35 protein-coding genes (1 of these 35 running past the window's edge) are annotated in these 57,671 nt (G+C 71.6%); 10 read left to right on the top strand and 25 right to left on the bottom strand.

Annotated elements, in window-relative coordinates; translation table 11 throughout:
• The 12 genes from AB0J90_RS28880 to AB0J90_RS28825 all read right to left on the bottom strand — a co-directional run.
• Nucleotides 1–1,159, bottom strand: partial view of a DHA2 family efflux MFS transporter permease subunit gene (locus AB0J90_RS28880; protein ID WP_363601138.1) — the 5' portion only. The gene continues 422 nt to the left of window position 1, outside the view; only the first 1,159 of its 1,581 coding nucleotides appear in the window; it begins with the start codon at nucleotides 1,157–1,159; its stop codon lies off the left edge, out of view.
• A 215-nt stretch (nucleotides 1,160–1,374) separates the two neighbouring features.
• Complete coding sequence (locus tag AB0J90_RS28875) at nucleotides 1,375–2,337, bottom strand: sulfotransferase domain-containing protein (RefSeq protein ID WP_363601136.1); 963 nt, start codon at nucleotides 2,335–2,337, stop codon at nucleotides 1,375–1,377.
• A 4-nt stretch (nucleotides 2,338–2,341) separates the two neighbouring features.
• Nucleotides 2,342–3,625 (bottom strand): glycosyltransferase, encoded by a 1,284-nt coding sequence (locus tag AB0J90_RS28870; protein ID WP_363601134.1) that lies wholly within the window; start codon nucleotides 3,623–3,625, stop codon nucleotides 2,342–2,344.
• The gene (locus tag AB0J90_RS28865) at nucleotides 3,616–4,599 is read right to left on the bottom strand and encodes a glycosyltransferase family 2 protein (RefSeq protein ID WP_363601132.1); all 984 of its coding nucleotides are present in this window, start codon (nucleotides 4,597–4,599) and stop codon (nucleotides 3,616–3,618) included. Before AB0J90_RS28865 ends, AB0J90_RS28870 begins: the two co-directional genes overlap by 10 nt.
• On the bottom strand, nucleotides 4,596–5,999 hold the full coding sequence (locus tag AB0J90_RS28860) for an O-antigen ligase family protein (protein WP_363601130.1): 1,404 nt from the start codon (nucleotides 5,997–5,999) through the stop codon (nucleotides 4,596–4,598). The genes AB0J90_RS28865 and AB0J90_RS28860 overlap by 4 nt, the downstream gene beginning before the upstream one ends.
• Nucleotides 5,996–8,089, bottom strand: a complete 2,094-nt coding sequence (locus AB0J90_RS28855) for a glycosyltransferase (RefSeq protein ID WP_363601128.1) — start codon at nucleotides 8,087–8,089, stop codon at nucleotides 5,996–5,998. The genes AB0J90_RS28860 and AB0J90_RS28855 overlap by 4 nt, the downstream gene beginning before the upstream one ends.
• Nucleotides 8,086–8,937 carry a class I SAM-dependent methyltransferase gene (locus AB0J90_RS28850; RefSeq protein ID WP_363601126.1) on the bottom strand — a complete coding sequence of 284 codons (852 nt, stop codon included), beginning with the start codon at nucleotides 8,935–8,937 and terminating at the stop codon, nucleotides 8,086–8,088. The genes AB0J90_RS28855 and AB0J90_RS28850 overlap by 4 nt, the downstream gene beginning before the upstream one ends.
• Nucleotides 8,934–10,544 (bottom strand): lipopolysaccharide biosynthesis protein, encoded by a 1,611-nt coding sequence (locus AB0J90_RS28845; protein ID WP_363601124.1) that lies wholly within the window; start codon nucleotides 10,542–10,544, stop codon nucleotides 8,934–8,936. The genes AB0J90_RS28850 and AB0J90_RS28845 overlap by 4 nt, the downstream gene beginning before the upstream one ends.
• The gene (locus tag AB0J90_RS28840) at nucleotides 10,537–11,691 is read right to left on the bottom strand and encodes a sugar transferase (protein ID WP_363601122.1); all 1,155 of its coding nucleotides are present in this window, start codon (nucleotides 11,689–11,691) and stop codon (nucleotides 10,537–10,539) included. The genes AB0J90_RS28845 and AB0J90_RS28840 overlap by 8 nt, the downstream gene beginning before the upstream one ends.
• Before the next feature lie 72 nt (nucleotides 11,692–11,763).
• Nucleotides 11,764–13,287, bottom strand: a complete 1,524-nt coding sequence (locus AB0J90_RS28835) for a polysaccharide biosynthesis tyrosine autokinase (protein WP_363601120.1) — start codon at nucleotides 13,285–13,287, stop codon at nucleotides 11,764–11,766.
• A gap of 196 nt (nucleotides 13,288–13,483) precedes the next feature.
• Nucleotides 13,484–14,161, bottom strand: a complete 678-nt coding sequence (locus tag AB0J90_RS28830) for a response regulator transcription factor (protein ID WP_363601118.1) — start codon at nucleotides 14,159–14,161, stop codon at nucleotides 13,484–13,486.
• A complete protein-coding gene (locus AB0J90_RS28825; protein ID WP_363601116.1) occupies nucleotides 14,149–15,333 on the bottom strand; it encodes a histidine kinase in 1,185 nt (394 codons plus the stop codon). Before AB0J90_RS28825 ends, AB0J90_RS28830 begins: the two co-directional genes overlap by 13 nt.
• A gap of 132 nt (nucleotides 15,334–15,465) precedes the next feature.
• On the opposite strand from AB0J90_RS28825, the gene AB0J90_RS28820 reads away from it, so the two are divergent.
• Nucleotides 15,466–16,926 carry an alpha/beta hydrolase gene (locus tag AB0J90_RS28820; protein WP_363601114.1) on the top strand — a complete coding sequence of 487 codons (1,461 nt, stop codon included), beginning with the start codon at nucleotides 15,466–15,468 and terminating at the stop codon, nucleotides 16,924–16,926.
• Between the two features lie 17 nt (nucleotides 16,927–16,943).
• Here the strand turns inward: AB0J90_RS28820 and AB0J90_RS28815 are convergent, their stop codons facing one another.
• Complete coding sequence (locus AB0J90_RS28815) at nucleotides 16,944–17,534, bottom strand: nucleotidyltransferase family protein (protein WP_363601112.1); 591 nt, start codon at nucleotides 17,532–17,534, stop codon at nucleotides 16,944–16,946.
• Between the two features lie 243 nt (nucleotides 17,535–17,777).
• Between AB0J90_RS28815 and AB0J90_RS28810 the strand changes: the two genes are divergently transcribed.
• On the top strand, nucleotides 17,778–18,947 hold the full coding sequence (locus AB0J90_RS28810; RefSeq protein WP_363601258.1) for an RNA ligase RtcB family protein: 1,170 nt from the start codon (nucleotides 17,778–17,780) through the stop codon (nucleotides 18,945–18,947).
• Nucleotides 18,944–19,564 (top strand): peptide chain release factor H, encoded by a 621-nt coding sequence (gene prfH, locus AB0J90_RS28805; RefSeq protein WP_363601110.1) that lies wholly within the window; start codon nucleotides 18,944–18,946, stop codon nucleotides 19,562–19,564. Before AB0J90_RS28810 ends, prfH begins: the two co-directional genes overlap by 4 nt.
• An 86-nt stretch (nucleotides 19,565–19,650) precedes the next feature.
• On the opposite strand, the gene AB0J90_RS28800 is transcribed toward prfH, so the two are convergent.
• From AB0J90_RS28800 to AB0J90_RS28770, 7 genes are all read right to left on the bottom strand, one after another.
• Entirely contained in the window at nucleotides 19,651–20,241 is a 591-nt protein-coding gene (locus AB0J90_RS28800; RefSeq protein WP_363601108.1) for a hypothetical protein, read from the bottom strand.
• 127 nt (nucleotides 20,242–20,368) lie between these two features.
• Nucleotides 20,369–21,013 carry an SLATT domain-containing protein gene (locus tag AB0J90_RS28795; protein WP_363601106.1) on the bottom strand — a complete coding sequence of 215 codons (645 nt, stop codon included), beginning with the start codon at nucleotides 21,011–21,013 and terminating at the stop codon, nucleotides 20,369–20,371.
• Nucleotides 21,014–21,017: 4 nt separating this feature from the next.
• Complete coding sequence (locus tag AB0J90_RS28790) at nucleotides 21,018–23,381, bottom strand: metallophosphoesterase (RefSeq protein ID WP_363601104.1); 2,364 nt, start codon at nucleotides 23,379–23,381, stop codon at nucleotides 21,018–21,020.
• A gap of 117 nt (nucleotides 23,382–23,498) precedes the next feature.
• Nucleotides 23,499–23,921 (bottom strand): hypothetical protein, encoded by a 423-nt coding sequence (locus AB0J90_RS28785; protein ID WP_363601102.1) that lies wholly within the window; start codon nucleotides 23,919–23,921, stop codon nucleotides 23,499–23,501.
• Nucleotides 23,922–24,081: 160 nt separating this feature from the next.
• Nucleotides 24,082–25,569 (bottom strand): condensation domain-containing protein, encoded by a 1,488-nt coding sequence (locus AB0J90_RS28780; protein WP_363601100.1) that lies wholly within the window; start codon nucleotides 25,567–25,569, stop codon nucleotides 24,082–24,084.
• Nucleotides 25,566–34,682 (bottom strand): MupA/Atu3671 family FMN-dependent luciferase-like monooxygenase, encoded by a 9,117-nt coding sequence (locus AB0J90_RS28775; protein WP_363601098.1) that lies wholly within the window; start codon nucleotides 34,680–34,682, stop codon nucleotides 25,566–25,568. Before AB0J90_RS28775 ends, AB0J90_RS28780 begins: the two co-directional genes overlap by 4 nt.
• Entirely contained in the window at nucleotides 34,679–35,932 is a 1,254-nt protein-coding gene (locus tag AB0J90_RS28770) for an MFS transporter (RefSeq protein ID WP_363601096.1), read from the bottom strand. The genes AB0J90_RS28775 and AB0J90_RS28770 overlap by 4 nt, the downstream gene beginning before the upstream one ends.
• A gap of 531 nt (nucleotides 35,933–36,463) precedes the next feature.
• Here AB0J90_RS28770 and AB0J90_RS28765 point away from each other — a divergent pair.
• On the top strand, nucleotides 36,464–40,495 hold the full coding sequence (locus AB0J90_RS28765; protein WP_363601094.1) for an amino acid adenylation domain-containing protein: 4,032 nt from the start codon (nucleotides 36,464–36,466) through the stop codon (nucleotides 40,493–40,495).
• A 38-nt stretch (nucleotides 40,496–40,533) separates the two neighbouring features.
• On the opposite strand, the gene AB0J90_RS28760 is transcribed toward AB0J90_RS28765, so the two are convergent.
• Entirely contained in the window at nucleotides 40,534–41,943 is a 1,410-nt protein-coding gene (locus AB0J90_RS28760) for a methyltransferase (RefSeq protein WP_363601092.1), read from the bottom strand.
• A 154-nt stretch (nucleotides 41,944–42,097) separates the two neighbouring features.
• Between AB0J90_RS28760 and AB0J90_RS28755 the strand changes: the two genes are divergently transcribed.
• Nucleotides 42,098–43,276, top strand: a complete 1,179-nt coding sequence (locus AB0J90_RS28755) for a nucleotide disphospho-sugar-binding domain-containing protein (protein WP_363601090.1) — start codon at nucleotides 42,098–42,100, stop codon at nucleotides 43,274–43,276.
• Between the two features lie 15 nt (nucleotides 43,277–43,291).
• Here the strand turns inward: AB0J90_RS28755 and AB0J90_RS28750 are convergent, their stop codons facing one another.
• The 4 genes from AB0J90_RS28750 to AB0J90_RS28735 all read right to left on the bottom strand — a co-directional run bounded on the left by AB0J90_RS28750 (nucleotide 43,292) and on the right by AB0J90_RS28735 (nucleotide 47,952).
• On the bottom strand, nucleotides 43,292–44,485 hold the full coding sequence (locus AB0J90_RS28750) for a cytochrome P450 (protein ID WP_363601088.1): 1,194 nt from the start codon (nucleotides 44,483–44,485) through the stop codon (nucleotides 43,292–43,294).
• A gap of 119 nt (nucleotides 44,486–44,604) precedes the next feature.
• Nucleotides 44,605–45,948, bottom strand: a complete 1,344-nt coding sequence (locus tag AB0J90_RS28745) for a hypothetical protein (protein ID WP_363601086.1) — start codon at nucleotides 45,946–45,948, stop codon at nucleotides 44,605–44,607.
• Nucleotides 45,941–46,570, bottom strand: coding sequence for a SigE family RNA polymerase sigma factor (locus AB0J90_RS28740; RefSeq protein WP_363601084.1), 630 nt, complete (start codon nucleotides 46,568–46,570; stop codon nucleotides 45,941–45,943). The genes AB0J90_RS28745 and AB0J90_RS28740 overlap by 8 nt, the downstream gene beginning before the upstream one ends.
• 128 nt (nucleotides 46,571–46,698) lie before the next feature.
• Nucleotides 46,699–47,952 (bottom strand): ROK family transcriptional regulator, encoded by a 1,254-nt coding sequence (locus AB0J90_RS28735; RefSeq protein ID WP_363601082.1) that lies wholly within the window; start codon nucleotides 47,950–47,952, stop codon nucleotides 46,699–46,701.
• A gap of 195 nt (nucleotides 47,953–48,147) precedes the next feature.
• On the opposite strand from AB0J90_RS28735, the gene AB0J90_RS28730 reads away from it, so the two are divergent.
• The 5 genes from AB0J90_RS28730 (at nucleotide 48,148) to AB0J90_RS28710 (ending at nucleotide 57,382) form a co-directional block, all read left to right on the top strand.
• On the top strand, nucleotides 48,148–48,951 hold the full coding sequence (locus AB0J90_RS28730; RefSeq protein ID WP_363601080.1) for an ATP-binding cassette domain-containing protein: 804 nt from the start codon (nucleotides 48,148–48,150) through the stop codon (nucleotides 48,949–48,951).
• Nucleotides 48,948–50,270 carry a hypothetical protein gene (locus tag AB0J90_RS28725; protein ID WP_363601078.1) on the top strand — a complete coding sequence of 441 codons (1,323 nt, stop codon included), beginning with the start codon at nucleotides 48,948–48,950 and terminating at the stop codon, nucleotides 50,268–50,270. The genes AB0J90_RS28730 and AB0J90_RS28725 overlap by 4 nt, the downstream gene beginning before the upstream one ends.
• Before the next feature lie 26 nt (nucleotides 50,271–50,296).
• Nucleotides 50,297–50,407 carry a LuxR C-terminal-related transcriptional regulator gene (locus AB0J90_RS28720; protein WP_363601076.1) on the top strand — a complete coding sequence of 37 codons (111 nt, stop codon included), beginning with the start codon at nucleotides 50,297–50,299 and terminating at the stop codon, nucleotides 50,405–50,407.
• Nucleotides 50,408–50,543: 136 nt separating this feature from the next.
• Nucleotides 50,544–51,680 (top strand): hypothetical protein, encoded by a 1,137-nt coding sequence (locus AB0J90_RS28715; protein ID WP_363601074.1) that lies wholly within the window; start codon nucleotides 50,544–50,546, stop codon nucleotides 51,678–51,680.
• 215 nt (nucleotides 51,681–51,895) lie between these two features.
• Nucleotides 51,896–57,382, top strand: a complete 5,487-nt coding sequence (locus AB0J90_RS28710; RefSeq protein ID WP_363601072.1) for a biotin carboxylase N-terminal domain-containing protein — start codon at nucleotides 51,896–51,898, stop codon at nucleotides 57,380–57,382.
• The last annotated feature ends 289 nt before the right edge of the window (nucleotides 57,383–57,671 follow it).

Here is a 57,671-nt window from a genome sequence, read left to right as displayed (position 1 = left end):
AGGTCATGATCGGCATCATCGTGCCGCCCATGCCCAGACCCATCACGAACAGCGAACCGCACAGCAGCAGGTACGAGGTGTCCGTACCGACCTGGGTGAAGGTGAAGAAACCGGCGGCGATCAGCACCAACGCGAACGGCACCGTACGGCCGACCGGGATCTTGTCGGCCAGCGCACCGGCGATCGGCATGGTGAGCATCGCGCCGATGCCCTGTGGCGCCATCAGCAACCCGGCGTGCAGCGTCGACTCACCGCGTACCTGTAGGAAGTAGCTCGGGAAGAGCAGCCCGGCACCCATGAACGCGATGATGAACACGAACAGCGAGAGTGACGACACCGTCAGGTTGCGGTTACGGAACAGCCGCAGGTCCAGCAGCGGGTGGCGCGGCCTGAACGAGTAGAGCACGAAGCTGACCACCAGGATGGCGCCGGCCAGCATGGTGGCCCAGACCTTGGTGCTGGCGATCGTGCCGGTCTCCGGCAGCGACGAGATGCCGTAGAGGAACAGGGCCAGACCCGGCGACAGCATCAGCATGCCGACGAAGTCGAACGACTCGGACGGTTCGGCGTTGTCCTTGGGCAGCGCGAAGAAGGCGTAGACGAGCGCGATCGCGCCGATCGGGAGATTGATCAGGAAGATCCAGTGCCAGCTCGCCGCGTCGATCAGCCAGCCGCCGAGGATCGGTCCGCCGATCGGGCCGAGCAGCATCGGGATGCCGAGGACCGCCATCAGCCGGCCGATCCGCTCCGGCCCCGCCGCGCGCGTCATGATCGTCATACCGATAGGCATCAGCATGCCGCCGCCCAGGCCCTGGAGCACCCGGTAGGCGATGAGTTGACCGATCGAGTCGGCGCTGGCGCAGAGCACGGAGCCGAGCGTGAACAGCAGCAGGGCGAGCATGTACAGCCGCTTGGTGCCGAACCGGTCGGCGGCCCAGCCGCTGAGCGGGATCACCGTGGCCAGCGCCAGGGTGTAGCCGGTCATGGTCCAGGCGACCTCGGCGTACGAGGCGTCGAACTCGCGCTGGAAGGTCGGCAGGGCGACGCTGACGACGGTGATGTCGAGGATTGACATGATCGCGCCGAGCACGACCACTCCGGCAATCTTGAGGACTGCGGCGTCGAGTTTGTTGGGCGCCGCTGTGGCTTGATTCGTCACATGACTCTCCAGGTCCGGCTGGCCGGGTAGGGGGGTCGACCCAGTGCATGTCAGGCTGTATGAACTCGCCGAAGCCGGTGGCCGTGGTGTCGTCCGGTCGCCTGGCTCCGTATGCAGGATCACAGACCCTACTTGCCGCCCGGTTAAATCCCCGGTCATACGTGTGCTAGCTCACCTGTTCGATCGGCCGCCGCTCGATCGGCCGCCGCGCCGGATCACTTCAACGGATAGCCGTACGAGATGAGCAGCGGCGCGCAGATCGCGCTGACCAGCCGGCGCTGCCGCGGCGGAAGCGCCATTCGCCACGTATCGTCCTGACGAAGCGGCAGCCGACCGGTGGAGAAACGCATCGGGTTGCCACCGAGGTTGTGCGGTACGGCAAGGTCGGCGTACCCGTCGCTGAGAAAGGACAGGTCTCCCTCGGCAAGGTCGATTCCGGCGAATCCGGCAAGGTTCCGGATGCCGTCGCGGGGATTGTCGAGCAGCTTCTCGTAGTAGACGCGTCGCATCGGGACCTTGTGCGCCGCCTCCCCCTCGCCCCAGCCGCGGGCCGAACCGAGCAGCCCCGCGATGGAGTTCTGCAGGTTCCACTGCAGTGCCGAGGTTGTCGGCGGGAAGCGGGGCAGCACGCCTGCCCCGGTCCCCGGATTGGCCACCTGTTTGGTCCAGGAGTAGGCGACACCGCGCGGGTCGCGTACCAGGTGGACCACGCGCAGGTCGACACCGCGCGCGAAGCGCAGGCACAACCCGACGGTGGGAAACTTCGACGAGTCGACGATGACCCGCGCGCCGGTCACCTCGACCGCGGCCGAATAGACCCGGGCGAAATAGTCGACGTACTCGTCGACCAGCGCGAGCCGTTCACCGGTCAGCTGCTGCCGGGCCAGCCAGGAGACATGCCGGATGCGCGGGACGACCCGGCGCAGGAACACGAAACGGTCCAGGTCGGCCCGATCCCAGCCGCCGAACGCCCGCTCCCCCACCGCGGTCCAGAAGGCGCACCCGGAATACGGGGCCCCGCAGGCACACAGATTGCCGGGTTCGACGAGGCGCCACAGGTCGGTCACCTCACCGAGCGTGCAGACCCCCGGCAGCGCGCCGAGCATCCGGTCGAGGAGCGTACTGCCGCTGCGCCCCATGCCGCTGATGTAGATCACCCGCATGCCGTCGGACTCCATCCCGTCACGAACTCGACCAGCGGGCGAGGTCGGCCGCGGCCGGGAGGGTGCCCTGGCGCGAGAGCGAGGCGGCGGCATGCCTGCCCGTACCGATCTGCTCTCCCGCCCCGACCATGCCCGGGATCGGGCGTACGTCGCCGGCCGATCCGGCCAGGCCGGCCTCCTCGGCCCAGATCCGGCACATCTGTTCGCCGATGCGGTCCCAGCCGAATTCGGTGCTGGCGCGGGTGAGTCCCCGCACCGCCAGGTCCCGGGCGAGGTCGGGATCGTCGCGCAGCCGGCCCAGTTGGTCGGCGAGTGCCGTGGCGTTGTGCGCCGGGAAGGTCAACCCGGCCGAGCCGACGACCCACGGGATCTCCCCGACGTCGCTGCCGACCACGGGAACTCCGCACGCCATCGCTTCGACGAGGACCCGGCCGAACTGCTCCCGCAGCGGGATGCCGATCCACGGTACGACGTTGCGCTGCACCAGTTCGATCGACGGCAGCACCAGCGCGTCCATCCGGGCGAGCAGCCCCGGCAGTGCCTTGTGGTCGGCCCAGCCGCGCAGGGTCACCCGACCAGGACGACGGGCCGCCGCCAACTCCACGTCGGCCCTCATGCTGCCGTCACCGACCACCAGCAGGTCGCAGTCGAGCAGCTCCGCCGCGCAGAGCAGGTCACCGATCCCCTTGTGCGGCTCCAGCCGCCCGACGAAACCGGCCGTGAACGGCCGCGGTGACGCCGACGGGGCAGGCTGGAACGCCAGCGTGTCCACGCCCAGCGGGACGAGGCTGGCCCGCCCCCGGTACCCCTTGACCCGCAGCACGTTCAGCGCGGCCGGGGTGATCGGGAAGATGTGGTCGACCGCGCGGTAGACGTACCGTTCGATCAGCGGGAACGGGAGCGGGAACCGGATCACGATGTTCTGCGCCGCGTACAACGTCACCGGTACGTGCGGCCAATGCCGGCGGCGCAGGCGCAGCACCTGCCAGGTGCTCAGGTAGGCCGCCTCACCGATGACGTGGATGACGTCCGGCGGCTGTTCCCGGGCCAGCGCCCGCAGGCTGTCGCGCGGGAACAGCACCGAGGCCATGTGCCCGGTGCGGTCCTCACTCCACCGGTGCGGTACGACGTGGCAGCGCAGCCCGGGCCGGCGCTGGCTCAGCCGTTCCAGGTCGCGTCGGGTGGCATCCGAGACGTCCGCGGCCAGGATCGTGAAACTGACCTCGGGCCGGGCGGCCAGCGCCGCGAAGAGGCTGATCCAATGCTCGGTACGTTTACCCACCACGCTGATCATCATGTGCATTGCGGTCTCCTGAGTTCCTTGCGATGCTCCCGGGCGGCGTCGTCCGGGGTGGTGGAAAGCGCGATGCGGCAGACCTCGTACCAGGCACGGCCGCGCCTGCCGGTCCGTCGCGTCGAACTGCCGAGCCACCGCGCGCCGGCGAGCCCCATCCCGATCAGCGCGCGGAGTACGACGGCCAGGCGCACCAACTGGAAGGTCCGGCGCCGGTGGCGGGCGAAGAAGCGCAGCATGCTGCGGTACAGGTGCGGCGAGGTCGCGCCGGGGCCGCTGCTGGCGCCGCCCACGTGCATGGCCTCGACCGTGGGCACGTAGACCACCGCCGCGCCGCGCCGCCACGTCTGCAGGCACAGTTCCTCGTCCTCGTAGTACATGAAGTAGCCCTCGTCGAGTCCGCCGATCTCCCGCATCAACCGGGTACGCACCGCGAGGCAGGCGCCGGAGAGCCAGTCGACGGCCATCGGCGCCGCTGGCCCCGTGCAGGCGTCGTACGCTCGGCGTCGGCGGCTGCCGCTCAGCAGCCGGCGCAGCGCCACCGGCAGCAGCGCACCTCCGAAGCGGGACGCGAGCACGCTGCTGAGCGATTCGAAGGGATGGGCGCTGATCGCGATCCGGCCGGCCTGGTCACGCAGGCGTGGACCGGCGATGCCGACGTCCGGGCGGGCGCGTACGGTCCTGACCAACTCCCGTGCCGTCGCCGCCGGCAGCACACAGTCCGGGTTGACCAACAGCACCACGTCGGTGTCCACACCGGTCAGGCCCTGGTTGACCGCCGCCGCGAAGCCGACGTTGGCCGGGTTCGCGATCACCTCGACCTTCGGGAACCGCTCGGTGACCAGTGCGACCGTCCGGTCGGCCGAGTTGTTGTCCACCACCCGGACGACCAGATCCGCCTGCGCCAGCGCCGCGAGGCAGTCGTCGATGTGGTTGGCGGAGTTGTAGGTGACGACGACCGCGGTGGCGGCTGGCCTGCTCATCGTGCCCCCACCGGCGTCGCCGGGTGCGGCGTCGCACCCGGCGCCCTGTTTCGCGTCGTGTTCGGCACGATGTTCGTCGCCCCGATTCGGGGAGCCGGAACCACTATGCCGTCCGGTTGTCTGGTCAGGAACACCAACGCCGGCAGCAGGCCGAGCGCCCAGTGCCCGGTGGCCGGGCCGGAGAAGAGCACCGATACCAGGAATCCGCAGATCAGGGCGGTGAACGCGAACGGCAGGCCGTCCCGCTCGACCAGGCCCTCACGGGCCGCGCGCAGGATCGGCCAGAGCAGGAGGACCAGCCCGACGAGCCCGAGGTTGGCCAGGATCATCACATAGAAGACGTGGTACAGCGGTCCGACGTCGGTCACCTTGAAACCGGGCAGGTAGACGTCCGGGGTGGAGTGTCCGAGCCCCAGACCGACGACCGGGTTCGACAGGAACGCGTCGATTCCCACCGTCGCCTCCGGTAGCCGGTAGCCGGCGCCCTGCCCGAGCGCCGTGGTGATCTCCGCGGAACGGTTCCGTACGCCCTCGCTGAGCATGATCGCGCCGATCAGCAGCAGCGCCGCGGCGGTGGTCATGGCGGCGGCCGCGCGCCGTACCGCTCCGGTGCCTCCGACCAGGAGGACCAGCACGGCGGCTCCGGCGAGCACCCAGGTCGTGCGGTACGACGCCAACACCACGTCGACCAGGTACAGCGCGGACAGCGCGACGAGCCCGGCGCGTCGCCAACCCTCGGTACGGCAGCTCAGGACCAGCAACGGCAGGGCCGCGATCAGGGACCAGGCACCGCCGTGCCGTCCGGGCGATGCCAAGGTCACGAGGGTCAGGGCGGCGGACATGACGACGAACAGGGATCCCGCCGACCTGATCCGGGCCGTCGTCGTCAGGGTGTACGTGGCCATGAAGTAGTAGATGGGAATGACGGCGAAGTGGTAGCCCGAGATCATCACCCTGGCTGGAGGGTTGCCCAGGATCAGTCCGTACACGGCCGCGGCGGCGAGGAGCACGACCACCAGGAGCATCGGCAGGTCGACGACGGTGCGTACCCGCCGCTCCTGCTTTGCCAGCACCAGCCGACGGAACACCAGGCTGACCGCCCCGGCGACGAGCAGGAAGCCGTGCAGCCCGAGGATCGACCGTACGGAGCTGTCACCGAGCACGGCGGTCGTGCCGAGAACCCCGACGATGGCCGTCGGCAGCACCACCCAGGGCCACACGGTGAAGGCGACGCAACACCCGACCACCGCCAGGGCGAGCAGGCCGAAGTCGCGTGGCTCCGACCCCGGTGTGCCGGGGATGACGGCCGCCACGACGGCGTCGTGCGGAAGAAGTACGGCGGTGGCCGCGAGCAGCCCCGCACCGGCCACCGTCGGCGGCAGCAGCGTTACCGCCTTCATCTACCGGCCGCCAACCCGGCGATCAGGTCCCGCAGTTGGATGCCGCGTGCCGACCAACTGTTGCGCAGCGCCGCCTCCCGACGCTGGGCCGAGGCGTCCGGACACTCGCTGGAACCCAGCGCCTCCTCGATCGCCGCGACGAACGCGGCCGGCCCCGCGCCGAGGTGGACCGGCCCGTCGAGTCGCTTGAGCGCCGGCAGCGGGGTCGCGACGACCGGTTTGCCGAGGGCGAGGTACTCGTAGGCCTTCTTCGGGTGCACGTAGTCGATCAGGCCGCCGAGCCGGTACGGGATCAGACAGGCGTCGCACGCCCGCAGGATGGCGGGCACGGCGGCGAACTCCACCGGGTCCCGCAGCAGGACGTTGGCGAGTCCGGCCAGCGGCGCACGGCCGGCGGGGGTGGACGGGCCGACGATCAGGAACGTCCAGTCGGGGCGCAGACGGGCCACCTCGGCCACCAGTTCGGCGTCGAACGCGCGCGTGTCCACCGCGCCGACGTACCCCAGCAGGGGGTGGGGCAGTTCCCGGGCCCACTGCGCGACCGGTCCGGACGGGCTGAACTGTTCCGGATCGCACCCGTTGGGTAGCGACACGGGTGGGCGGCGCGCGGCGGGAAGCCGCTGTACCAGCGCCGGGGATGAGGCCAGGACCAGGTCGGCGGCGCCGACCGCGCTGCGCATGCCCCGGCGTACGTGCCACCGGTTCCACCAACGGGTGAAGGTCCAGTCGAGATCGGTGCCGTCGTAGATGACCGCTTCCCCGCCGAGGTGACGGGACGTGGTCACGGACAGGTCCTCGTCGATCCACACCAGCCGCCGACCGGGGTAGCGGTCGAGCCAGCGGCGTACCAGCAGGGCGCCGATCCGCCGGTTGATCCAGTTGATCGGCGGCAGTTGCCGGCCGGCCGGCAGCACCGTCGGCGGGACCGCCCGCCACAGCGACGGCGCGATCTGACGCACCGTGAACCCCCACCGGGGGCGCTGACCCGGCGGCTCCACGAACAGCACCCGGCGGTCGGCGACCAGTTCCCGGGCCAGCGCGTGCTGGCGGTGCGCCTCGGTGCTCCAGTCGACCCCGCTGAGCATCACCACCCAGTCGCGCAGGTCGCCGCTGGGCAACGGGCCGGCGTCGCCGCGCAGCGCGGCGAACAGGTCACGCAGGCCGAGCTGGCCGCGGATCCGGAACACCCAGCGGAGCTGGCGGTCGACGAGCGTGAGCGCCTGCAACAGCCGGAGCCGGTGCCGTGGTTGGGTCTGCGCCACGTAGCGGACGAGCCCGCTGAGGTGGTGGCGGGAACGGGTGGCCGAGTCCAGCAGTCGGGTGGACGAACCCCGGTCGTGGTTGACCACCGCGTCCGGGGTCATCCACAGTTGCCAACCGAGGGTCGCCAACCGGTGCGCCAGCCGTACGTCGTTGAAGTACAGGGGAAAATCCTCGTCGAAGACCCGGTTCGGTTCGAGTGCCTCCCGGCGCAGCAGCAGGCAGCTCGCCGCCGGCTGGGGCACGGGCCGGGCCTGGTCGAAGTCCCCGTCCGCGAGCTGGTACGCGAGCCAGGCTTCGCGCAGACCGGGCAGCCAGCGCAGTCCGGCGGCGAGGCCGAGCGCCGCCCGGAAGCTGAGCAGCCCGAGGTAGTGCGGCTCGACCTCGCCCTTCTCGTCGAGGTACTGCGGGCCGACCCCGCCTGCGGTCGGGCGCCTGCGAAGGAAGTCCACCAGCGTCGACACCGTCTTCGGGCGGCACCGTACGTCGCTGTTGAGCAGCAGGACCAGGTCGGACCGCGAGTTCCGGTACGCCTGGTTGACCGCTTCGGCGTACCCGAGGTTGCGGTCGTTGCGGATCAACCGCACGCCCGGGTACGCCGCCAGCATCTCCACCGAGCCGTCGGCCGAGCCGTTGTCGACCACCACCACCTCGTAGCGCAGCGCGTCCGTCATCGCCGCGGGCAGCGACTCCAGGCAGTTGCGGGTCTTCTCCCGGGTGTTCCAGCTGACCAGCAGCACCGACACGTCCGGCGGCGGGGTCTGCGGCGGACCGGACCGAACCTCCCGGTCTCCGGTCCGGGCGGGTGGGATGACCGATGGTCCGGTCATGACGCTCCCCCGGTCTCCCGGCGTTTGGCCAGCACCCTCAGGTAGTCGCCGAGCTGCGGGTGGATCGCCCGTAGCGATCCGGTGGTACGCAGCCCACGCCACTGGCTCACCAGGCCCCACCGGCTCAACCGGCGGCTGCGCCGCAGGTAGTGGGAGGCGAAGATGGTGTCGGACCGGACGACCTCGAAACCTGACTCGGTGACCAGTCGGTTCAGCGACTGGGGGTCGAAGTGCCAGAGGTGGTAGCGCGGGGCCAGGTCCACCCAGGAGGCGCCGTACGCGCTGGCAGCGGCGGAGACGATGTTGGGCACCTCCAGGGCCAGCCAGCCGCCGGGCGCGAGCTTGTCGTGCGCGGCGCGCAGGAACTCGCGCGGGTCCGTGACGTGCTCCAGCACGTGGAAGGCGCACACCGCCTGCACGGGTTCCGCGAACACGGCGTCCTCGAACATCCCCCGCTGTACGGGCACGCCGAGCTGTTCGCGCGCGTACCGTGCGGCCACGTCCGACACCTCGACGCCCTGCACCGAGATGCCGCGGTCACGGGCGGCCTTCAGGAAGAAGCCACCAGCCGGTCCGGCCTCGACCAGCGTGCTGGGTCGCGCCATCGAGAGCAGCCACTCCAGTCGCCGTGCGGCCTCGAACCGCCACTGCGGCGCCAGTGCGAAGTACCGCCGGTACGACTCGCTCTCGTAGTAGGACTCGTCGTACAACTCGTCCGGGGGTGCGAGTCCGTCGGCGGTCCACTGGAACGCGCAGGAGCGGCAGCGGCGCAGCAGGCCGCCGAGGGTGGGCTCGCTGCGCGTTTCGCCACACAGCGCGCACTGCTCGGTGGCGACGAGACTGGTCATGGGAATTCCTTCCGAATCGTGGCGTCCGCGGGGCTCCCGGCAACGGGGGCCACCGGCCGCTTCGTCAGCAACATCCGGCCGTACGCCGACCATCGGCGTGACAGCCAGGCCCGCTCCGCGGTGCCGACCAGCCCGGTCGCGCCGAGCACGATGCCGGCGACCAGCAGGACGGTGCCGCCCCGGAGCAGAACGGTGAGCGTCGCGCCCGACCGTCCGGGCAGGTCCGGGAGGTACGGTGCGACGAGGGCGCCGCAGACACCGGCCACCACCGCCGCGACGAGTCCGGGGCGTACGGCGCGCAGCAGCCCGCCGATCGGCCGTCCGGTCACCCGGTGGAAGCGCAGGCAGAAATACCCGCTGCTGAGGGTGATCGAGATCGCGGTCGAGAACGCCGCGCCGAGCGGGCCGCACAGGCGCAGCAGGAACGGCACCATCGCCAGGTTGAGCGCCAGCGCGGTGAGCAGGTACCAGGTCTCCCGGTCCGGCCGCCCCTCCACCCGGGTGACCAGGGTGGCGGCACCGGCGGCGAGGCCGAGCGCGTAACTGGGTGCCAGGATCACCACGGTTGCCGCGGCCCACGGCACCGGCTCACCGATCCAGCCCCGGACCACCGGGTCGGCGCAGACCATCAGGGCCGCGGCGCAGGGACCGGCGAACGCCACCACGTACCTGGTGGTGGTCAGGTAGAAGTTGTCGAGCCAGTCGCGTCCGTGCGTGGCGACGCCGGTGACGGCGTACGGGAAGAGGACGGTGAAGATCAGCTCTGGCGGCAGTCTCAGCAGGCTCAGCAACCGGCTGCCGAGGTCGAATCCGGCAACCGGTACGGGTCCGAAGGATCCACCCACGAACAGCCGGCCGGCCTCGGCGTTCACCACTCCGGACGCGCGGGTCACCTGGACCGGCAGGCCGAACCGGGCGGCGGCGCGTACGTCGGAGCGGCGGATGCCCCGGACCCGGGGGGTCAGCCATCCGATGCCCCGGTGCGCGGTCACCATCAGCACCACGGCCCGGACCGCGGCCGTGGCGGCGGTCGACGCGCCCAGCGCGGCCAGCCCCCCGCCGAGCCGGATCACGAGCACCCCGAGGACGGCTCCCAGCAGGGCGGTCACCGCCGAGGTCCAGGCGATCGCGGCGTACCGCTGGGTGCCGGCCAGCATCGACCGCCAGGGCAACGACACCTGGTCCAGCAGCACGCCCACCATGAGCCACAGCGCGCTGTCGCGTGCCTCCTGGACCAGCTCACCCACGTCGAACAGCCGGGCCAGCAGGGGCCAGCACACCAGCGTCCCGACGATGGCGAGCAGGCCGATGGCCACCGAACACAGCAGGCCCAGGCCGAGGGTGGCACGGGCACGTCGGCGCCCCTCGTCGTCGTGCGCCCGGGCCACCTCCCGTACCTGCGCGGTGCCGAGCCCGAGGTCGGCCAGGGATACGACCGCGGCCAGGACACCCAGTAGTGCCCAGACGCCGAATCCGCGTACGCCCAGACCGTCGTACAACACGGGCAGGGTCGCCAGGCTGGCCACCGCCACCACGGCCCGGGAGACGAACAGGCTGCCGGTGTTGTGGGCGATCCGCCGGCCGGCGGTGATCGGCAAGCTAGCCACGAGGGAACCCACGCAGCATGTCGACCAGGGTGAGCACGAGCAGGGTCAGGTCCAGCCGCAGCGAACGGTAGCTGAGGTACAGCAGGTCGAACCGGAGCTTCTCCTCAGCCGTGGCCGCGTACCCGCCGGTGAGCTGGGCGACGCCGGTGAGGCCGGGTCGGATGAGATGCCGGAGGTCGTAGTGGGGCAACTGCTTGAACTCGTCGACGAACTCGGGCCGTTCCGGGCGCGGCCCGACGAGACTCATGTCGCCCCGCAGGACGTTCCACAGCTGGGGCAGTTCGTCCAGTCGGGACCGGCGTAGGGTACGCCCTATCGCAGTCACCCGACGGTCGTTCGGCGTGGCCAGCTGCGGCCCGAGGCCGTGCTCGGCGTCGGTCCGCATCGTACGGAACTTGACGATCCGGAACAGCCGACCGCCCTCGCCGACCCGGTCCTGGAAGTAGAGGGCCGGCCCACGCAGACCCACCGCCGCCAGGATGAGCAGCATCACCGGCAGCAGCAGGGGAAGGCTGAGCAGCACCAGGGCCACGTCCAGGCTCCGCTTCACCCGTCCGCAGGCGGGCCGGCCGGACGGCCACCGCACGTGCACCCAGAGCAGCCCGCCGATCCGTCGCAGCCGGGCCGGCCGGAGCAGCCCGTACGTCGGCCGCGCCAGCACCAGCAGATCGACCTGCCGGGTCAGGCAGGCTGCCATCAGCCGCGGATCGACCGAGTCCAGCGGCTGTTTCATCAGCAGCATCTTCGGCCGGCAGAGCAGGAGCAGGGCGTCCAGTTGCTCCACTTTGGGTGGCACGGACAACCGCATCACGACCTCGAACTCCTCGTCCAGCCGGTCCGCGGTGGGATGGGTGGCGGATTCCAGCACCGCCACACGAATCCGGCGCCGGGCCGGTGTCGACACCCGCTCGCCCGAGTCGGCGCCGCCACCAGTCGGGGCGACGACCACAGCGGAGTCGGACGTACGCCTGCCCCGCCGCCGGTGGGCGCCGACGAAGCGCGCGCCGGGCACCCTGCCGGTGCCGGGCCTGGGGTCTACGTCGGGCATTTCGTCGAGACCGGGGAACTCGTCGAGACCGGGCAGCACCTCGTCGATGCCCGAGGTCGCGGTCGTCCGGGTGGGCAGGGTGCCGGGGAGCTTTCTCATCGACGCCTCCTAAGCAGGGCAGCCGGGGACAGCAGCAGGTAGCGGTCTGATCGGGCGGAGGGACGAACAGACTCAGCGTGCTGAGGTACGCGGAGCCTCGGCGGCCGTTTCACCCGCCCCGTTGACGCCCGCCTCGACCGGACGGCGCGCGGCCGACGGCGCCGTACCCTGCCACCAGGTTCCGGCCCGGTCGGGTGCCTGCCCGGGTGCTGGGGCCGCCGTTGGCAACGGCAGCACCTCACCCGCGGCACGCGACCGGACACCGATCCGTACGCCCACCCCGTAGCGGTACGCCAAACCGACGTCGCGACGCCCCACGTCGTTGAGTACGCAGCCCACGACCTGGGCGTGGACCGTACGCAGTGCGGCGGCGGCGGACCGTACCTCCTCCTGCCCGGTCATGTTCGCCCGCGCCACCAGGATCACGCCGTCCGCCGCCTGGGCCACGACGGCGCCGTCGGTCAGCGGCAGCAGGGCCGGCGTGTCGATCACGATCAGGTCGAAGTTCCACCGCTCGCTCTCCAGCAGCGCGGCCATCCTCTCCGAGCTGAGCAGTTCGCTCGGGTTCGACGGAGTGGCGCCGCAGGGCAGTACCCAGAGGGGGTGCTGCCCCCATTTCTGGAGCGCGTCGGACACCTCGATCCGACCGGCGAGCACGTCGGACAGGCCGGACCTGCCCGGCAGCCTGAGGTAGTTCGCGATCCGGGGGCGGCGCAGGTCCGCCTCCAGGAGCAGCACCCGGGAGCCGGTTTCGGCCACCATGACGGCCAGGTTCGCGGCCGTGATCGACCTGCCCTCGCCGGGAATGGCGCTGGTCACGGCCAGGATCCGTGCCGCGGGGTCGGCGGAGCGCAGGTTCGTACGCAGTTGACGGAACGATTCCGCGCCCGGTGAGGACCTGCCCCGGAGCAGCGCGGGTTTCCTGGCCATCGAGCCCTGGTGCGGGACCACCGCCAGGACCGGGGCGCCGGTCATCTCGAGCAGCATCCCGGACGTCCTGACCGTCTTGTCCAGCGTCTCCCGGAGCATCGCCGCCGCCAGGCCCACCAGCAGGCCCGCCAGCAGGCCGAGCCCGAGGTTGCGCAACGGTCGCGAGGTCACCGTCACCGGGGTGGGGCCGGCGATGACCTCCAGCTTCACCGCCGGGGAATCGGCGCCCGGCGACCCTTCGAGGGCCTCGACGAGGGCCGTGAACTCACCGAGGACGGCATGGGCGAGCCGTTCCGATCGGGCCTGGTCCACGTCCGTGATGGTCACGGTCAGCAGCACCGTGTCGCGTACCGCCTGGGCGGTGATCCGCTCCTGGATCTGCGGTACGGACAGTCCCATCGGGTGCTCGCCGGCCACCATCCCGGCCAACCGGTCGCCACGGACGAGGTCCACGTACGACTTGATCCGCTCCCGGGAGAAGGTGCTGCCCTGCATCACGTCGGTCGTCCCCTTGCCGGGGGTGGTGACGAAGAACGTCGTGGTGGTCACGTACTGGGGCACCTCCATGGAGGTGACCACGCCTGCGATCCCCAGTCCGGAGATCACCGCCACCAGCACCAACCACCAGCTACGGCGTAATGCGCGCAGACTGCTGCCGCCATTCACCTTCTTGCCCCCGAACCCGTCAAGCGAAGACTTTGATGTGTCGATTAGAGGGTAAAGTACGTTTGCGCGGAGATTCTCCGGAATGCCCCTACATGTCAGCAATCGGCCGTAGCGGGGCATAGGGCGGCCGGACGGCCAGCCTGGTGCCAGCCGTCCGGACTCGGATTCGGGCGGGGCCGGGCGCCCGGCGGCGCTCCTACGGGAGCAGCTCGGCGTCGTGGATGAGCAGCGCGACCTGGACGCGGTTGTTGAGCGCCAGCTTGGCCAGCAGCCGGGAGACGTGCCCCTTGACCGTCGGCACGCTCACGCCCAGCGCGGCGCCGATCTCCGCGTTCGACACCCCGCGCCCGAGCGCTACCGCCACCTCGTGCTCCCGCTCGGTCAGCGTGGCCAGGAGGGCACGGGCCCGGTCCCGCCGTGAACCCGCCGCCGGGTCGGCGACGTGGTCGATGAGTTGACGGATGACCGTCGGGGACAGGCTCGCCGCACCCGCCGCGACGGTGCGGACGGCCTCGATGATGTCGTGCGGCGGGGTGTCCTTGAGCAGGAACCCGCTGGCACCGCCGCGCAGCGCCTCCAGGACGTACTCGTCGGCGTTGAAGGTGGTCAGGACGATCACCTGTGGCGCCGACGGCCGGCACCGGATGCGTTGGGTGGCGACCAGACCGTCGACCCTGGGCATCCGGATGTCCATGAGGACCACGTCCGGCCAGTGGGCGTCCACGAGCAACACCGCCTGGGCGCCGTCCTCGGCCTCGGCGACCACCTCGATGTCCGGCGAGCCGCCCAGCAGGATCCGCAGCCCGGCCCGTACCAGTGGGTCGTCGTCGACGATGGCCAGCCGGATCGGCCGGTCGCGCCTCAGGCCGGCCACGGCAGCCAGGCCCGAAGCCGGAACGTGTCGCGGTCGACGCCGTACTCGACCCGGCCGCCGACCAGCGCGACCCGCTCACCCAGGCCGACGAGTCCCAACCCCGCGCCCGGTATGGCCGGTCGCCCCGGAGTAGCGGTGCACGGGTTGGTGATCGTGATCCGCAACTCCTCGCCGACGGTCCCGGTGAGCAGCACCTCGACCGCCGCGCCCGGCGCGTGCTTCCGGGCGTTGGTCAGCCCCTCCTGCACGAACCGGTAAGCCGTCCGGCCGAGAACCAGGGACGGGCCGGCCGGCGGCACCCGGCAGGTGCAGCGGACCGTCATCCCCGTCGCGCGGGCGCTGTCCACCAGCTCGGGCAGATCGGCCAGGCCCGGCTGCGGCGGCTCCGGCCGCCCGGTCGCACCCTCCCGGAGCACCCCGACGACGGTCCGCAACTCCTGCAGCGCCTCGTGCGCGCTGGCCCGGATCGCCCCCGCCGCGAGCGCCACCTCCTCCGGCCGCGCGTCGGTGCGCACCTCCAAGGCCCCGGCGTGCAGGCTGACCAGCGACATACGGTGGGCGAGGACATCGTGCATCTCGCGGGCGATCCGGGCGCGTTCGGTCAGCCGCGCCTGCTCGACGCGCAGGTGCTGCTCGTCCTCGATCCGGGTCGCGTGCTCGCGCAGCGACCGGGTCAGCCCCCGATACGCCTGCACGAACAGTCCCCATCCCGCCGCGGCGGCGCTGATCACCACCCGCATCACGACGTCGACCCACAACGGGTACGGCGGATGGTCCTGCAACAGGAAGTACGCCACACCGGTGAGGACGTTCGCGGCGCCGAGCAGGAACACCACCCGCGCCCGGCAGCGGATCGCGACGGTGAACAGCGCGACGGTGATCGCGCCGGTGGCCATGACGGACACCGCGCCGAACGGCAGGAGCGCCAGCGCGAGCCCGAGCGGCCAGCGTCGGCGTACCGCCAGGGCGAACGCGCACAGCGTCCCGATCGCGACGTCGACCGGCCAGGGCAGGGCCGCTCCGGGCGCTGTCGCGTCGCCCAGCGGCACCATCAACGCGCCGTAGCCGCAGGCCAGGCCGATCGCGATGCCGTCGGCGAGCCGGTTGCGCCACAGCTCCCGGCCGCTGCCCGTTGGCTCGGGCACGAGCAGGGCGAAGAGCAGGGCCGACATGAGCGCAGCCTACGAGGTCCGGGGACCGGTCGGGACCTACCAAAGTCGTGGTCGGACCGGGTCGGGTGCAGGGTGCCCGGCCCGACCCTCGGCCGATGTGCGACCGAAGCCCACCGGGCCATCCTCGGCCCCATGAGACGCGGAGAACTGTGGCGGATGGCGGTGGTGGTGGCCGCCGCGACGGCCTGGGGCATCGTGGCGGCCGGGTGGACACCGCGGGGGCCGCTGACCAACGCGCAGGCACTGTGGTCGGTCGGGATCAGCGCCGCCGTGGGTCTGGGCGCAGGCTGGTGGAGCCGTTCGCGGTGGGCGATGCTCGCCGCCCCCGCGGCCTTCGTGGTGGCCCTGGAACTGACCCGGATCGGGGTACGCGGACCGTCCGTGGACGCACCCCACGCGAGCCCGTTCGGGGTGGTCGCCCTGCTCGCCGGTCGGGGTGTGCACGGTGTGCTGTCGGTCCTGCCCCTGGTGCTCGGCGCCGCCTACGGCGCGGGTCTGGCCCGCCGTGGCTCGCCGGTGCCGGCCGAGGTGGGGAGCCACCCGCGCGCCCGCAGGGGCGCCCGGGTCCGCCGCGCCGGTACGGCCGTACTGGCGGCTGGCCTGGTCGCGGCGACGGTGGCCGTGTCCGTCCCGGCCCGGACGGCGCCGATTCCGGGACCGGGCGGCGTCGCCGAGCTGTCCCTGGTCGACGTCGGCCCGTACCGGCTCGGCATGATGATCCGCGGCGAGAATGCCAAGGCGCCGGTGCTGCTGTTCGTCCCCGGTGCGCCGGGCGGCACCGAGATCGGTTCGATGCGCCGCCATCTCGCCGCGCTCGAACGGCGTTTCGTGGTGGTCACCCTGGACCGGCGCGGCGGCGGCTCGTCCTATCCGGCGCTGGAACCCACCGCCACGGTCACCCTGGACGGGGCGGTCGCCGACACCCTGGCCGTCACCGACCACCTGCGGGACCGGTTCCACCAGGACAAGATCTACCTGCTGGGGCACTCGGGCGGCTCGATCGTCGGCGTGCTCGCGGCGCAACGCCGGCCGGAGAAGTACCACGCGTACGTCGGCACCGGTCAGGCGGTCGACCTCGCGACCAGCGACCGGCTGTTCTACGACGACGTCCTCGCCTGGGCGCGCGAGACGGGCCGCGACAGCCTCGTCCGGCAGCTCACCAGCCAGGGCCCGCCGCCGTACGCCGACGTGTACCGCTACGAGCCGATCATGACGTACGCCCCCCAGGCATACGAGTACGACCCCAGCCCCAACGCGAAGGGTGCCACCGGTTTCGGCCTCGACGTCCCCGAGTACACGCTGCTTCAAAAGATCCACATGATGAACGGGGTTCTCGACACGTGGAGCGCCCTGTACCCCACGATGCAGCACGCCGACCTGCGCCGCGACGTACCTCGGCTGGAGGTCCCGGTGTACTTCGTGCAGGGCGGGCACGAGATGCGCGGCCTGGCGACGATCTTCGACCAGTGGTACGAGCGGCTGCGGGCGCCGCGCAAACACCTGGACGTCTTCGAGACGGCCGGGCACCGGGCCATGTTCGAGCAGCCGGACCGTTTCGTCGCGGTGATGGACCGGGTGCTGACCGGACAGTGATCCGGGGCGGTCGACGCTCAGGTAGGTGGGATCACCCGTACCGCCGGCCACCGCTCGGCCGGCCGGTGGCGGGCCAGCCGGGCACGGGACACCTCCAGGCTGGCCCGTCGAGGATTGCGTCGCCACACCCCGGCCAGCAGATCGGACAGGCCCACCGGGGCGCAGACCTCGATCACCTCCGCGGCGTCCAGACGAACCGCTACCGAGGTGGCGGTCTCGGGCCAGGTGCCGACCGCATCGGCGATGCTCCGCAGCGGGCTGACCGGGCCACCGCCGAACTTGCGGCCGTACCAGGTGTGCACGGCCGCCTGGTTACGGGCTTCCCACGGCACCTGCGGCCAGGCCCGATGGAGCACCTCGGTCGCGTGGTCGTCGCCCTCGCGGCCGAGGTTGCCGGGATCGAAGTACGCGACGTCCACGTCCCGTACCTGCTCCGGGCGGAAGCCCGACCCGTAGCACTCGCCCCAGACGAGGTCGCGGATCGTGCCGGCCCCAACCCACGCATCCGGCAGACCGCTCTCGCGTACCGTCACGAGGACCTGTACCAGCCAGTCACAGGACCGGACGATGTCGCGCAGTCGGTCCTCGTCCGTCGGACGGCTCAGCATCTCCGTACGTTATCGGCACCGCCCGCGCCCACGACATCGCGACGCGGGCGAACCCCGGCCCGGGAAAACCGCTTGCCGCGCGCGGCCGGCTCGGGGACCGTGGTGGCCATGACGTTCTGACGGACAACCTCCAGATACTCCGAGGCTCGACCGCGCCGGCCCGCGCCGTGCTGCCGTCCGCCCCCACCCCTTCTTTCCCTGAAGAGAGCGTCTGTGTCTGCGTCACCCTCCCGGCAGGGTTCCCTGCCGCTGTCGACCCTGGCCACGGCTGCGGCCACCGTCACCGTCTTCGCCTCGTCCACGAGCTGGATCGAGTCCGACGCCGTCGCGCAGTGCCACCAGGTGGCCGCCTTCGACGGCATGATCCACGTCGCCGCCATGCCGGACCTGCACCCCGGCAAGGGCGCCCCGATCGGCGCGGCCATGGCGTCGACCGTGCTGTACCCGTTCCTGGTCGGCTCCGACATCGGTTGCGGGATCGCCGTGTTCCCGATCAAGCTCAAGCGCGCCGTACCGGCGAAGCTGGCCGCCCGGTTCCCCGACCTCGACCGCGCGCTGGACCCCGAGCAGGATGCCGACGACCCGGCCTGGTCCGTTCTGGAGGGAGACATTCCCGCCGGTCACGTCGAGGGTCTCGGCACCGTCGGTCGGGGCAACCACTTCGTCGAGCTGGCCCGGATCGAGACCGTGTTCGAGCCGGACCACGCGAACCGGCTCGGACTCACCGGGGGCGACCTGGTCCTGATCGTCCACAGCGGATCCCGGGGGCTGGGCGAGCGGATCCTGCGCGCACACACCGAGGTCCACGGCGCGGGTCCGGCCCCCGATCCCGCCGCGTACCTGGCGATGCACGACGACGCCGTACGCTGGGGTGCGCTCAACCGGCGGCTGATGGCGGCCCGGGTCGCCCGCGCCCTGGGCGCCGAGCCGACCGAGCCGATCGTCGACCAGTGCCACAACCTGGTCGAGGTCCGCGACGGCGTCTACCTGCACCGCAAGGGTGCGGCGCCGGGTGACGGCCGGGACGTGCTGATCGCCGGTACCCGAGGCACGCCCTCCTACCTCGTGGCCGCCCATGCCGGGCCGGAGGCCAACCATTCGGTGGCACACGGCGCCGGCCGCAAGATGTCGCGCGCCGACGCACTGCGCCGCGGACGGGCCAAGCACACGGTCGAGGAGTTGCGCCGTACGCCGGTGGGGTCGCTGGTGGTGTGCGGAGACCGGCAGCTGCTCCTCGAGGAGGCTCCGACCGCGTACAAGCGGATCGAGCAGGTGATCGCCGATCTCGTCGAGCACGACCTGGCCACTCCGGTGGCCACCACGGTTCCCCTGGTCACGTACAAGACGGCGGACCTCGGGTCGACGACCCGTCGGGACCGTCGGGAGCACCGGCGCAGGGGCGGCCGGTCGTGAGCGTCCACCTGTTGCTGTCCGCCGGACGTGGCCCGCAGGAGTGTGCCTGGGCGCTGGCCCGACTGCTGCAACGCCTGGAATCCGACGCCGCCCGGCAGAACCTGGAGGTACGTCGGGTGGAGGTCGTTCCCGGTGACCGGCCCGACACCCACCGATCGGCCCTGGTCCGGATCGACGGATCCGGCGCCGAGGCGTTCGCCGCCTCCTGGACCGGGACCCTGTGCTGGCAGGCCCCCAGCCCCTACCGGACCAGCAGCAGCCGCAAGAACTGGTACGTCACCGCGCAACCATGCCTGGTCGACAACCCGCGGACGACCTTCACCGAGAAGGATGTCGACATCGTCGCCTGCCGTACCGGCGGCCCCGGTGGTCAACACCGGAACAAGGTCAGCACGGCGGTACGGGCGACCCACCGCCCCTCGGGCATCGTCGTCGTGGTCGACACCGAGCGGCAGTTCAGCCTCAATCGCCGTACTGCGATGCGGTTGCTGCAACAGCGCATCGAGCACGGCGACGAGCTGGCGGAGCAGGCCGTCACCGCTGCCCGCTGGCGCATCCACGACGGCCTCGTACGCGGCAACCCGACCCGCGTCGAACGCCCCGCACCCGCCGGCTGAGTCCGGGCCGTCCTCGTGCCCGGATCCGCCGGTCGCGCGGATGACCCGGCCAAGTGCCGGGTCATCCGCCGGAATCGGGGGGTGGGTCAGTCGTTCTGCTCGACGTGCAGCTCCCAGGTACGCAGCGTTCCGGTCAGGGCACTGTTGTTCGCGAAGTCGAACAGTCTCCACTGCACGGTCACGACGTGCGGGCCGGGTCCGGTCACCGTCGCGCACGCCTGGAGGGCGTCGGACTGCCCGGCATCGGTGGTGAAGGCGACCGCCCCGGGCGGCAGCGGCGCACCGTTGACCAGGATCCGGACCTGCACCGCGTCGACGACGGGGGCCAGCACGTTGGGCTGGCCGGTCAGCAGCGCCTCGCCGGTGAAGGTCACGATCACCTGGTCGGTGCTGGCGGCGGCCGCCGGCCCGGCGACCGAGATGGACGCGTCGGTCAGCGGTACGAACACCCCGCCGGTCTCACCGATGGTGGTGGGCGCGATCTTGGTGAGAACCACGGCGCGCAGCTGCGTCTTGCCTTCGCAGCGGTAGACGTCCCCGGGCTCCACCAGGGCCTGGTCCACCGCGGCCCCGCCCGGGCCGACCGCCGCGTCCGCGCGGCCCACCACCATCGCCGTGAGCACCAGCGCCGCCAACGCCGGAACCACCAACAGCCTGCGTTTTCCCGATACAACCATGACGTCTGCTCCCTGTCTCCCGAACCGCGCTCTGCGGCCCACGGCGACAGTCGCACCGAGCAGTCAGGGTGGCGTCACGGTCGCCTCAGCGTCGCGCGCGGCTGCCGCTGCCTACCGCGTGACCGTTTCAGTTCGGGGGTGAAGCCGAGCCTGCGGAGGTGGGCGTGCTCTGCGGACCGAGCACGAGCCGGGCATTGGCCTGCTCGATCTGCACGGCCAGGTCGTCCGCCCAGGACGCCGTCTCCTGGAACACCACCGTGGTCGTCTTCTCGATCAGTTCGCTGGCGATGGCGATCACCTCGGCGGCGGCGTCCGGCGGGACGGTGGCGCCGTCCGGCAGGGCGCCCCGCCAGCTCAGGAAGCGGGCCTGGGCCCTGGCCAGATCGGTCTGGAGGGTGGCCTGGGTACGCATGAACCTCGTCCAGGACGAACTGAAACCGAAGATCCGGTCGGCCAGCACAAACCCACCGGCGACGGCGAGCAGCACGAAACCCCACTCGGGGCCGGGTCCGCCCGGCCAGGCCGCATGCAACAGCGGGACGACCCCGCCCCCGACACCGAGCAGGATGGCCGCACCACGGCACGCCTTGGACCAGCGGGCCCGGCTCGTCTTGCGCCACAGGTACCAGTCGATGGTGAGCTGGGTACGCTCCTCCGCCCAGCCGAACAGCGCGATCAAGGTGTCCCGCTCGGCAGCCGCGGTGTCGGTCGTCAACGTCGGATAGCTGAGGTTGCGCGGCAGGGGGGCGCCATTGGGGCGCTTGCGGGACACCGGCTCAGCCCTTGATGATCCAGCGGGCGCTGGACACCCACTCGGCGCCCGCCTGCAACGCCATCTCGCGCCACTCGACCTGGAGGAAGTCGGCACCGGGCTCGCGGCGGTTGCGCAGCACCTTGAGGATGGCGAAATGGTTGGACTGGTTGTGCTCCAGTCCGCTCTCGGCGACGCCGGTGCTGCCGCAGCCGGAGACGATCAGTGACCGGCCGGCGTGCACCGTACTCTCGTCGCGGTTGAGCACCGACGACTCGCGCAGTTGCGGCTTGTGCTTGTGACCGTGCAACAGCAGCGAGAACCCCATCCGGGACAGGCGCTGCTCGACGATGCCGGCGTCACGCACGGTGGACATGTCCATCACGATGTTGTCCGCCGTCCTGGCCGGGCCCAGTGCCTCGGGGTACGGGTGCAGGTGGTGGTGCATGACCGCCACCCGGATGCCGTCGTCGTCGGCGTTGTCGCCCTCGGCGTTGTCCCGCAGCCAGCGCTGGACGGCGTTGAGCTGGCGCAGCCCCACGTACCCGTAGTGGTTCTGGTCGTCTTCGAAGATGCAGGAGTTCAGGCCGACGAACGTGCAGGGACCCTGGCGGCTGAAATAGATCAGCTCGTTCGGCTCGGGTCGTTTGTCGCCGATCTCGAAGTTCCACGTGACCAGCGGGAACAGCTCCTGGAAGCGCTGCTTGCCGTAGAACTTGCGGGCGAACGACAGGTAGTTGTCGAACCGTCGACCCAGGTCGTGCTTGGGTGCCGTCCAGTCGATGTCGTGGTTTCCGGGCACCAGGACCACCTGGCCGTGCTCCAGCCCGACCGCCGCGCACAGCGCCGCCAGGAAATCGTGCACCATGGCCAGCTCGGCGGGCTGGCCGGTGTACGCCATGTCGCCCGACAAGACGATCGTGACGTCCCTCGCCGCGCACTTCTCCCGTTTCATCGCGGCCAGGAACTCGCCGGCCAGCTCCTCGTGCAGGGGCAGTGTGTTCTGGTCGGGGTTGAACCGGTGCATGCTCGCCGGGGCGTGGGCGCTGTCCTTGATCCCGGACGGTCCGAAGTGCACGTCGGAGATGTGGAAGATCAGGTGGGGGCGGCGGACCGGCGCGAACGGCTCGACCGCCGCGACGCCCCGGGCGCGGGCCCGGGCGGCCTGGGTGAGCCAACGGGCGAAATCGGCCGCCTCCGCGGGGTGGACTCCGGCCGCGCCGAGCATCCGGATCTGCTCCGCGGTGGAGCCCGCGTCGGCCGGCGACGCCCCGTTGCGGATGGCGTCCTGGGCCCTGCCGATGGCACGGTCGAAGTCGCCCAGCACGAAGTGCGCCTCGGCCGAGACCAGATCCGCCCAGTAGTCGCCGACCAGCGTCTCCGTCTCGTCGACGAACGTGCGCAGCCCGTCGTAGAGCCGCTGCGCTTCGGCGAGCCGAGCCGGCTCGGCGAGAATCAGCATGCCCGCGTACGCGACGCGGAGATAAAGACTTCCCGGTGCGATCCGGGAAGCGCTGGAATAATAGTCCAAGGCATCGGAATACCTGTTCTGGCGTTTCGCCGTTCCACCCAGAATTCCCAAGGTTTCCGGATCGTTCGGATTCAGCCGCAAAGCCTGTTCCAGTTCGGCCGCACCGCCCTGGAAGTCGCCGCTCTTGCGGAGGTAGAAGCCGCGCTGCCGGTGCACCTCGTAGTCGCCCTGGGCGGCCGGGAAGGCGGCCTGCAGCACCTCGGCGGCGCGGGCCCAGTCCTCCACCTTGGCCAGCCGCTCGGCCAGCGCGAGCAGGGCCGAGGTGGGCACGTTGGCGAACTGCCTGGTCCAGCTCCAGAGCGCGACGAGTTGCTCGTCGCGGTCGGCCCGGGACAGCTTCGCGTCGAACTCCCGCTCGAACGCGGCCCGCGACGCCTGCGGGTCCGGCGCGACGCCGAGCGCGCTGAGTGCGTTGTGGACGGGGTTGTTGGCGGGGCGGAAGCTCACCCCCAGCGCGTCCCGGTAGCGCTCGGCGAACTGGGCGTCGGCGGCGAAGTCCCGCTCGTAGAAGTGGATGCGCTGGTTGCTGATGTCGAACGGCAGGATCGTCCCGGCCGCGGCGACCAGGATCGTGCCGCCGGAGGAGAGTGCCTGACGTACGCCGAGTTCGTAGTAGACGTTGCTGTTCGGCACGCTGACGTCGGCGACCACCAGGTCGGCCTGGTAGAGCGACTGCATCGCCTGGTGGGTGACATTGCCCGCCTGGACGACCTCGTCGACCCGGAGTACGTCGAACCCGGCATCCTGCGCGATCGGTTTCAAGATCCGCAGATAGAAGGCGTCGAAGTCGTGCTCTGTCCCGTCCTCCAGGGGACGGATGCCGAATGGCATGATCACGAACAACGTCTTCAGCTTCACGTCGCAATCGTACTCAGCGGGCCACACCCCGATCGATAGCCGAATCGACATCCGAATGACGTACGCCGGTTCGAGGATGCGGTGGCCGAACGGGACCGGAGACCGAATCGCCCCGGACTACCGATCGGCTCCGCGCGGATCGGCACTGATCGGATCGGCACTGATCGGATCGGCGCGATCGTCGAGGTCGCCGGTCATCGAGTCCGGGGCGCACATGCGCCAGGCGTCGGTGACGAGTTCCGTCAGACGGTCGACGTCCACCTGCGCCAGCCGCAGTAGCACCAGCGGCATGCCGTCGTACGTGGGTGTGGTGAAGAAGATCTCGGGCTCGCCGAGGAGCAGCGCCTGCTTCTCCGCTTCGTCGCCGACGTACAGCACGGCGATGTCGGTACGGATGACACGTGCCTTACCGGGTCTGCGTTCGGGGTAGGACCAGACGAAGCCCTGGTTGGCGACCCGGAAGTCGAAGCCGGCGCTGTCGATCTCGACCACGTGCGGCAGCGCCAGTGCCAGCCGACGGACGTCGTCGGCGTCAGCCATCGGGCCCGCCCCGGAACACCGCCTCCTGCACGCACACAGGCTATCCGATGCCCTGGCGCGGGTCGGTGCGATGCCACGCGCTCTCCGGCGATCCTGTCGAGGTCGACGACGGGCGACGTTCCACCTCGAAGGGTCCTCCCCGGTCGCCATAACCCCGAGATCAGGCGTCGCGGAGGGGCCGGTCCGGGTCGGCGCAGGCGTCGGCGAGCAGGTCGACGTATCGAGCAACCCATCGACGGGCGGTCTCGTCGGTGAGCCGGTCCAACGGGTATTCGAGATAGCCGTCGAGCCGGTCCGGGTGGGGCACCAGGCCGAACATCAGCGCACCCCGTTCGGCGTCGGTCGGCACGTCCTGCACCCGTACGGTGAGGTCGGGCAGGTCGAGGCGCATGTCCAGGGTGTTCTGGAAGGCGAAGCTGACCATCACCCCGGCCGGCATGCCACCACCGGACGGCCCGAGGAACTGCCTGTAGATCCAGGCGGTGGGCAGCAGGTTGTCGATGCCGGCGAAGAGGCTGGCGGCGGTCTGGTCGACGAGTTCGGCGAACGTCGCGGCGGCGGCCGTACGGATCCGCAGCGGCAGTGCCGTGGTCATCACGGCAACCGCCTCCTCGTACGCCCGGGGCGAGCGGTTGGCGTGCGGCACCGAGAGCGTCACGTCCGGCTGGCCGCTGAGCCGGGAGAGCAGGAGCGCCATCGCGGCGGCCGTCACCGCGTTCACGGTGGCACCCCGGGCACGGGCGAGCGCCTGGGCGGAGAGCCGTGCCCGGTCCGGGATCACGAACCGGTGGGTGGCGGCGCGGCCGGTGGGCCGGTCCGGGGCGGGGCCGTCGAACGGCAGGTCCAGGGTGAGCGGCCCGTTGCCGAGATGCTCGGCCCAGTGGGCGAGCCGTCGGCGCCGGGTCGGCTCGTCCCACTGGTCACGCTGCCAGCGGGCGTACCCGGTGCACTGCGCGGCCGGCGGCCCGAAGTCGGCCGTACCCCCGGTGTGTGCGCTGCGGTAGCCGGCGGCCAGGTCACGCAGCAGCACCGAGACGGCCCAGCCGTCGCAGGCGATGTGGTGCACGACCAGGACCAGCCAGGACTCCTCGTGGTCGAGGCGGACCAGCGCGTAGCGTACCGGCGCCTCGTCGGCCAGGTTGAACGCCGGCTCCACCACCGCGCGGCACGCCGCCTCGGCCCGCACCTGTGCCTCGTCGCCCGGCAGCGCGGTCAGGTCGACAACCGGCAGCGGGGCCGGGCGGTGGGCGAGGATCCGCTGGATCCGGGTGTCGCCGTCGCGTCCCAACCGGGCCCGCAGCGCGTGGTGCCGGGCGAGCAGCCCGTCGACGGCGGCGGCGAGCGCCGCGACGTCCAGCTCACCGACCAGTTCCAGGCGCAGCCCCACGTTCCAGCCGCTGGAGTTCCCGGTCCGCTCGACGTTCTCCATCATCCGGTTCTGCTGGGCCGACAGCGGCGCCCGCGTCACCTCACGCTCGTCGGCCGGGCCGGCCAGCCAACGCAAGATCTCGCCCTTGTACGACCGCAGCGCCGTCACCAGCTCCGGAGTCAGCGCCGCCGCCGGGGCGTCGTAGCGCAGTGTGCCGTCGACACCGGTGAGTCGTACGTCGCTGACGGCGACGTACTCCAGCACCTCCTCGAAGGTCACAGCGTGCCCCGTACCCGGCCGGTGTGGGCCGGTGCGTCGGGTGTGGAGTGCCGGCGCAGCCGTTCGACCATGGCGGCCACGGTCGGTGCGCGGAAGAAATCCAGCGCCGGGTACTCGATGCCGGTCGTCTCGCGTACCCGGTTGAGCAGGCGCAGGGCGTTGATCGAGTGCCCGCCGAGGGTGAAGAAGGAGGACCCGTCCTCGATTCCCGCCGGGTCCCGGTCGAGTTCGGCGGCCCAGAGTGCCCGTACGGTCTCCTCGACGTCGTCGACCTCGGCGACCGGCGGCGGTGGCAGCGGCAGCGGCGCCGGCCGGGGCTGCGGTGCCGCCGCGGGTGTGGGCCGGGTGGGGTCGGGCATGCCGGTACGGATGGTCGGTTCCGGCAGGCTCGCCTGGTCGTACTTGTTGTTGCCGGTCTGCGGCAGCACCGGCAGCAGCGCCCACACCCTTGGGATCAGCACGTCCGGCAGTTGGCGGGCCATCGACGCCACCAGGCGGTCGGCTATCCCGTCGTGCGGTACGCCCGGCGCCGGCACCACGTAGCCGGCGAGGTACGCGTCCCCGTTGTGGTCCCGACGGGCCACCACGATGCCGTCGGCGACCAGGTCCAGCCCGCGCAGCACCGCCGACGCCTCCCCTGGCTCGACCCGGTTGCCCCGGATCTTGACCTGGTCGTCGGCGCGGCCGAGGAAGACGAGCACCCCCTCGGTGGTCCACCGGACCAGGTCGCCGGTGCGGTAGAAGCGGGCACCCGGCCCGCCGCCCGGATCCTCCACGAACCGTTCCGCGGTCAGCTCGGGCCGGTTCAGGTACCCGCGCCCCACCCCGGCACCGCCGATGAACAACTCCCCCACCGCACCGAGCGGTGCCAGGTTGCCCCGCTGGTCGCGTACCTCGACGTGGATGTTGTCCAGGGGACGGCCGATCGGGATCGGGCCGGCGGACGCACTCGACGCATCGGCCACCACGTCCACCACCACGACAACCGTCGTCTCGGTCGGCCCGTAGATGTTGTGCAGCACGTACGGCAGGTCGGGATGCGGGCGTACGCGAAGCTGCTGGCCGCCGACGGCCAGGTGGCGCAGTCGTGGCTGGGCCGCGACGGGCAGCGAGAGCAGCCCCTCGCCGATCGGTGTCGGCAGCATCGCCACGGTCACCCCGGCGGTACGCATCCAGCGGGCGAGCGCCATCGAGTCCAGCCGCACCGCGTCGTCGGCGATCGCCAGGCTGGCGCCGGCCATGAACGTCGGCCAGATCTCCAGCACGGAGGCGTCGAAACTCTGCCCGCAGACGGCGGCCCCGCGGTCGGCGGCGGTCAGCTCCAGCTTGTCGTGGTACCACCGGCACAGGTTCAGCACGCTGCGGTGGGTGATGACCGCGCCCTTCGGCTTGCCGGTCGAACCGGACGTGTAGATCACGTAACAGGGCGCGTCCGGGTCGTCCGCCACCCGGGTCAGGGCACCGCGCACGGTGGCCTCGTCGACCTCGGCATCGACGTACAGCGGGCGGACTCCGTCGGGCAGGTCCGGCGGCTCGTTGCCCTCCGTGGCCAGCACCACCCTGGCCCCGCTGTCGGAGAGCATGAAGTGCACCTGCTGGTTGTTGAGCAGCGGATCCATCGGCAGGTACGCCGCACCCGTACGCAGCACGGCCAGCGTGGCCACGATGAACTCCGGCGACCGGGGCAGCCACAGCGCCACGATCTCGCCGGCCGCGACACCGAGCCGGGCCAACCTGTCCGCGAGCACCGCCGCCCGCTCGTCGAGCTGGCGGTACGTCAGCACGCTGCCGCCGCCGATCACCGCCACGCTCTGCGGTGTCCGCTGCGCCCAGTGCCGTACCGCGTCGTGCAGGCAGCCCTGCGGCAGCTCGCGGCGCCGGCCGGTACCCCACTGGACCAGCTTGTCGCGGTCTGCGTCGATGACGCCGACCAGCGCCGAGATCGGCGTACGCGGGTCGCGGGCGGCCGCCTCCAGGGTCGCGACCAGGTACGCGAGCCACCGCTCGACGCTGCCGCGGTCGAACAGGTCGGTGTTGTACTCCAGTCGGCAGTTGATCCCGTCGGCGTGGTTGGTCACGTAGAAGCTCAGGTCGGCCAGGGCACGCTCGGCCCGGTGCTCCAGCGTACGGGCGCTCACGCCGGGCAGGTCGAAGGCGAACGCGTCGTCGTTCTCGAACTCGATCATGGTTTGGAAGATCGGGTTCCGGCCGGTGTCGCGTACCGGGTCCACCGCGCGTACCACCGAGTCGAGCGGGATGTGGGCGTGGTCGTAGCCGTCCAGCGCGGTGCCGCGTACCCGCCCGAGCAGGTCGGCGAAGGTCGGATCACCGGAGAGGTCCAGCCGCAGCGCGATCGTGTTGAGGAAGAACCCGACCACCTGCTCGGCACCGGTCGGCCGGACCGACACCGGCGTACCCACGACCAGGTCGTCGGTACGGGTGAACCGGCGCAGCGTGGCGGCGTACCCGGCCAGCATGGTCATGAACAGCGTGGACCGGTGTTCGGCCCCGAGCCGCCGCAACCGTTCGGACAGTTCCGGGTCGAGCGTGCGTCGCACCGAACCGCCGTTGCCGGTCTGCACGGTGGGACGCGGGCGGTCCGTCGGCAGGTCCAGCACCGGCAGTTCCCCGGCCAGCCGCTCCCGCCAGTAGCCCAGCCCGGCGTGGCCGTTGTCGGCCTGGCCGTTGTCGGCGGGCTGGTCGTCGGCTGCCTCCCGGCGGGCCAGGTCCAGGCAGTCCAGCGGCACGTCAGGCAGGGTCGCCGGCTGCCCGGTCAGCTCCGCCCGGTACAGCGCGGACAGGTCCCGGGCCAGCACGGCCGCGGAGGTCGCGTCGACCACTATGTGGTGGAACGAGAGCACCAGCACATGCCGCTCGTCCGACCAGCGCAGCAGCCGGCTCACGAACAGCGGGCCGGTGGCCAGGTCGAACGCGCGCCGGCTCTCGACGGCCAGCGCCGCCCGTACGGCCTCGTCCTCGTCCCGGCCGGCGTGTTCCTCGACGGCGAAGTCCAGCGTGCCCCGCCCGAGCACGATCTGCACCGGATCGCCGTCCCGCTCCCGGAACACGGTACGCAGCGCACCGTGGCGAGCCACCAACCGGACGAGCGCGGCGTGCAGCGCCGGCACGTCCAGCCGCCCGTCGAGGCGTACGGCGGTCGGCTCGTTGTAGGCGCCCTGACCCGGATTCAAGCGTTCGAGGAACCACATCCGCGACTGCCCGCGCGACAGCGGCCCCGACCGGTCCGGACCGACCTCCGGTTCCGGCCGGGTGAACCGGTCGTGCACCTGCACCGGCGCCGACGTCGTGACGGCGACCGGGGTGGGCGGCGCGGAGTCCGTTTCGTGATAGTGGGCGCGCAGGTGGTCGAGCTGCGGCAGGCCCGCCCGCAACTGCTCGGGCCGCACCCCGAAGTCGACCAGCGCGGCCACCTCGTCGACGCCCGCCGCGGCGAGCGCGTCGATCAGACCCTGGGCCTCCTGCGGCGAACCGATCAGCGCGCGGGACTCGCAGTACCGCTCGTAGGCGCGCTGGAACACGTAGTCCAGGTCCTCCTCACGGGCGCCGTCGAGGTCCACCTGGAAACCGAGGCTGTTCGTCAGCTGCCCGAACAACGAAAGCGACGAGCGCATGTACGCCCGCAGCGGCTCGTACGCCTCGGACCGGGCCCGCCGCGCGTCCTCGCCGAGATACGTGTGCACGAGTACGACCACCCGGCCGCCCTGCGGGTCGAGCCCGTTCGCGGCCCGGGTCTTGCGGTACCGCACGATGTTGTCGGCCAACTGCTCCACCGACTGGCTCATCAGGTTCGTGACGATGCCGAGGTCGTGCTCGGCGGCACGCTGGTACGACTCCGGGTTGCCGACGACCGCGACGAACATCGGCGGCGTCGCCTGTACGGGGCGGGGCAGGGTGCGTACCTCGATGGTCTCGCCGGTGCCGGAGCGGCGCCGCACCGGCTCGCCCCGCCACAGGCGTCGTACCTGGTCGAGGTGGCTGTACATCACCTCGCGGTGCGGTCCGAAGTTCTCCGGGGCGAGCACGAAGTCGCCCGCGTGCCACCCCGGCGCGCAGCCGATACCGACCCGTCCGCCGGAGAGGCGGTCCACCATGGACCATTCCTCGGCGACCCGGATCGGGTCGTGCAGCGGCAGCACCACCGATCCGGCGTGGAGTCGGATCCGGCTCGTCTCCCGGGCCAGCGCGGCGGCCAGCACGACCGGGTTGGGGAACACCCCGCCGAAGGAGTGGAAGTGCCGCTCGGGGATCCACACGGCGTGGAACCCGTGCTCGTCCGCGTACCGGGCGGTTTCGACGATCGACTCGTACGGGTCCTCTGCCTGCGCCGGGTAGTCCCCGAAGAAGTACACGCTGAACTCCGGCGCCGCCCGCTCCACCGGTTGCGCCGTGCGCACCGACGGCTCGACCTTCGATACGGGTTCGGCCGCGACGCGCGGGACGGACACCGCCGGCACCGGCGCGGACGCGGGTACGGCGACGGCCTGGGTACGGGTGAGGAAACCCGCCGCGCGCATCTCCCGAAGCGAGCGCTGGACCGCGCCGATCACCGTGTCCACGTCGTCGTCGGTGTGTTCGGTGGAGAGGAAGAAGTTACGCCACTCCCAGACGTACACGCCCTTGAGCAGCAGGTGGTGGTAGAGCAGTTCGAGGTCGGCCCGGTGTTCGAAGCGGAACTGCGACCCGAAGTGGCCGAGCCGTACCGGGTACTCGTCCTCCTCGAAGAACGCGTTCAAGGTGCCCACCAACCGGTCGGTCCGACCGTTCAGGGCGTGCTGAAGGTGTGGGCTCTGCTCCTTCAGCCGGGTCAGTACGGCACGGGCCGCCACCATCGACACCGGGTGCTGGATGTAGGTGCCGCCGAAGAAGGTCGTCTCGCGCTCGGGTCGACTGTTGTCGCCGTACCGCCAGAACCCGCCGTCGACGCCGTCCATGATGTCGGCCCGTCCGGCGATCGCCCCGATCGGGAAGCCGCCGCCGAGCAGCTTGCCGTACGTGGCGAGGTCCGGGGTCACACCGAACAGGCCCTGGGCGCCGCGCGGGTGCGGCCGGAATCCGGTCAGCATCTCGTCGAACATGAGCACGATGCCGTACCGCCGGGTGATGTCGCGCAGCCGGTGCAGGAACTGGGCCGGCTGGAGGGTGGGGTGGCGGCTCTGCACCGGCTCGACGATCACGGCGGCCAGCCGGTCGCCGAGCGACTCGATCGTCTCCAGGGCATCCGGCGTGCCGTAGTCGAGCACGACCAGGTCGGCGACGGCGCTGGCCGGGATGCCGGTGGAGACGGCGACGGTGGTCCGGTCCGCGCCGCTGCCGACCGAGCGGCCGAGCACGTTGTCGGCGTGCCCGTGGTACGACCCGTGGAACATGACGATCTTGTCGCGCCCGGTGGCCGCCCGGGCGAGTCGGATCGCGGCGGAGTTCGCCTCGGTGCCCGAGTTCGCAAACGCCACCCGTTGCATCCCGGTCAGCTCGCTGAGCAGGGCGGCCGCCTCGCCGGTGTCGACGCTGCGCGGGCCGAGCTGGATGCCACGGGACAGGTGCTCGCGTACCGCGTCCGCGACGAAATCCGGCTCGTGGCCGAACAGCAGCACGCCGAAGCCCATGGTGATGTCGAGGTAGCGGTTGCCGTCCACGTCCTCCAGCCACGCGCCCTTCGCGCGCTGGCCGGCGATCGGGTAGAGCATCTCCTTGGTGGCGCTGCGGAAGCCGACCACGGCCCGGCTGTCCGCCAGCACGCCCCGGTAGTGCTGGGCGATCTCCTTCGAACGCCGTGTCTTGGCGACGAACTGGCGGCGCAGTTCCTCCACGTGGGCCCGTTGGCCGTCGGTGGAGACACCGCCGGCCTGCCCGGCGCCGTGCGCCACGGTCACCCTCGGCCCGTGCACCTCGGCCACCGCCGAGGGCCGCGGCGCCGCAGCCGGTTGCGTCATCTCGGGTACGACCACAGCGGCCGGCGCCTGCGCGACGGGTGCCCGCACCGCCGGGGCGGCTGCCGGGGTGACCACCGGCACGCGGCGGGACAGGATCAGGCGGGACAACTTGCGCGGGGTGTCCGCCTCCTCGAACAGCTCCCGCATCGCCAGCCGTACGCCGAACTCGCCCTCGAACTCCCGCAGCGCGTTGATCATCGCGAGGGAGTCGGCGCCCATCTGGAAGAACGGGCGGTCGAGTTCGATGTCGGCCGGGGCGCAGCCGAGGTGCCGGGCGCTGATCTCGCGTACCCGCTCGACCACCGGATCCAGCTCCGGCACGGTGGGCGCGGCGGTCCGGGTGTCGCGGCCGGTGTCAACGTCAACCATCACGCCTCCAGGGTCGGTACGGGCCAGCGGCGGTCCGGTCCAGTGGACCCGTCGTCGGAACGGATAGGCAGGCAACGGCACCCGGCGCCCGGCACCGGGGCCGAGCAGGGTGGCCCAGTCCAGGACGACCCCGTGTACGTGCAGCCGGGCGACCGCCTCGAAGTGCTGGTCGAGCCCGGTGCCCCGACGGTGGGCGGCGAGCACCGGTGATCCGGGCAGCGCCGGCCTGAGCAGCCCGACCAGGCTCGGATGCGGGCTGAGTTCCAGCACCGGACCGGCGGCCGAACCGTCACCGGCCACCGCGAGCGCCGCCGCGACCAGGTCGAACCGGACCGCCTCCCGCGTCTGCCGGACCAGATACGACGCATCCACCCGGTGCCCGACCGGCAGTACGGTCCCGTCCACGCCGCTGACCAGCGGCAGGTCGAGGGGCGCGAGCGGGACCGTGTCGAGCACCTCGCCGAGCGGGGCGAGGATCGGGTCGAGCAGGGACGTGTGGAAGGCGCGGTTGACGGCGAGCCGGTGCCAGCGCAGCCCCCGTTCGTCCAGCCGGCGGCAGGCCGCGTCGACCGCCTCGACCGGCCCGGCGACCACGTGGTTCTCGGCCGCGTTGATCGCGGCGAGGCCGAGCCGCCGGTCGTCGGCGAGCAACGCGTCGACCGCCGGCCGGGCGGCGAAGACCGCGACCATGCCGCCCGGTGCGGTGTACTCCCGCATCAGCCGCCCGCGCAGTCCGGTGAGCCGCAGCCCGTCCTCGATCGACAGTGCGCCGGCCGCGGCCAGGGCCGCGTATTCGCCGACGCTGTGGCCGGCGACGAGGTGCGGTGTCACCCCGAACGAGCGCCACAGTCGGGTCAGCGCGGTCTGGAACGCGAACAGCGCCGGCTGGGCCACGTCGGTCTCCCACACCGGGCCGTCGGCGGTGGGAGACTCCCCCGCGCCGTTGCCGAGCAGCGGGGTCAGCAGCGACGGCCCGCCGGTCTGGCGCTGGTACGCCTCGCACTCGTCGAGCACGGCCCGGAACTGCGGGTAACGACGGTAGAGCGGTCCGGCCGGACCGGCGTACGGGGTGCCCTGTCCGCCGTACACGAAGACGGGTGTGGCTCCCCCGGCCGGCACCGGGCCCGCGACCGCGACCCGGTTCGTGCGCTGCTGCTCCGGCGCGGCGAGGTAGCTGTCCAGTGCGTCCGCGAGGGCTGCCGGGGTCGCACCGGTCACGACGAGCCGGTGCCGCAGGTGCGGGCGGCCGGTCGCGGCGGTGGTGACCAGGTTGTCCAGGTCGAGCGCGGGGTCGGCGCGGAGGTGGTCCCGGAACCGGCCGGCGAGCGTACGCAGACTCTCCGGGTGGTCCGCGGACAGCGGCAGCGGCACGGGGGCGGCCGACTCCGGCGGCGCCTGCCCGGCCGGTGCCCCGGGCCGCGTCGACCAGGCCGACGGCGACACCGCCGGTGACGGTGACGGTGCTGCTTCGAGGATCATGTGCACGTTGGTGCCGCCGACCGCGAGTGAGGTCACCCCGGCCCGTCGCGGGCCGGGCAGGTCGGGCCAGGGTCGCGCCTCGGTGGGGATGTAGAACGGGCTGGTTGCCAGGTCCAGCGCCGGGTTGGGCCGCTCGAAGCCGACCAGCGGCGGAATCTGCCCGTGCTTGAGTACCAGCACCGTCTTGAGCAGGCCGGCCAGACCGGCGCAGGCGTCCAGGTGCCCGATGGCGGGCTTGGCCGAGCCGATCGCGCAGTACCCGGTCCGGTCGGTGCGTTGGCGGTACGCCGAGGTCATGCCGTCGAACTCGATCGGGTCGCCCTTGTAGGTGCCGGTGCCGTGGGTTTCCAGGTAGCCGATGGTGTCGGGCGGGACCCCGGCCACGTCGAACGCGCGCAGGATCGCGCCCCGCTGCCCGGTCGCGCTCGGCGCGAGGTAGCTCATCTTCGAGGCGCCGTCGTTGTTGACGCCGCTGCCCAGGATCACCGCGTGGATGGTGTCGCCGTCGGCCACCGCGCGGTCGTACCGCTTGAGCAGCACCGCAGCGACCCCGTTGCCGCCGACGGTGCCGTCCGACGACGCGTCGAACGCGCGGCACCGGCCGGAGCGGGACAGGATCGTGCCCTTGACGTGGCGGTAACCGAGGATCTGCGGGGTGTGCACCGCCGACGCGCCGGCCAGGGCCAGGTCGGCGTCGCCCGCGAGCAGCGCCTGACCGGCCAGGTGCACCGCGACCAGCGAGGTCGAACAGCCGGTCTGCACCGTGATCGCCGGGCCGGTGAGCCCGAGCCGGTACGCGACCCGGGTCGCGGCGAAGTCGTTGAAGTTGCCCACCGCGACCTGGAACGCGGAGGCGAAGTCGCCCTCCCAGCGGGCCTCGCCCAGGTTGTTGCGCAGGTACGTGTTGAGCGGGTACAGGTGGTAGCCGACGCCCGCGAAGATCCCGACCCGTACGTCCGGCCGGGTCGCCGCGTACCCGCCGTTCTCCAGGGCGTGGTAGCAGGTTTCCAGGAACAGGCGGTGCTGCGGGTCGACGGTGCGCGCCTCCTGCGGGCTCATCCCGAAGAACTCCGCGTCGAACGAGTCGATGTCGTCGAGCACCCCGCTCACGCCCACGAAGTCGGGTGACTCACGTACCCGTTGCGGGATTCCGGCGCCGGCCAACTCCTCCGGGCTGAACCTCCGTACGCTGGTCACGCCGTCGCGGATGTTGCGCCAGTAGGTCTCGGGGGTGTCCGCGCCGGGCAGCCGGAACGCCATGCCGATGATCGCGATCCGCCGGTCGTCGGTGCTGCCGCGGGTGGTGTCCCTCATGTTGTCGGCCTCCGCCGGATCGAGAGCGCGGCCACCATCACCAGGGCCAGCAGCACCGCGAGCCCGTGGAACGTGCCTACCACGCTCAGCGGGGTGAGCCGCTCCAGCAGGAACGCGCAGGCCACCATGCCGACACCGAAGCCGAGGTTCTCCGCCATGGCGGAGAAGCCGAAGACGTAGCCGCGCTGCTCGTCGGGGGCCGCCTGCAACCGGGTGGTGTACGCGATCTCGGTGAAGCCGTCCGCTATCCCGGCGATGGTGGCGACCACGATGGCCAGTGGCAGCGGCGGTGCGGTGAAGGTGAGGATGAAGGCGGCCGACATGAGCGCGGCGCCGAGCGCGAACGCGCGCTCGTCGATGCTCCGCCCGGTACGGCTGGACCAGCCGGCGACGAGTCGCTGGGCGACGATGTTGCCGATCGCCCAGGTGGCCCAGAACTGCGACACGAACGCGGCCGGATGCTCCGGGTCGAGCGCGGTGGAGAGCACCGGCAGGCCGACGTTGTGCGACGCCGACCCGAACGCGTCGATGGCGCGCAGGCTGATCAGGGCGAGCAGGATCGGGGTGAGCCGCAGGTAACGCAGGGCGGTGAGCTGTGCGGCCAGCACCCCCGGTGGTTTCTCCGCCCCGCCCGGCCCGGCTCCTGCCCCGGTGCCGCGGGTGGTGATCGGCAGTCGGGCCAGGTTCGCGGCCGAGAAGAGGAACGCCCCGGCGTCGATGAGGAACGCGCCCGAGTAACCGACCGTGGAGATGAGTACGCCGGCCGAGGCGAATCCCGCCACCATCGCGATGGAACGGCCGGTGGCGAGCAGCGCGTTCGCCCGTACGCGCTGGTCCTGGCCGACGATCTCGGGGATGCTGCTGCGCAACGCGACGTTGGTGAGGGTGGCTCCGGCACCGGTGACGACGGCGACGAGGTACAGCAGCCCGGCCTGGGTGGTGGCCGGCGCGAGCACCAGTACGACGAGCACGAGTGCCTGGGTGACGTCGGACGCCACCATGATCCGCTTGCGGTCGAGCCGGGAGACGAGGCTGCCGGCGCCGAACCCGGTGAGGAAGCTCGTGGCCAGGCGCAGCGCCATGAGCAGCCCGGTCTGCAACGCGCTGCCGGTCAGCGAGTACGCGAACAGGTTGAGCGCCACCATGTCCAGGTAGCTGCCGTACGCGGAGACCGCGTTGCCCACCACCAGGAACCGGAAGTGTCGCATCCCGTCGCGCGTACGACCGACGCCCTGATCAGCGATCGTCACGGGCAGAAAAAGGGTGCGTCAATTGTTGTCGACGTCAGGCGTTCGACGCGATCAGCAGGGGATGAATTGTGCGGCAAATTGTGCCCCCAGGACCGGCGGACGCCGTTGGCGCGCATTTGATTAGGCGACTTCCGCGAGCCAGAGTATGGGACCGCCCGGACGTTGACAAGGTCCACTTCGGAGAGTCATCCGGGTGGGCGTTTGGCCTGGACGCTCCGTAATTCGCCGGCACCGTACGCGCCGGTCGGGGTGCCGTCGGGTCCGAACCGTCGCATGGGATGTCCCGTGGCCCCGCCCGGCCGCTGCGGACATCACGCCGATTCCGTACCTTCCGGGCACTGGCGCCATTGGCTCCGGTCATTGCGGACCCGAGTCGCGTTCCGCGTTCATTTCGAAACCGAGTCACGGCGATGACGGGTTGACGCGAACGGACCGTACCGTCAATATCGTCTGAATGGCGATGCCGTCATTGCCGTCGGACCATTGTCACCGGATGCCGGCACGCCGTGCATGACGACAGGCTGGAGTACCGTGTCCGATCCTTATCAACCGCTGTCGACCGCACAGTCCGGTGTCTGGTTCGCCCAGCAACTCGACCCGGACAACCCGGCCTTCAACATCGGCGGCTATCTGGAGATCCACGGGCCGGTCGACATCACCGCCCTGGCCGAGGCGGCCCACCGGTCCCTGGCCGAGACCGAGGCGGCCAGGCTCCGGTTCGGCGACGACGGCGGCGAGCCGATGCAGCGCATCGCGGCCGAACCGCCGCGGCCGCTCACCGTACTGGACCTCGGCGACGAGCCGGATCCGGCCGAAGCGGCACAGCGGTGGATGCGGGCCGACCTCGCCCAGCCGGTCGACCTGTTCACCGACGACCTGGTGGGAAGCGCGCTGCTGACCGTCTCGCCCCGCCTGCACCTGTTCTACCTGCGCTTCCACCACGTCGTGCTGGACGCCTACGCGTTCGCGCTGATCGCCGGGCGGCTGGCGGAGCTGTACGCCGCGTGGACCGACGGACTGACACTGCCACCGGCGACGATCGGATCGCTGCCCACGGTCCGCCGCGACGAGCAGGCGTACCGCGAATCGGCCCGGTTCGCCGACGACCGTGCGTTCTGGCTGGAGCGCTTCGCGGACCGGCCCGAGGTGCTCAGCCTCTCCAGCCGGTCGAACCGCCCGGCCCGCGCCGCACACCACGTGCTGCGCCGCCGGGTCGACCTGCCCACCGCCGACGTCGAGCGGCTGCGCGCCGCCGTCGGCCGCAGCGCCTGGGCCGACACGATCGTGGCCACCGCCGCCGTGTACGTGCACCGGATGACCGGCGCCACCGACGTCGTACTCGGATTCCCGGTCACCGGCCGGTGGGGACGGCTGGCCAAGGCGACACCCGGGATGATGATGACGGTGCTGCCGCTGCGCCTGGAGGTACGGCCGGCGATGTCCTTCGCCGACGTGCTCGCGGCGGCCTCGCGCGAGGTCCGCCAGGTGCTGCGCCACCAGCGCTACCGGCTCGAGGACCTGCGGGCCGACCTCGGCCTGCGCGGCGAGGGCCACCGCCCGTTCGGCCCGTCGGTCAACGTGATGCCGTTCGGTTACCAGGCACCGGTCGCCGGGCACGTCACCGTGGCGCACGTGCTGGAGTCCGGGCCGATCGAGGACATCTCCTTCGACGTCTACGGTGACGCGCACGGCGACGAGCGCCGCGGCCGGGTCCGCATCGACGTGGCCGCCAACCCCACCCTGTACACCGAGGACGACGTCACCGCCCACCACGACCGCTTCGTACGCCTGCTGCTGGAACTGGCGGAGCAGCCCGGCACCATGGTCGGCGACGTCGACCTGCTCGACGACCGGGAGCGGCGCACCGTACTGCGGCAGTGGCAGGGCGCCGTCCGGGACGTACCCGACAGCACGCTCGTCACGCTGCTGGAACGGCAGGCCGCCGCCACCCCGGACGCGGTGGCACTCGTCGGCGCACCGACCGTCGACCCGCACACCTCCCCGGCCGGGGACGACACGCTCACCTACCGGCAACTGCACACCCACGCGAACCGGCTCGCCCACGAGCTGATCGGCCGCGGCGTCGGGCCCGGCGACCTCGTCGTGGTGGCGCTGCCGCGCGGTACGGCACAGGTGGTGGCGCTGCTGGCCGTACTCAAGGCGGGCGCGGCCTACCTGCCGCTGGACGGCTCGTACCCGCCCGACCGGGTGGCCTTCGTGCTGCGCGACGCGAGGCCAGCCGCGCTGCTGGCAGACCAGCGGTCGCTCAGCGGACTGCCGGACACCGGTCCCCGCCCACTGGTGCTGGACGACCCGGCCACCGTGGAGGCAATCCGCCGCCGGCCCGCCGAAAACCCGACCGACGCCGACCGACGCCGCGAGTCGCGCACCGACGACCCGGTGTACGTGCTGTACACCTCGGGCTCCACCGGTCGGCCCAAGGGCGTGCTGGTCGAGCACCGGGCGCTGGTCAACCAACTGCTGTGGACCCACGACCACTTCGGATTCGGTCCCGCCGACCGGGTGCTGGTCAAGACACCGGCGACGTTCGACGTGTCGGTGTGGGAGTACTTCTCACCGCTGCTGGCCGGTGCGACCGCGGTGCTCGCCCGCCCCGACGGGCACCGCGACCCCCGGTACCTGGCCGAGGTCGTACGGGCCGAGCGGGTCACCGTCACCGGGTTCGTACCGTCGATGCTGCGCGAGTTCCTGGACGAGCCGAGCACCGCCTCGTGCGACTCGCTGCGCCTGACCCTGTGCATCGGCGAGGTACTGCCCACCGACCTCGCCGACCGCTACGACGCCGTACTCGGGCCCGGGCTGCACAACCTGTACGGGCCGGTGGAGGTCACCGTCGCCGTCACCGACCACGACTGCGCGGAGCCGTACGACCCGGTGTACGGGGTGCCGATCGGCCGCCCGCTGCACAACACCCGCTGCTACGTGCTCGATCCGGACGGTCGCCCGGTGCCGGTCGGCGTGCAGGGCGAGCTGTACCTGGCCGGCGTCCAGGTGGCCCGCGGCTACCTGCACCGCCCGGCGCTGACCGCCGAGCGGTTCCTGCCCGACCCGTTCGGCCCGCCGGGCAGCCGGATGTACCGTACCGGCGACCGGGCCCGACACCTGGCCGACGGCACGCTCGCCTTCGTCGGACGCAGCGACACCCAGCTGAAGGTACGCGGCCACCGGATCGAGCCCGGCGAGATCGAGGCGTGCCTGGCAACGCATCCGCAGGTGTCGCAGGCCGCAGTCGTCGCGCACACCGCCGGTACGGAGACACGACTGGCCGGGTACGTGGTCCCCGCTCCGGCGGTCCCGCCACCGGACCCCGAGGCGCTGCGGACGCACCTCGCCTCGCGGCTGCCGGCGCCGATGGTCCCGGCCACGATCCAGGTCCTGGCCGAGCTGCCGTTGACCTCCAACGGCAAGCTCGACCGGGCCGCGCTGCCGGTGCCGGACCTCGCCGCGACGGTGACCGGACGGACCCCGCGTACCGATCGGGAGGTGGTGCTCTGCGGGCTGTTCGCCGAGGCACTCGACCTGCCGCTGGTCGGGGTCGACGACAACTTCTTCGACCTCGGTGGACACTCGCTGCGTGCCGCCCGGCTCGCCAAACGGCTGCGTACGGTGGTCGGGGTGGAACTCGACCTGAGGGCGGTCTTCGAACATCCCACGGTCGCCGGGCTGGCCGCGTACCTCGACACCACCACGGCCGCACCGGTATCGGCCGACGGGCCGGACGGCAGACCGACCGCGCTCGACGTCGTGCTGCCGCTGCGCACCGGGGGCGACGGTGTGCCGCTGTTCTGCCTGCCGCCGGTCACCGGGCTGAGCTGGTGCTACTCGGTGCTGCTGCGGCACATCGACGCCGGCCACCCGGTCTACGGGCTGCAGTCGCCCGGCCTGGCCGGTGACACCGTCGTGGCCGACCGGCAGCCGACGTTGCAGGAGATGGCCGAGGGCTTCGCCGACGAGATCGAGACGGTGCGCCCGGACGGGCCGTGTCACCTGCTCGGCTGGTCTCTGGGCGGCCTGCTCGCCTGGGCTACCGCCGTCGAACTGCGCCGCCGGGGGCGCGACGTGCCGTTGCTGGCGCTGCTGGACGCCTACCCGAGCGACCCGGTGCTGCACAGCGTCGAGCACCGGCGGGTGCTGCTCGACGTGGTGCTGTCCGACTTCGGCTACGACCCGGCGATCCTCGACGGGCAGTCGCTCGCCGAGCCCGACGTGGTCGACGTGATCCGGCGGCACCCGGGCGCGCTGGCCGACTGGAACCCGGACCGGATCGCCGGGCTGCTGCGGGTGGCACTGCGTAACATGCGGGCGGCCCGGGCGTACCGGCCCGAGTCGTTCGACGGCGACCTGCTGTTCTTCACCGCCATGCAGAGCCGGCCGGTCAACCTGCAGACGGTCGACGAGTGGCGCCCCTTCGTCCGGGGCGGGATCACCGAGCTGCAGGTGGACTGCCGGCACGAACACATGATGCGTCCGGACGAGGTGGCGACGATCGGGCCGCTGCTCGCCGCCCACCGCCGCGCGCTGCCGGTTCCCGCGCACCGCTGAGCGGGGCGGTACCCGGCGGCAGCGCGGGCGGGGGGCGGTCAGGAGGCGCGCGTACCGTCCCCGACGGTGGCCGGCTCGGTGCTGCGGGCGGCGACGTACTCCATCAGGGTCAGCCCGGCGCGTCCGTGCAGCACGGTGGTCAGGTCGAGGTCCACGGCCGAGGCGATGTCGCGGAAATCCGGGAGCCCGCGTTCGCGTCCACCGACGACGGCGAGCATCTGCAGGTCGAACGGGGACCGGTACGGGACGTACGGCTCGGTGGGCAGCACCTCGACCACCAGCACCCGGCCGTCGTCGCCGGCCGCATCGGCGCACCGGCGCAGGATCGCGCTCGCGTCCCGGTCGTTCCAGTCGGTGAGGGCACGGGAGACCACGTAGACGTCGGCACCGCCGGGCAGCGGGCCGAAGAAGTCCCCGGCGACGATCGTGACCCGCTCGGCCAGACCCTCGGCGGCGAAGCGCCGGGCGGCGGCCTCGGCGGCGATCGGCCGGTCGACGAACGTGCCGCGCAGATGCGAGTGCCGGTGCAGCAGCTCGGCCAGCAGTGCGCCACTGCCACCGCCGACGTCCGCCACGTGCTCCGCGCCGGACCAGTCGTAGAGCTCCGCGACCTGGGGTGCGGTCACGTGCTGCTGGCTCATCATCAGCGCGTCGAAGTAGGCGCGCAGGGCAGGCTCGGCGTCGAGGTCGGCCCAGAAGGTGCGGCCGTGGACCTGCTCGTAGCCGGCGGTGCCGGTGCGCACCGAGTGCAGCAGCCCACGGTAGGCGAGGTCCATCCGGGCACCGAGGCCGTCGAGGTCGAGCCAGTCCCGCTGCCCCGCGGCGCCCCGGTCGCAGAGCAGCCGCCCGACACCGGTCAGGGTGAACACGTCGGGCTCCGGCTCGGACACCACGCCCCGGTGGGCCAGGTACCGCAGCAGCCGGCCCAGCGCGTCGGCGTCCGCGCCGCACGCCGAGGCGAGCGGTTCGAGGGCGGTCACACCCGCGTCGATGTGGTCGGGCACGCGCAGGGTCGCGAGCACCCGCACGGCGTACGGCGTGCACAGGTCGGTCAGCGTGCCGAGCACACGGTCGGCGTCGGTGTCCGTCACCGCCGCCTCGGTCACCGTCCACCGGTATCCCTGCGGGTCGGTGGTGGTGAAGGCGCGGTGTCCGTCGCGGTCCGGCTCCGGCGCCCAGGTCACCGCCGACCCCTCCGCGACCACCCGCCGGTACGCCGTGTCGAGCGCGTCCACCGTGACGAGCAGCGGCACCTGCACCGGCGGTGCCACGGCGTCCCCTGTGGTGGTGCGGCGCAGCAGCAGCGGGGTGCCGTCGAGTTCGAGCTCGGCCTCGCTCACCCGCCCGTCGGTCTCGTGCCAGGTCAGCTGGGTCGCCCCGAACACCCGATGCAGCCAGCCGCTGGCGTGCTCGACGTCGTCGTACTGCAGGCACACAGTGATGGCCACGGGCAGCGACCTCCTCGGGAGAGCCGGCGGTGTCGGTGGATCTACGTGGGTGATGCTGTCAGCGTCGCGAGGTTGCCGTCAATATCATCGCCACCATTGACGGTTCTCGTTCGACCCCTTGGTGTGCCGGTGCGGTTCTGCGATACTCCCGGTCGTGGCACTGGTGCTGATGGTGGTGCACGGCACCGACGGTGACGTGCTGCCCTTCGTCGCGGTCGGGCGGCAACTGCTCGCCCGCGGCCACGACGTGACGATCCTGACCCACGCCTACTACCAGAATGCGGTACGGGCGGCCGGGGCGCGGTTCGTCGCCGTGGACACGCTCGCGCAGTACGAGGAACATCTCGCCGACGCCGCCGTACAGCAGCACTCCCAGGACATCACCGACTTCCGCGAGCACTTCGACCGTACCGGTCTGGCCGACCAGCTCCGGTTCGAGTGCGCGGAGCTGGTCCGCCGGCACCGGCCGGGCAACACGGTGCTGGTCGGCGCACCCCTGACGGCGCAGTCGGTGCTCGTCGCCGGGGAGGTGACCGGCGCCCCGGTGGTGTGCCTGGCACAGTCGCCGTTCCAGCTCATGAAGCTTCCCGGCGTCGCGTGGCTGTACGAACAGGTGCTCGCCGACCGGATCGACGCGGCGCGTGCCGTACACGGCCTCGGTCCGGTGCGGGACTGGACGGCGTGGATGTGGTCGGCCGACGCCTACGTCGGGCTGTGGCCGGACTGGTTCGACCAGGCCGGTGATCCGGCACCAGCCGGCACGCTGCTGACCGGCTTCGTACTCGGCGACGACAACCAGCCGGTACGGCTGCCGGCGCAGGCGGAGGAACTGCTGCGCGCCGACGTCCCGCCGCTGCTGGTGACCGGCGGCACCGGCCGGCTGTTGCAGCCGGACTTCTACCGGTGCGCGACGGCGGCGCTGGCCCAGTTGGGCCACCCCGCGCTGCTCGTGGTGCGCCACCGGGACCTGGTGCCCGAGGTGCTGCCGCCCGGCACGCACTGGTTCCCCCACCTGCCGTTCCGGGCGCTGGTGTCGCGGGTCGCCGCCGTCGTCCACCACGGCGGGATCGGTACGGTCGCACGGGCGCTCGCCGCCCGTACACCCCAGGTGTTGCTGGCCGACGGGATGGACCGGCCGGACAACGCGGCCCGGCTCGCGGCGTCGGGCCTCGGACGGGCGTTGGCGCACGGACGGTGGACGCCCACGGCGGTGGCGCAGGAGGTGCGTGCGGTCCTGGATCGCCCACCCGTGCCGCCACCACCCGCGGGCGACGGTGCGGTCCGCGCGGCCGAAGCGGTGGAGACAGTGCTGACCGGCTCGTTCACCAGGTGACGCCGGGCCGCTCGTTCACCAGGTGACGGGGAACTCCGAGATGCCGCAGTTGATCCGCTCCGGACGCCACGGGAGTTCGTCGATCGGGACCGCCGGTGCCAGGTTCGGGAACCGGCGCAGCAGCGATCCGATGGCGATCTCCACTTCGAGCCGGCCGAGGGCGGCGCCGAGGCAGAAGTGCGGTCCGTGGCCGAACGTGAGGTGCGGGTTGACCGGGCGGGTGATGTCGAACTCGTCGGCCCGCTCGAACGCGGCGGTGTCGCGGTTGGCCGCCCACGGCACGGCCATCACCGCGTCGCGGGCACAGATGTCGACCCCGGCGAGGGTCACGTCCTGCACCGCGGTCTGCACCAGGAACATCGGACTCACCGAGGTGTAGCGCAGGATCTCCTCGACCGCCGGGCCGATCAGCGCCGGGTCGGCGCGCAGCCGCTCCAACTGCTCCGGGTGCTGGAACAGGGCCCGCATCCCGGCGCTGATCGAGTTGATCTCGCGTCCGCCGATGAGCACCGCCACGGCCAGGCCGATGATCTCCTCGTCGCTGAGTTCGTCGCCGTCCTGCGCCGCCAGCCAGGCCGAGAGCAGGTCGTCGCCGGGTTCGGTCCGCTTCCGCTCAAGCTGCTCGGTCAGGTACGCCCGCAGGTCCGCGACCGAGCGCGCCGCGTCGGGCGAACCGTAGGCGGTGATGGAGTTGATGTCGGCGACCCAGGCGTCGAACCGGTCCACGTCGGTGCTCGGCACACCGAGGACCTCGTAGACGACCAGCGCCGGCAGCGGCGCCACCAGCCCGCTGATCAGGTCGCCGGGCGGGCCGGCCGCCTCCATCGCGTCGAGGAGGTCGTCGGCGATCTGCTGCACCCGCGGCCGGTAGGACTCGATCCGCCGGGCGGTGAACGCGCGGGCGGCGAGGCGGCGCAGCGACGTGTGCGCCTGGCCGTTCATCCCCAGCTCTCGCACCTTCGGCTGGACCGGGCAGCCACCGGCGGCGGCCCCGTCCGGTTCCTCGGCCTGCCCCGCGTGCCGGGTGAAGTCGGCGTCGGAGAGCACCGTGCAGACCTCGTCGTAGCCGAGGACCAGCCACGTCGCCCGGCCGTCGGGCAGCCGGACCCGGCTCACCGGGTGGTCCGTCACCATCTGCAGCAGTTCGGGGGGCAGGTCGCCGCGAAAGACCTCGAAGGGGTACGGCCGCAGTGTGTCGTCCGTGGTCATCGGTCACCCGCCTCGGTGGCATGTGCTGGGCACGGCACCTCGCACCGGCACAGCATACGGCAGTGATCGTCGAGAGTGGATGGTTCATGCCGCTGCTTCTCCCCGCACGAGGACGCGTGCTACGGCACCGGTACGGCCCGCCAGCGCCACCCGTCGTCGGACAGGTAGAGCTGGTGGTCGTCCCGGTAGAGGTAGTGGCTCTGGTCGATGGTCTGGGGCAGCGGGTCCAACGTGGGCAGTTTCACGAGCCCGGTCATCTTCCGAGGGGTGTACGCGGTCCCGTCGGCACTGCCGAGGAAGTCGAACGACCCGTACTCGGGTGTGGCGCCGCGCTGTGCCAGCAGGACGTGGGTGCCGTCGGCGGCGACGAAGGACCGCTCGGCGAGCAGGGGACGCTGACTCAACGGACCCTCGGGGCTGCTGCGCTGCCAGTTCGCGGCACCGTCGGTGCTGCGGTACACCCGCGCCGGCTGACCGAGGACGGAGAACAGGACGTACGCGGTCCGACCGTCCGCCGTGGCGAGGTTGGGCAGGTACATCGTGGGCGGCGTCCCCTCGTTCGGCGGCGCGGGCTCGGCGGCGAAGACGTGGGTCTGCCACGTCCGGCCCCGGTCCCGGCTCACCGCCAGGGCAGGCCGATTGCTGGCCATGTCGTAGCCGCTCACCCACAGGCCGATCCCCGGGGGCGTTCCGGCCAGCTGGAAGTTCCTCAACGGCGGCTGGCTGGCCAGCGGCGCGAGCTGCTTCCGTACGGGATCGATCGCGCAAAGACGGTATTGACCGGTCCATCCGGGAGAAGCGGCGATGACGCTGCTGTCACTCGGCGCCTCGGCCACCAGGGTCTCGGTCGTGGCGAGGTCGGCCCAGGTGACTCCGCCATCGGTGCTGATCTGCCGCCGCTGCTGGGGCACCGGCAGCTGGCCGCGTTGCCCGTCCGCCGCCTCCGGCGACGCTTCGAGTGGGCTGGGTGAGTTGGCTATCAGGGTCGTCGCGTCGATCACGGTGATCGGCGAGAGGGCCGCGGTGATGGGCAGGCTCGTGTCGGCGATGGTGTACCGCAGCCACCAGGTGCGGCCCGCGTCGGTCGAGGCCAACAGCCGGCCCTCGCATCCGAAGTAGCAGTCCGCGACGAGCGCGTAGAGGTGCTCCGGATCCGCTGCGCCGCTCCACCAGACATAGGGTTCGCCCGAGGTGGGGGCGGACGCGCGCGGCGTCACCGGGGTCCCGAGCGGGCCGGTCACGCGGGTCGTGGCGGCGGTTGTCGGTGCCCTGTCGGCGGACGGCCCGATGACGTACCCGGTCACACCCAGGACAAGAGCGACGCTGAGCGCGCCGCCGACGGCCGTGACCGCGTGATGCCGGGCGCGGATCCGGTCGGCCCGCCGCCGTACGGCGCTGAACTCCGGCTGCCGGGCGGCCCGTCCCGCCTCGTCACGCAGCCCGTGGTAATCCGGTTCAGGCATGGTCGTATTCCTTTCTGGTGGCTGCCGTTTCGTCCGACGGGTCAGCGGCGGGTCCGTCCGACCATGTGACGGTGGGTCCGTCCGACCTGCTGACGGCGGGTCCGTCCGACCTGGTGACGGTGCGTTGGTTGACGGTGGGTTCGTCCGCGAGATGGCGGGCGAGGGTGGACCGGCCCCGGGACAGCCGGGCCTTGACGGTGCCCACCGGCACACCGAGGGCGGCGGCGACCTCCGCCACGGTCAGGTCGGCCAGGTGATGCAGCACCACCGCTTCGCGGGTCGGCCGGTTGAGCTTCTTCAGGGCATTGACCAGCGCGATCCGATCCGGCGACAGCCCCGGTACGCTTTCCGCCGGACCGTCGACCCGACCGGCGCGGACCAGCCGGTCGAACACCCAGCGGCGCCGGAAACGGGACCGGGCCACGTTCATCGCCACGGTCCGCAGCCAGACCTCCGGCTCCCGGACCTCGAGGAACCGCGCCGGCCGGACGAGCGCCCGGGCGTACGCCTCCTGCACCACGTCCTGCGCCTCGGGCAGGTCGCCGGTCAGGCCGTACAACTGGCCGACCAGGCGGTGGTAGTAGGCCGTGTACGCCTGGGAAATCGCGGTAACGCCATCCATGTCCGCTCCCTGTCGGCAGTGTCATCAGAGGGACCGGCGCCGCGGCGGTTCGGTTGCACTCCATCGTCCCGCCGCCCACCGCGGTCCGGTCCGGCTCGTCGACAACCTGCGTCCACCTGCTTGGGACGCTACGGACGTCGGTTCTCCGTCGGGGGCTGCGGCAGCGCGCGGGCGACCACGCTCAGGGGATCGGCCAGCAGTTCGGCGAAGCCGAGTTCGGCGGCGCCCACCAGGGTGGCATCGTCACCGAGGGCCGAGACGCGCAGCCGTACCCGTTCCCGGGCGACCGGCAGCACGTTAGTCGCGATGCGGGCGCGTACCTGGGCGGCGACACCGGGATAGAGGTCGCGTAGCATCCCGCCGAAGATCACCACGCCGGGGTTGAAGAGGTTGATGAGGTTCGCCACCCCGATGCCGAGCCAGTCGGCGATCCGGTGCACCGCGTCCCGGGCCACCGGGTCGCCACGATCGGCGTCGTCCACGACCGCCCGCACCGCGTCACGGCCGAACAGGTCGGCGGGTCGGTGCGCGGCATCGAGCAGCGCCCGCTCGCCGACCTCCGCCTCCAGACAACCCCGCGAGCCGCACCCGCAGGGCCGGCCGTCGTACGGGTTCACCATCATGTGGCCGAGCTCGCAGCCGTACCCGCCGTCGCCGTCCAGCAGCTTGCTGCCGACGATGATCCCGCCGCCCACACCGACGTCCCCGTGTAGGTAGACCACGTTCTGGAAGCCGAGACCCGCCCCGCGCTGCTGCTCGGCCTGTGCGCCGAGGTGGGCCTCGTTGCCGACCGCCACCGGCAGCCCGAGCCCGAGCCGGTGACCGAGTTCGGCGCCGAACGCCTGGTCGACCCAGCCCATGTCCGGTCCGAAGCGGACCATGCCGTCGCCGGGCCGGATCATCCCGCAGTACGACGCGCTCACGCCGACGCACACCGAGTCCGGTGGCGCCGCCCGGTGCAGTTGGCGACCCATCCGGACGAGTGCGTCGACCACGCGGTCGAGGTCGGCGCCGGCCCGCGGGCGGACCGTCTGCCGGCGGTCCAGCATGGTGCCGCCCAGCCCGACCCGCGCGGCGACCAGCCGGTCCACGGCGACGTCGAAGGCGAGTACGTACACCCGGTCGGACTCGGGACGGACCACCAGCGACGGTCGACCCGCCCGACCGGTGTCCACGGACGGCTCCTCGCGGACCAGACCCGCCGCGGTGAGCTCCGCCGTCAGCGCCATGATCGTGCTGCGGTTCACGCCCATCCGCTCGGCCAGCACCGTACGGGAGACCGAGCCGGCCAGGTGTACGTGCCGGAGCAGCATGCCGAGGTTGCGGCGACGGGTCCGCTCCTGAATCGACCCGGCCCCCGGCGGCGTCCGGGTTCCCAGCATTCAGGAGACGTTACGCGATGGGCACCCGCCCGGTCACGCTCTCCCGCCGTCGGTCCGTGATCGCCGGGCCGTTCCACCACGGGCTCGGCATGGCGCGACGGTCCGGCGACAGCCTGAGACGCACGTCACATCCGAACGAGAACCGGGAGCGGCACCCCTGTCGTCTAGCCCGGTGTGAGAGGACGTGACAAGGGGATGGTGGGCACCGACAAGACGGCGCCGACGACGTACGCCTGGCCGGTCCGCGCCCAGGAGCTGCGGCTGCGGGCCGGGCGGCACACCGCCGTCGACGGGCTCGATCTCGCGCTGGGCACCGGCGTACACGGGCTGCTCGGCCCCAACGGCGCCGGCAAGACGACGCTGATCCGGGCGCTCGCCACCGTACTGCCGCCGGTGTCCGGTCAGTTGGAGATCATTGGCCAGCCCGTCCACGGCGGCGGGGACCTGCGGCCGGTACGGCGCGCACTCGGGTACCTGCCGCAGGACTTCGGCTACTACCGCCGGTTCACCGTCCGGGAGTTCGTCGAGTACGTGGCGTGGCTGAAGGAGATGCCGCCGGGCGCCGTACCGGGCGCCGTGCAACGGGCGATCGACCGGGTCGGCCTGACCTCGCGGGCCGGCAGCAAGATGCGGACGCTCTCCGGCGGCATGCTGCGCCGGGTCGGCATCGCCCAGGCGATCGTGAGCGACCCGACCGTCCTGCTGTTGGACGAGCCCACCGTGGGTCTCGACCCGGAGCAGCGGATGGGCGTCCGGGCGATGCTGCGCGACCTCGGCCGGGACAGTTGCGTGGTGGTGGCCACGCACGTGGTGGAGGACGTGGCGGCGGTCTGCACCGACGTGGTGCTGCTCGACCAGGGCCGGCTCGTCTTCCAGGGTGTACCCGCCGACCTCGCGGCTGCGGCCGCCACGGACCCGCGGGCCAATGGCGACAGTGAGATCGAACGCGGCTACTCGGTGCTGATGCGGCACCACCGCGAACAGGGAGGACGACAGTGACCCGCAGGATCGTCGAAATCGAACTGCGGCGCTCCGCCGCGCTCTGGATCGGTGTGCTCGCCGCCGCCGTCGGCTGGGTGATGACGGCCGACGCGGAGCGCTGGGACGGGCTCTGGATGACGACGGTGCTGGTGCACCACAACATCCAGTGGGCGATCTGGCCGCTGGCCCTGGCGGCCGGCGCCTGGCAGGGTCGGCGCGACCGGGCCGCGGGCATGACGGAGTTGCTGACGTCGACCCCGCGTCCCGGCGCCGGTCGGATGGCTCCCCTGGCGGTGGTCGTCGCCGGATGCCTGGCCGGCGGCTACGCGCTCAGCCTGCTCGACGGGCTCGCCCGCGCGATGCTGGCCGCCTCGTACCAGCCTCCCGGTTGGTACTGGCCGATCCTGGTCGGCGCGCTGGGTGTCACCGCGGCCGCGGTGCTCGGGCTCGGGCTGGGCCAACTGATGCCGTCCCGGCTGACCGCACCGCTGCTGGCCGTCGGTGCGCTCGTCGCGATCGCCGTCCCGCAGTTGCTCTGGGAGGACACCGGTGCCCGGGCGCTGCTGCTGATCCCCGGCTATCTCGGTCCCACCGACGACTACTCCGCCGTGGCGTGGCGCAGCGTCGCCGGGCAGACGGCGTGGTTCGTCGCGCTCGCGGCCACCGGCTGGGCGCTGCTGGTCACCGGTACGCGCCGCAGGCGGCTGCTCGCCGTACTGCCGGCCGCCCTCGGCCTGGCTCTCGCCGTGTCTGTGCTGCCGGCCGTCGACCGTGCGGCACCACGTGACCCGCTCGCCGTCGAACTGGTCTGCGCCGACGGGACACCACGGGTGTGCGTCACCCGACTGTACGAACCGGTCCTGCCGCAGCTCGTCGAGCCGGCTCGACGGGCCCTGGCCACCCTCGGCCGGCTCCCCCAGCCGCCGACCGCCCTGGTGCAGGAAACCGGCCAGTACGGCACCCCCGTCGAACAGCGCCGCGACACCGTCCACCTGAGCCTGACGGTGCTCGGCGACGGGACGATCAGCACCGGGGCTGGCTCGACCGAGGAGGGCATCCTCGACGGTGCCGGCACCTGGAAGTGCGGCGCGGCCGACGACGACGCCGACGCGTGGAACCGCATCGACGCCGCCCGTGCCGCCGCCGGACTTTGGTTGCAGGGCGCGACCGCCGCACCGGAGGTCCTGTGGACACCGGTTCGCGAGCTGGCCGACCAGGCGCTGGTCACCCTGGGAACGTTGCCCGTGGAGGTACAGGTGGCTCGGGTGGCCGCCATGCGGGACGCCGCCCTGCAGTGCCGGCCGGACCTGTACGACGTACTGACCACCACCACCTGACGGCCACGCCGGCCCGCCGGGGAGCCGTGTCCACCGTCAAGACGCACCTCGCCGCCGCGCAGGCGAAGCTCGGTGTACGCAACCGGGTCGAGGTCGCATCCTGGGCCTGGCGCTCCGGGCTGGTCGACGACGAGTAGTCGTACGGATTCTCGGCGCGGGATGCCGCGAAGCCGGCGAAATCGACCGACGTCAGCTCCCGGACAGATCGAAACCTCGCCGGACACGCGTTCCCGAGCAATCGCCACGAGATGGATCAGCTGCGACAATCGGCGAATGGATGACAGCGACCGAGCCTCCGCCCGCGCCTCATCGAGTGCGGACTTTCTGGAATTCAACTTCTCCCTGAAGGGAGATGGTTCGCCCTGGTCGGTGGAGCAGTCGATGACCCAACTGCTCGCGCACGAGAGCGCGGAGGGGTTCGCGTTGTCCCTGGCCGTCTCGGTGCAGGAGGACGCCAGGGTAATCCACGAGTTGGGCCGGCGGCGGACGCCGACGGCCTTGGCGGCACTGCGCGGCTTCCAGGCGATGAGCACGATCGACACCCAACGCGAACTCGCCCGGATGAATGCCGACCGCATCGTCCAAGAGGGAATACCGGAGCCGCCCTGGACGTCCACCATCGGCCGGGTACGGGTGGATCGCTGCTGGTGGGCGCACGACCAGTTCGACGAGACCGCAATCGTGCTCTTCGCGTTCTCCTATGACGGAAACGACGAGCACGCCATCCTGGCCATGATCGACCGTACCGTCGGCGACGGTTTGTTCCGGGAACTGACGCTCAGCATGCACCTGGATTCGTTGCTGGAGGTGCTCCAGTACGCCGAAAAGGGCGACGAGGGCTTCGTCAGCGAGCCACTCGACCCCGCATTCGGCCGGCGGCTGCTCGAAGAGGCGATCGCCACCTCGGACGAGTTGACCGAGGACCGGGAGTACAAGCCCAAGCCGGTGCCGGCGGCGTACCGGAAGATGCGGGCGCTGACCCTGGCCCGGGCCCGTGCGTTGAGCGATGTCGCCGCGCCACCGGAGCCGTTTCCCAGCAGCGTGGAGATCGAGCTGCTGAAGCGGACATTCCTGGCCTCTGGCGCCGCGGCCGGGCTCCCCGCGGACGACACGACGACCCAGGCGGTCGACCTACTCGTCACGCAGTTCACCGACGAGGCCGGCTGTCACCCGGTTCGCATCGGCCCACGCCTGGTCCTGGCGGTGCTCGGCCTACCCGCGCTCGCTCCCGAGCACATCGACGACCCGGAGGTGGCGCGGATCCTTCCCGACGTCGCCGAGGCGTGGGTCTCCTGGACTGCGACGGAACGCGGTCTGCCCGACGACGCCGTCGAACGTCTCGAACAAGCCACGAAAGAAGCCTGTGCGCACCTGCGTGCCGGCGAGCCCGAGGGACACGAGACGACCTGACGACTGTCCGGTATGTCGGAACGTCAGCCGGTATCGCAGGCTCCGACGCCGCGAGAACGGCGAGCGTCGCGGCCTGGTGACCGGACGAATGCGGACTGCGCAAGGCGGAGCATTTGTGTACGCGGCAGTAATCCAGCAGGGTATAGGCAGGTGCAGGCGACGCTCCGGAACTTGGACGTCGCCTTTCGCGCGTGGGTACTTGGGAGGGTCAGCCGGTGTTCAGTCGTATCGCCATCGTCAACCGTGGTGAGGCCGCCATGCGGCTCATTCATGCCGTCCGGGATCTTTCGGCGGAAACCGGGACGCGAATCGAGACGGTCGCCCTCTACACCGACGCCGACCGAAACGCGACCTTCGTCCGTGAGGCCGACAGCGCCTATCTGCTCGGCCCCGCCTCGGCCCGCCCGTACCTGGACCACGCCGTCCTGGAGCGAGCGCTGGTCGAGACCGGTGCCGACGCCGCGTGGGTCGGCTGGGGGTTCGTCGCCGAGGACCCGGCGTTCGCCGAGCTCTGCGAGAAGATCGGCGTCACCTTCGTCGGGCCGAGCGCGGAGGCGATGCGCAAGCTGGGTGACAAGATCGGCGCGAAGCTGATGGCCGAGGAGGTCGGCGTACCGGTCGCACCGTGGAGCCGCGGCGAGGTCGCGACGCTCGAGGACGCGTTGCGCGCCGGCACCGAGGTGGGCTACCCGCTGATGCTCAAGGCGACCGCTGGCGGAGGCGGACGGGGCATCCGCATGGTCGCCTCGGACGCGGACCTGGCCGACGCCTACGAACGCACCCGGCAGGAGGCGCTGCGCGCCTTCGGCTCCGGCGTGGTCTTCCTGGAGCGCCTGGTCACCGGTGCCCGGCACGTCGAGGTCCAGGTGATCGCGGACGGGCAGGGCACCGCGTGGGCGCTGGGCGTACGCGACTGCTCGGTGCAGCGCCGAAACCAGAAGATCATCGAGGAGTCCGCCTCCCCGGTCCTCGCCCCGGAGCAGGCCGCTGAGCTGAAGGCGTCGGCCGAACGGCTCGCCGTGGCGGTCGGCTACCAGGGCGCGTGCACCGTCGAGTTCCTCTACCACCCCGGCGAGAAGCTGTTCGCCTTCCTCGAGGTCAACACCCGGCTGCAGGTCGAGCACCCGATCACCGAGATCACCACCGGCACCGACCTGGTTCGGCTGCAGCTGCACGTGGCGAACGGCGGCAGGCTGGAGGGCTCCCGGCCGGCCGAGGCCGGCCATGCCGTCGAGGCCCGGCTGAACGCCGAGGACCCGGACCGGGACTTCGCCCCCTCGCCCGGCCGCATCGCGCGGCTGGTGCTTCCCGCCGGTCCCGGCATCCGGGTCGACACGGGTGTCAGCGAGGGCGACAACATCCCGGCCGACTTCGACTCGATGATCGCGAAGATCATCGCGTACGGCCGCGACCGCGAACAGGCGCTGGCCCGACTGCGCCGGGCGATGGCCGAGACCACGGTGATCATCGAGGGTGGGGTCACCAACAAGAGCTTCGTGCTCGACCTGCTCGACCAGCCCGAGGTGATCGACGCGAGCGCCGACACCGGCTGGATCGACCGGGTACGCGCCGAGGGCCGCCTGGTCAGCCACCGGAACTCCGCGATCGCCCTGGCCGCGGCCGCTATCGAGGCCTACCAGGACGAAGAGGAGGTCAGCCGCCAGCGGCTGCTGTCCACCGCGCACGGCGGACGCCCGCAGGTGCAGCACGAGAGCGTCCGCCCGCTGGACCTCAAGCTCCGTGGCGTCGGCTACCGGGTGAGCGTCGCCCGCGTCGGCCAGAAGCGTTTCCGCGTCGGCATCTCCGGCGGCGGCGACGTACACCCCGCCGACGTCGAAATCGAGCGCTTCGACGAGCACAGCGGGCGGATCGTGGTCAACGGACACCGCTTCCGGCTGGTGTCGGCCACGCACGGTCCGATCCACCTGGTCGAGGTCGACGGCGCCACCCACCGGATCAGTCGCGACGAGGGCGGTGTCGTCCGTTCACCCGCGCCCGCGCTGGTCGTGGCCACACCGTTGGCGGTCGGTGACGAGGTCGACCTGGGCGCGCCGATCCTCGTGCTGGAGAGCATGAAGATGGAGACGGTGCTGCGGGCGCCGTTCCGCGCCCGGGTACGCGAGTGCCCGGTGACGGTGGGCAGCCAGGTCGAGACCGGTACGCCGCTGATGCGGCTGGAGCCTCTCGCCGACGAGGGTGCCGAAGAGGAGACCTCGGGCGCGGGTGAGACCGTCGAGATCGACCTACCCTCGGAGCGGGCGGACGTCTCCGCGGCCGAGCGGGTCGACCGCGGCCTGCAGGACCTGCGCAGCCTGCTGCTGGGCTTCGACGTAGACCCGCAGGACCGCAAGCGTGTGCTGTCCGGGTACCTGGCCGCACGGGCCGAACTCGGTGGCCGGCCCCTGCCGGGTGAGCTGGACCTGCTGACGGTGTTCGCCGACCTGTCGGAGTTGAGCCGCAACAAACCGGGCGGTGAGCTCGAGGTCGAGCCGGGCAGCCCGGTACACAGCCCGCGCGAGTACTTCCACAGCTACCTGCAGAGCCTGGACGTCGAACGTGCCGGTGTCACCGAGGACTTCCAGACCAAGCTGAAGCAGGTGCTCGGACACTACGGCGTCGCCGACCTGGACCGTACGCCGGAGCTGGAGGCCGCGGTCTTCCGGATCTTCCTGGCGCAACAGCGGATGTCGACCCACGTCGCGGTCGTGTCGGAACTGCTGAAGCAGTGGCTGGCCGGCGCACCGCCGGTCGAGTCGCTCAGCGAGCGCGCCGGGCTCACCCTGGAGCACCTGGTCGCGGCCACCCAGGTACGTTTCCCCGCGGTGTCGGACCTGGCCCGCGGTGTCGTGTTCCGCTGGTTCGCACAGCCGCTGCTGCGCCGCAACCGCGCCAAGGTCTACGCCGCCGTACGCGACGAGCTGCGCTACCTGGACCGCAACCCGGACGCCCCGGACCGGCCCGAGCGGATCCAGGCGATGGTCGCCAGCGCCGAACCGCTGGTCCGGTTGATCGGTCAGCGGATCGGCCGACCCGGACGGGACCACGCACCGCTGCTGGAGGTGCTGACCCGCCGCTACTACGGCAACCGAGGATTGTCCGGGATCTCCGTACGGGAGACCGCCGGCTGCCGGTTCGTCACCGCGGAGCACACCGATTCGGGCGGCGTCGTACGGGTGGTCACCACCGCGGTCGACATCGCCGCCCTGCCCGACGCCATCGGCGCCCTCGGCGGCTTCGCGGCCGGCACCGCCGAACAGGGACTGGAAGCCGACCTCTACGTCACCTGGGAGGACCAGCCGGACGCCGACACGATGGCGGTGCGGCTCGAGCAGATCCTCGCCGAGTCCCCGCAGCCCACGGGCGTACGGCGGATCACCACCACCGTCGCCGGGACCAGCGGCGCGGTCATGCACCACCACTTCACCTTCCGGCCCGACGGCGCCGGCTTCGCCGAGGACCGGCTGATCCGCGGCCTGCACCCGCAGATCGCGCAGCGCCTGCAACTGCACCGGCTGCGCGAGTTCGACCTCACCCGGCTGCCCTCCGCGGACGAGGAAATCTACCTGTTCAAGGCCGTCGCGCGCAGCAACCCGGCCGACGAGCGGCTGGTCGTCATGGGCCAGGTCCGCGACCTGACACCGCTGCGCGAGGCCGACGGCAGGCTGGTCGCACTGCCGGCGGTGGAGGACGCGATCACCGCGGGCCTGGACGCGATCCGCAACATCCAGGCACAGCGACCGCAGAACAAGCGGTTCGACACCAACCGGATGATGATGTACGTCTGGCCGGCGACCGAACTGACCGCCGAAGAGCTGAACACGCTGGTCCAGCGCATCCTGCCGACCTCGATGGGCGCGGGGCTGGAGGAGGTCCAGTTCATCGCCCGCCAGCGCACCGCCGCCGGTGAACTGACCGAGGTCGCCGTACGGATCACGCTCGACCCCGGCCACGGCGCACGTCTGCACGTCGGCGAACCGTCGACGGAGCCGGTGCAGCCGCTGGACGACTACCGGCAGAAGGTGCTGCGTGCGGCGCGGCGCGGCAACACCTACCCGTACGAGCTGACCGGGCTGCTCGCCGGACGCGACGGCGCCTTCGTCGAACACGACCTCGACGCGAACGGCACGCTCGTGCCGGTCGACCGGCCGAGGGGTAAGAACTCCGCGGCGATCGTGGCCGGTGTCGTCACCACGCCGACCGAGCGGCACCCCGAAGGCGTCACGCGGGTCGTCCTGCTCGGCGACCCGACAAAGGCGCTGGGCGCGCTGTCGGAGCCGGAGTGCTCGCGGGTGATCGCCGCGCTCGACCTCGCCGAGCAGCTGCGGGTTCCGGTGGAGTGGTTCGCCCTGTCCGCAGGCGCGCGGATCTCCATGTCCTCCGGCACCGAGAACATGGACTGGGTCGCCGCTGCGCTCAAGCGGATCGTCACGTTCACCCAGGACGGCGGCGAAATCAACATCGTGGTCGCCGGGATCACCGTCGGCGCCCAGCCGTACTGGAACGCCGAGGCGACGATGCTCATGCACACCAAGGGCATCCTGGTGATGACGCCGGACTCGGCGATGGTGCTCACCGGCAAGCAGTCGCTGGACTTCTCCGGGGGCGTGTCGGCCGAGGACAACTTCGGCATCGGCGGCTACGACCGGGTCATGGGGCCGAACGGCCAGGCGCAGTACTGGGCGCCGAACCTGCCGGCCGCCCGCGACGTACTGATGGCCCACTACGACCACACGTACGTCGTACCCGGCGAGACGACGCCCCGGAAGGCGGACACCTCCGACCCGGTCGACCGCAGCGTGTCCGAGTTCCCGCACACGGCCACGGGCAGCGACTTCACCACCGTCGGCCAGATCTTCTCCACGCAGCACAACCCCGACCGCAAGAAGCCTTTCGACATCCGTACGGTGATGCGCGCGCTCTCCGACCAGGACCACCCGGTGTTGGAACGCTGGGCGGGCATGGCCGACGCCGACACCTCGGCGGTGCAGGACGTGCACATCGGCGGCTGGCCGGTCTGCCTGATCGGGATCGAGTCACGGCCGGTGCCTCGGCGCGGCTTCCCGCCCACGGACGGGCCGGACACCTACACCGCGGGCACCCTGTTCCCGGGGTCGTCGAAGAAGACCGCGCGGGCGATCAACTCGGCGTCTGGCAACCGGCCGCTGGTCGTACTGGCGAACCTGTCCGGCTTCGACGGCTCCCCGGAGTCGATGCGCAAGCTCCAGTTGGAGTACGGCGCCGAGATCGGCCGGGCAATCGTCAACTTCGACGGCCCGATCGTGTTCTGCGTGATTTCCCGCTATCACGGTGGCGCGTTCGTGGTGTTCTCCAAGGCGCTCAACCCGAACATGACCGTACTGGCGCTGGAAGGCTCGTTCGCCTCGGTGCTCGGTGGTGCCCCGGCAGCGGCGGTGGTGTTCTCCGGTGAGGTGAACAACCGGACCGCCAACGATCCGCGGGTCACGGAACTGCAGGCGCGGGTCCTGGCCGCCACCGGTGCCGAGCGGGCGTCGTTGAACGCCCAGCTCGCCGAGGTGCAGTCCGCTGTCCGGGCGGAGAAGCTCGGCGAGGTCGCCGCGGAGTTCGACCGCGTACACAGCATCCAGCGTGCGGTTGAGGTCGGCTCGGTGGACGCCATCATCAGTGCTGCGGAGTTGCGGCCTCGCATCATCGAGGCCATCGAGGCCGGCATCAACCGCTGACGACCAAACCGTCGGCGTACGGCGAAACCACGAGTACGACAAAGCCACGACCTGCCCCGACCGGATGACTTGTCAGCCCACCCAGGGTCGATCACGTCACCGGTCGGGGTGAGGGCGGGCCACCTGCCAGCGAGGACCTGAAGGACGACCCGGTGCCTCGGCTCGGGTGAAGGCCGCTCGGATCATGGGTGGATAAACAAGTTAGGGCCACCCCGAAGGGTGGCCCTAACTAATAAGAAGTCCGGCGGCGTCCTACTCTCCCACACCCTCCCGAGTGCAGTACCATCGG

This window comes from Micromonospora sp. NPDC049523 (assembly GCF_040676775.1).
In the GTDB taxonomy this organism is placed as follows: domain Bacteria; phylum Actinomycetota; class Actinomycetes; order Mycobacteriales; family Micromonosporaceae; genus Micromonospora_G.
The sequence above is the reverse complement of the archived record's forward strand: the minus strand, read 5'-3'. Positions and strand labels throughout refer to the sequence as shown.

Coding starts and splice junctions, on each gene's coding strand:
- AB0J90_RS28875 (WP_363601136.1), bottom strand. CDS start 2,337: ATGGAGTCCGACGGCATGCGGGTGATCTACATCAGCGGCATGGGGCGC.
- AB0J90_RS28870 (WP_363601134.1), bottom strand. CDS start 3,625: ATGCACATGATGATCAGCGTGGTGGGTAAACGTACCGAGCATTGGATC.
- AB0J90_RS28865 (WP_363601132.1), bottom strand. CDS start 4,599: ATGAGCAGGCCAGCCGCCACCGCGGTCGTCGTCACCTACAACTCCGCC.
- AB0J90_RS28860 (WP_363601130.1), bottom strand. CDS start 5,999: ATGAAGGCGGTAACGCTGCTGCCGCCGACGGTGGCCGGTGCGGGGCTG.
- AB0J90_RS28855 (WP_363601128.1), bottom strand. CDS start 8,089: ATGACCGGACCATCGGTCATCCCACCCGCCCGGACCGGAGACCGGGAG.
- AB0J90_RS28850 (WP_363601126.1), bottom strand. CDS start 8,937: ATGACCAGTCTCGTCGCCACCGAGCAGTGCGCGCTGTGTGGCGAAACG.
- AB0J90_RS28840 (WP_363601122.1), bottom strand. CDS start 11,691: ATGAGAAAGCTCCCCGGCACCCTGCCCACCCGGACGACCGCGACCTCG.
- AB0J90_RS28825 (WP_363601116.1), bottom strand. CDS start 15,333: ATGTCGGCCCTGCTCTTCGCCCTGCTCGTGCCCGAGCCAACGGGCAGC.
- AB0J90_RS28820 (WP_363601114.1), top strand. CDS start 15,466: ATGAGACGCGGAGAACTGTGGCGGATGGCGGTGGTGGTGGCCGCCGCG.
- AB0J90_RS28815 (WP_363601112.1), bottom strand. CDS start 17,534: ATGCTGAGCCGTCCGACGGACGAGGACCGACTGCGCGACATCGTCCGG.
- AB0J90_RS28800 (WP_363601108.1), bottom strand. CDS start 20,241: ATGGTTGTATCGGGAAAACGCAGGCTGTTGGTGGTTCCGGCGTTGGCG.
- AB0J90_RS28785 (WP_363601102.1), bottom strand. CDS start 23,921: ATGGCTGACGCCGACGACGTCCGTCGGCTGGCACTGGCGCTGCCGCAC.
- AB0J90_RS28775 (WP_363601098.1), bottom strand. CDS start 34,682: ATGAGGGACACCACCCGCGGCAGCACCGACGACCGGCGGATCGCGATC.
- AB0J90_RS28750 (WP_363601088.1), bottom strand. CDS start 44,485: ATGACCACGGACGACACACTGCGGCCGTACCCCTTCGAGGTCTTTCGC.
- AB0J90_RS28745 (WP_363601086.1), bottom strand. CDS start 45,948: ATGCCTGAACCGGATTACCACGGGCTGCGTGACGAGGCGGGACGGGCC.
- AB0J90_RS28740 (WP_363601084.1), bottom strand. CDS start 46,570: ATGGATGGCGTTACCGCGATTTCCCAGGCGTACACGGCCTACTACCAC.
- AB0J90_RS28735 (WP_363601082.1), bottom strand. CDS start 47,952: ATGCTGGGAACCCGGACGCCGCCGGGGGCCGGGTCGATTCAGGAGCGG.
- AB0J90_RS28730 (WP_363601080.1), top strand. CDS start 48,148: ATGGTGGGCACCGACAAGACGGCGCCGACGACGTACGCCTGGCCGGTC.
- AB0J90_RS28715 (WP_363601074.1), top strand. CDS start 50,544: ATGGATGACAGCGACCGAGCCTCCGCCCGCGCCTCATCGAGTGCGGAC.